The 50,791-nt window shown below is 68.8% G+C and carries 51 protein-coding genes and 1 pseudogene; 25 read left to right on the top strand and 27 right to left on the bottom strand.

Annotated elements, in window-relative coordinates:
• Positions 1-528: 528 nt before the first annotated feature.
• The gene (locus ACFWF2_RS18410) at positions 529-1,329 is read left to right on the top strand and encodes an HAD family hydrolase (RefSeq protein WP_379308628.1); all 801 of its coding nucleotides are present in this window, start codon (positions 529-531) and stop codon (positions 1,327-1,329) included.
• A gap of 4 nt (positions 1,330-1,333) precedes the next feature.
• On the opposite strand, the gene ACFWF2_RS18405 is transcribed toward ACFWF2_RS18410, so the two are convergent.
• On the bottom strand, positions 1,334-1,756 hold the full coding sequence (locus tag ACFWF2_RS18405; RefSeq protein WP_379308627.1) for a VOC family protein: 423 nt from the start codon (positions 1,754-1,756) through the stop codon (positions 1,334-1,336).
• A gap of 90 nt (positions 1,757-1,846) precedes the next feature.
• On the opposite strand from ACFWF2_RS18405, the gene ACFWF2_RS18400 reads away from it, so the two are divergent.
• Positions 1,847-2,785: a helix-turn-helix transcriptional regulator gene (locus ACFWF2_RS18400; RefSeq protein ID WP_379308626.1), complete on the top strand. Its 939-nt coding sequence runs from the start codon at positions 1,847-1,849 to the stop codon at positions 2,783-2,785.
• A gap of 111 nt (positions 2,786-2,896) precedes the next feature.
• Here ACFWF2_RS18400 and ACFWF2_RS18395 read toward each other — a convergent pair whose 3' ends face one another.
• A complete protein-coding gene (locus tag ACFWF2_RS18395) occupies positions 2,897-3,589 on the bottom strand; it encodes an SGNH/GDSL hydrolase family protein (protein ID WP_379308625.1) in 693 nt (230 codons plus the stop codon).
• 10 nt (positions 3,590-3,599) lie between these two features.
• Complete coding sequence (locus ACFWF2_RS18390) at positions 3,600-5,024, bottom strand: MFS transporter (RefSeq protein ID WP_379308624.1); 1,425 nt, start codon at positions 5,022-5,024, stop codon at positions 3,600-3,602.
• A 102-nt stretch (positions 5,025-5,126) separates the two neighbouring features.
• Here ACFWF2_RS18390 and ACFWF2_RS18385 point away from each other — a divergent pair, with 102 nt between their 5' ends.
• Positions 5,127-5,753 carry a TetR/AcrR family transcriptional regulator gene (locus tag ACFWF2_RS18385; protein WP_379308623.1) on the top strand — a complete coding sequence of 209 codons (627 nt, stop codon included), beginning with the start codon at positions 5,127-5,129 and terminating at the stop codon, positions 5,751-5,753.
• A gap of 78 nt (positions 5,754-5,831) precedes the next feature.
• On the opposite strand, the gene ACFWF2_RS18380 is transcribed toward ACFWF2_RS18385, so the two are convergent.
• The 7 genes from ACFWF2_RS18380 to ACFWF2_RS18350 form a co-directional block, all read right to left on the bottom strand.
• Positions 5,832-6,791 carry a hypothetical protein gene (locus ACFWF2_RS18380; protein ID WP_379308622.1) on the bottom strand — a complete coding sequence of 320 codons (960 nt, stop codon included), beginning with the start codon at positions 6,789-6,791 and terminating at the stop codon, positions 5,832-5,834.
• A 105-nt stretch (positions 6,792-6,896) separates the two neighbouring features.
• Positions 6,897-7,319 carry a VOC family protein gene (locus ACFWF2_RS18375; RefSeq protein ID WP_379308621.1) on the bottom strand — a complete coding sequence of 141 codons (423 nt, stop codon included), beginning with the start codon at positions 7,317-7,319 and terminating at the stop codon, positions 6,897-6,899.
• Between the two features lie 32 nt (positions 7,320-7,351).
• Complete coding sequence (locus ACFWF2_RS18370; protein WP_379308620.1) at positions 7,352-8,215, bottom strand: sirohydrochlorin chelatase; 864 nt, start codon at positions 8,213-8,215, stop codon at positions 7,352-7,354.
• On the bottom strand, positions 8,212-9,510 hold the full coding sequence (locus ACFWF2_RS18365) for a sulfate adenylyltransferase subunit 1 (RefSeq protein ID WP_379308619.1): 1,299 nt from the start codon (positions 9,508-9,510) through the stop codon (positions 8,212-8,214). Before ACFWF2_RS18365 ends, ACFWF2_RS18370 begins: the two co-directional genes overlap by 4 nt.
• Positions 9,510-10,487, bottom strand: a complete 978-nt coding sequence (cysD, locus tag ACFWF2_RS18360) for a sulfate adenylyltransferase subunit CysD (RefSeq protein WP_379308618.1) — start codon at positions 10,485-10,487, stop codon at positions 9,510-9,512. The genes ACFWF2_RS18365 and cysD overlap by 1 nt, the downstream gene beginning before the upstream one ends.
• Complete coding sequence (locus ACFWF2_RS18355; protein WP_379308617.1) at positions 10,466-11,185, bottom strand: phosphoadenylyl-sulfate reductase; 720 nt, start codon at positions 11,183-11,185, stop codon at positions 10,466-10,468. The genes cysD and ACFWF2_RS18355 overlap by 22 nt, the downstream gene beginning before the upstream one ends.
• A 20-nt stretch (positions 11,186-11,205) precedes the next feature.
• Positions 11,206-12,999, bottom strand: coding sequence for a nitrite/sulfite reductase (locus ACFWF2_RS18350; RefSeq protein ID WP_379308616.1), 1,794 nt, complete (start codon positions 12,997-12,999; stop codon positions 11,206-11,208).
• A 436-nt stretch (positions 13,000-13,435) separates the two neighbouring features.
• On the opposite strand from ACFWF2_RS18350, the gene ACFWF2_RS18345 reads away from it, so the two are divergent.
• The 4 genes from ACFWF2_RS18345 to ACFWF2_RS18330 all read left to right on the top strand — a co-directional run bounded on the left by ACFWF2_RS18345 (position 13,436) and on the right by ACFWF2_RS18330 (position 16,164).
• The gene (locus ACFWF2_RS18345) at positions 13,436-13,864 is read left to right on the top strand and encodes an SgcJ/EcaC family oxidoreductase (RefSeq protein WP_379308615.1); all 429 of its coding nucleotides are present in this window, start codon (positions 13,436-13,438) and stop codon (positions 13,862-13,864) included.
• Positions 13,865-13,966: 102 nt separating this feature from the next.
• Positions 13,967-15,154, top strand: coding sequence for a radical SAM family heme chaperone HemW (gene hemW / locus ACFWF2_RS18340; RefSeq protein WP_379308632.1), 1,188 nt, complete (start codon positions 13,967-13,969; stop codon positions 15,152-15,154).
• A gap of 93 nt (positions 15,155-15,247) precedes the next feature.
• On the top strand, positions 15,248-15,751 hold the full coding sequence (locus ACFWF2_RS18335) for a DinB family protein (protein ID WP_379308631.1): 504 nt from the start codon (positions 15,248-15,250) through the stop codon (positions 15,749-15,751).
• A gap of 188 nt (positions 15,752-15,939) precedes the next feature.
• Entirely contained in the window at positions 15,940-16,164 is a 225-nt protein-coding gene (locus tag ACFWF2_RS18330; RefSeq protein ID WP_189033064.1) for a hypothetical protein, read from the top strand.
• 103 nt (positions 16,165-16,267) lie between these two features.
• On the opposite strand, the gene ACFWF2_RS18325 is transcribed toward ACFWF2_RS18330, so the two are convergent.
• Together ACFWF2_RS18325 and ACFWF2_RS18320 are read right to left on the bottom strand one after the other, a co-directional pair.
• On the bottom strand, positions 16,268-17,797 hold the full coding sequence (locus ACFWF2_RS18325) for a hypothetical protein (protein WP_379308614.1): 1,530 nt from the start codon (positions 17,795-17,797) through the stop codon (positions 16,268-16,270).
• Positions 17,794-18,192 (bottom strand): hypothetical protein, encoded by a 399-nt coding sequence (locus tag ACFWF2_RS18320; protein WP_379308613.1) that lies wholly within the window; start codon positions 18,190-18,192, stop codon positions 17,794-17,796. Before ACFWF2_RS18320 ends, ACFWF2_RS18325 begins: the two co-directional genes overlap by 4 nt.
• Before the next feature lie 292 nt (positions 18,193-18,484).
• On the opposite strand from ACFWF2_RS18320, the gene hrcA reads away from it, so the two are divergent.
• The 9 genes from hrcA to ACFWF2_RS18275 all read left to right on the top strand — a co-directional run bounded on the left by hrcA (position 18,485) and on the right by ACFWF2_RS18275 (position 28,910).
• Positions 18,485-19,519, top strand: coding sequence for a heat-inducible transcriptional repressor HrcA (hrcA, locus tag ACFWF2_RS18315; protein WP_189033067.1), 1,035 nt, complete (start codon positions 18,485-18,487; stop codon positions 19,517-19,519).
• 129 nt (positions 19,520-19,648) lie between these two features.
• A complete protein-coding gene (gene dnaJ / locus ACFWF2_RS18310) occupies positions 19,649-20,803 on the top strand; it encodes a molecular chaperone DnaJ (RefSeq protein WP_189033068.1) in 1,155 nt (384 codons plus the stop codon).
• 4 nt (positions 20,804-20,807) lie between these two features.
• Positions 20,808-21,548 carry a 16S rRNA (uracil(1498)-N(3))-methyltransferase gene (locus ACFWF2_RS18305; RefSeq protein WP_379308612.1) on the top strand — a complete coding sequence of 247 codons (741 nt, stop codon included), beginning with the start codon at positions 20,808-20,810 and terminating at the stop codon, positions 21,546-21,548.
• A 206-nt stretch (positions 21,549-21,754) separates the two neighbouring features.
• Positions 21,755-22,816, top strand: coding sequence for a PhoH family protein (locus ACFWF2_RS18300; RefSeq protein WP_379308630.1), 1,062 nt, complete (start codon positions 21,755-21,757; stop codon positions 22,814-22,816).
• Positions 22,817-22,879: 63 nt separating this feature from the next.
• Positions 22,880-23,434: an rRNA maturation RNase YbeY gene (gene ybeY, locus ACFWF2_RS18295; RefSeq protein WP_379038254.1), complete on the top strand. Its 555-nt coding sequence runs from the start codon at positions 22,880-22,882 to the stop codon at positions 23,432-23,434.
• Positions 23,431-24,762 carry a hemolysin family protein gene (locus ACFWF2_RS18290; protein WP_379308611.1) on the top strand — a complete coding sequence of 444 codons (1,332 nt, stop codon included), beginning with the start codon at positions 23,431-23,433 and terminating at the stop codon, positions 24,760-24,762. Before ybeY ends, ACFWF2_RS18290 begins: the two co-directional genes overlap by 4 nt.
• Entirely contained in the window at positions 24,755-25,090 is a 336-nt protein-coding gene (locus ACFWF2_RS18285) for a cytidine deaminase (protein ID WP_365042915.1), read from the top strand. The genes ACFWF2_RS18290 and ACFWF2_RS18285 overlap by 8 nt, the downstream gene beginning before the upstream one ends.
• On the top strand, positions 25,083-25,988 hold the full coding sequence (era, locus tag ACFWF2_RS18280) for a GTPase Era (RefSeq protein ID WP_379308610.1): 906 nt from the start codon (positions 25,083-25,085) through the stop codon (positions 25,986-25,988). The genes ACFWF2_RS18285 and era overlap by 8 nt, the downstream gene beginning before the upstream one ends.
• 90 nt (positions 25,989-26,078) lie before the next feature.
• On the top strand, positions 26,079-28,910 hold the full coding sequence (locus ACFWF2_RS18275; RefSeq protein ID WP_379308609.1) for an ABC transporter substrate-binding protein: 2,832 nt from the start codon (positions 26,079-26,081) through the stop codon (positions 28,908-28,910).
• Positions 28,911-28,928: 18 nt separating this feature from the next.
• Here the strand turns inward: ACFWF2_RS18275 and ACFWF2_RS18270 are convergent, their stop codons facing one another.
• Positions 28,929-30,356 (bottom strand): amidase, encoded by a 1,428-nt coding sequence (locus ACFWF2_RS18270; protein WP_379308608.1) that lies wholly within the window; start codon positions 30,354-30,356, stop codon positions 28,929-28,931.
• Positions 30,357-30,506: 150 nt separating this feature from the next.
• On the opposite strand from ACFWF2_RS18270, the gene ACFWF2_RS18265 reads away from it, so the two are divergent.
• The 5 genes from ACFWF2_RS18265 to ACFWF2_RS18245 all read left to right on the top strand — a co-directional run bounded on the left by ACFWF2_RS18265 (position 30,507) and on the right by ACFWF2_RS18245 (position 34,093).
• Complete coding sequence (locus ACFWF2_RS18265) at positions 30,507-31,373, top strand: alpha/beta fold hydrolase (RefSeq protein WP_379308607.1); 867 nt, start codon at positions 30,507-30,509, stop codon at positions 31,371-31,373.
• On the top strand, positions 31,360-31,962 hold the full coding sequence (locus tag ACFWF2_RS18260; protein ID WP_379308606.1) for a TetR/AcrR family transcriptional regulator: 603 nt from the start codon (positions 31,360-31,362) through the stop codon (positions 31,960-31,962). Before ACFWF2_RS18265 ends, ACFWF2_RS18260 begins: the two co-directional genes overlap by 14 nt.
• Before the next feature lie 54 nt (positions 31,963-32,016).
• The gene (gene recO, locus ACFWF2_RS18255) at positions 32,017-32,784 is read left to right on the top strand and encodes a DNA repair protein RecO (protein WP_379308605.1); all 768 of its coding nucleotides are present in this window, start codon (positions 32,017-32,019) and stop codon (positions 32,782-32,784) included.
• Between the two features lie 65 nt (positions 32,785-32,849).
• On the top strand, positions 32,850-33,665 hold the full coding sequence (locus tag ACFWF2_RS18250; protein WP_379308604.1) for an isoprenyl transferase: 816 nt from the start codon (positions 32,850-32,852) through the stop codon (positions 33,663-33,665).
• A gap of 74 nt (positions 33,666-33,739) precedes the next feature.
• Positions 33,740-34,093, top strand: a complete 354-nt coding sequence (locus ACFWF2_RS18245; protein ID WP_379308629.1) for a YbjN domain-containing protein — start codon at positions 33,740-33,742, stop codon at positions 34,091-34,093.
• A 3-nt stretch (positions 34,094-34,096) separates the two neighbouring features.
• On the opposite strand, the gene ACFWF2_RS18240 is transcribed toward ACFWF2_RS18245, so the two are convergent.
• Positions 34,097-34,849 carry an LGFP repeat-containing protein gene (locus ACFWF2_RS18240; RefSeq protein ID WP_379308603.1) on the bottom strand — a complete coding sequence of 251 codons (753 nt, stop codon included), beginning with the start codon at positions 34,847-34,849 and terminating at the stop codon, positions 34,097-34,099.
• Positions 34,850-34,957: 108 nt separating this feature from the next.
• Positions 34,958-35,566, bottom strand: a complete 609-nt coding sequence (locus ACFWF2_RS18235; RefSeq protein WP_379308602.1) for a TetR/AcrR family transcriptional regulator — start codon at positions 35,564-35,566, stop codon at positions 34,958-34,960.
• Between the two features lie 102 nt (positions 35,567-35,668).
• Between ACFWF2_RS18235 and ACFWF2_RS18230 the strand changes: the two genes are divergently transcribed.
• A complete protein-coding gene (locus ACFWF2_RS18230) occupies positions 35,669-36,643 on the top strand; it encodes a hypothetical protein (protein WP_379308601.1) in 975 nt (324 codons plus the stop codon).
• A 67-nt stretch (positions 36,644-36,710) separates the two neighbouring features.
• Here the strand turns inward: ACFWF2_RS18230 and ACFWF2_RS18225 are convergent, their stop codons facing one another.
• Positions 36,711-38,432, bottom strand: coding sequence for a GMC family oxidoreductase (locus ACFWF2_RS18225; protein WP_379308600.1), 1,722 nt, complete (start codon positions 38,430-38,432; stop codon positions 36,711-36,713).
• Between the two features lie 54 nt (positions 38,433-38,486).
• On the opposite strand from ACFWF2_RS18225, the gene ACFWF2_RS18220 reads away from it, so the two are divergent.
• Positions 38,487-39,323, top strand: a complete 837-nt coding sequence (locus tag ACFWF2_RS18220; protein WP_379308599.1) for a hypothetical protein — start codon at positions 38,487-38,489, stop codon at positions 39,321-39,323.
• A 4-nt stretch (positions 39,324-39,327) separates the two neighbouring features.
• On the opposite strand, the gene ACFWF2_RS18215 is transcribed toward ACFWF2_RS18220, so the two are convergent.
• The 9 genes from ACFWF2_RS18215 to ACFWF2_RS18175 all read right to left on the bottom strand — a co-directional run bounded on the left by ACFWF2_RS18215 (position 39,328) and on the right by ACFWF2_RS18175 (position 46,014).
• Positions 39,328-40,098: an ESX secretion-associated protein EspG gene (locus ACFWF2_RS18215; protein ID WP_379308598.1), complete on the bottom strand. Its 771-nt coding sequence runs from the start codon at positions 40,096-40,098 to the stop codon at positions 39,328-39,330.
• Positions 40,085-41,389, bottom strand: coding sequence for a hypothetical protein (locus tag ACFWF2_RS18210; protein WP_379308597.1), 1,305 nt, complete (start codon positions 41,387-41,389; stop codon positions 40,085-40,087). The genes ACFWF2_RS18215 and ACFWF2_RS18210 overlap by 14 nt, the downstream gene beginning before the upstream one ends.
• A complete protein-coding gene (locus ACFWF2_RS18205; RefSeq protein ID WP_379308596.1) occupies positions 41,386-41,766 on the bottom strand; it encodes a hypothetical protein in 381 nt (126 codons plus the stop codon). The genes ACFWF2_RS18210 and ACFWF2_RS18205 overlap by 4 nt, the downstream gene beginning before the upstream one ends.
• A gap of 8 nt (positions 41,767-41,774) precedes the next feature.
• Positions 41,775-42,356 carry a DUF3558 domain-containing protein gene (locus ACFWF2_RS18200; protein ID WP_379308595.1) on the bottom strand — a complete coding sequence of 194 codons (582 nt, stop codon included), beginning with the start codon at positions 42,354-42,356 and terminating at the stop codon, positions 41,775-41,777.
• 78 nt (positions 42,357-42,434) lie between these two features.
• A complete protein-coding gene (locus ACFWF2_RS18195) occupies positions 42,435-42,938 on the bottom strand; it encodes a hypothetical protein (protein ID WP_379308594.1) in 504 nt (167 codons plus the stop codon).
• A complete protein-coding gene (locus ACFWF2_RS18190; RefSeq protein ID WP_379308593.1) occupies positions 42,935-44,791 on the bottom strand; it encodes an alpha/beta hydrolase in 1,857 nt (618 codons plus the stop codon). The genes ACFWF2_RS18195 and ACFWF2_RS18190 overlap by 4 nt, the downstream gene beginning before the upstream one ends.
• Positions 44,791-45,081: a type VII secretion target gene (locus ACFWF2_RS18185; RefSeq protein WP_379308592.1), complete on the bottom strand. Its 291-nt coding sequence runs from the start codon at positions 45,079-45,081 to the stop codon at positions 44,791-44,793. Before ACFWF2_RS18185 ends, ACFWF2_RS18190 begins: the two co-directional genes overlap by 1 nt.
• A 128-nt stretch (positions 45,082-45,209) precedes the next feature.
• A complete protein-coding gene (locus ACFWF2_RS18180) occupies positions 45,210-45,692 on the bottom strand; it encodes a Fur family transcriptional regulator (RefSeq protein WP_379308591.1) in 483 nt (160 codons plus the stop codon).
• Positions 45,664-46,014 carry an ArsR/SmtB family transcription factor gene (locus ACFWF2_RS18175; RefSeq protein ID WP_379308590.1) on the bottom strand — a complete coding sequence of 117 codons (351 nt, stop codon included), beginning with the start codon at positions 46,012-46,014 and terminating at the stop codon, positions 45,664-45,666. The genes ACFWF2_RS18180 and ACFWF2_RS18175 overlap by 29 nt, the downstream gene beginning before the upstream one ends.
• Positions 46,015-46,198: 184 nt before the next feature.
• Here ACFWF2_RS18175 and ACFWF2_RS18170 point away from each other — a divergent pair, with 184 nt between their 5' ends.
• Both ACFWF2_RS18170 and ACFWF2_RS18165 read left to right on the top strand, forming a co-directional pair.
• Positions 46,199-47,599 carry a glycine--tRNA ligase gene (locus tag ACFWF2_RS18170; protein ID WP_379308589.1) on the top strand — a complete coding sequence of 467 codons (1,401 nt, stop codon included), beginning with the start codon at positions 46,199-46,201 and terminating at the stop codon, positions 47,597-47,599.
• Positions 47,600-47,724: 125 nt separating this feature from the next.
• Complete coding sequence (locus tag ACFWF2_RS18165) at positions 47,725-48,993, top strand: acyltransferase (RefSeq protein WP_379308588.1); 1,269 nt, start codon at positions 47,725-47,727, stop codon at positions 48,991-48,993.
• Between the two features lie 14 nt (positions 48,994-49,007).
• Here the strand turns inward: ACFWF2_RS18165 and ACFWF2_RS18160 are convergent, their stop codons facing one another.
• Positions 49,008-49,826 carry a MerR family transcriptional regulator gene (locus tag ACFWF2_RS18160; protein ID WP_379308587.1) on the bottom strand — a complete coding sequence of 273 codons (819 nt, stop codon included), beginning with the start codon at positions 49,824-49,826 and terminating at the stop codon, positions 49,008-49,010.
• Between the two features lie 48 nt (positions 49,827-49,874).
• Positions 49,875-50,791 (bottom strand): annotated as a pseudogene (locus tag ACFWF2_RS18155) (TPM domain-containing protein); the annotation flags it as partial.

Raw genomic sequence — 50,791 nt, 5'->3', positions numbered from 1 at the left:
GCCATCGTCCCTGTGCGGAACGATGGCGAGCGGCATGGTGGCGGCGGAATAGCCCGCGTCGCCGGGTGACTGGGCGATACGCAGTGCATAGCCACCCACACCCCTGCCGGCGGACCCGGTGGATCGGTCGCTGTACCCGCTGGATGACCCGGTCAACTCCACCGAGCGCTCAGCCAAGGTGCCGGAATCGTCTGCGGTACGACCTGCGGTCATTCACATCAACAGGGGCACACCAGGGTCGATGATTCGGTTGCGACTGCCTCGGTGGAGGCGCGACCCGCAGCGTTTCCGGAAGTGCCTGTAGGACAACCGATGTAGAGGTGCGTGCTCAATCGCAGATGGCAGGTCTGCGCCGACTCTCACGGGACGGCTCTCGTGCTCTCCAGCGGCTGTGGATCGGCGTCGGGCGGTCGTGCAGCTGAGGCAGTGGGGACCGGGATACCGAAGGGGAGTGATCGATCGGCAATTGTTGCTGGTAGCGGTGGGAAATATCGCGTGGGTGTCGGTGGGGGCGGGCACAATAGGCTGATGGCAGGACTCGGGGGAGCGCCGAAATTGATTGCGCTCGATGTGGACGGAACTCTGTTGGCGACGGGGTTCGCGATCAGTGCGCGGGTCGCGGCGGCGGTGGGGGCCGCGGTGGCGGCGGGAGCGCATGTCGTGGTGACGACCGGCCGCACCGTGCTCACGACGCGGCCGGTACTGAAGGAATTGGGGCTCACCGAAGGGCACGCATTGTGTTCCAACGGGGCCGTGCACGTGGACGTCGCGCGCGGTGAACCGGTCGCGGTGCAGTCGTTCGATCCGGGGCCGGCCGTACTGGCCTTGCGCGCACTGTTTCCCGACATGATCTTCGCGGCCGAACGGGTGGGCGAGGGCGTCTGGGCGACCGGCCACGGACCGGGGGAGTTCTCCATCGGCGAGTTCCAGTTGGTCGACCATCACATGCTGAGCAGTGTGCCGACGCCACGGCTCAACGGCTGGTGGCCCGGTGGAAGCGCCGAGGAGATGGTGCGGTTGCTCGCCTCGCTGGTGGTACCCGACACCTCGTGGGTGCACGGCGAATTCGGCCCCTGGCTCACCGTGTCCCGGCGCGGGGTGTCCAAAGGCTGGGCGCTCGAACGACTCCGGCGCTCCCTTGGCGTCGAACCGGAGGCCACGCTGGCCATCGGCGACGGCTTCAACGATCGCGAGATGCTGCGCTGGGCGGCGCATTCGGTCGCGATGGCGGGCTCGCCCGACGCGGTGCTCGCCCTGGCCGACGAGGTGACCGGCGACGTCGCCGAGGACGGTGTCGCCACCGTCCTCGAGCGCTGGTTCGCCGCCTGACCTGTCAGGCCGAGGCCGCCGCAGCCCGGTCGGCGGTCATCGCGACGAAATGCGGGTTGCTCATGATCCCGAGGACATTGCCGAACGGATCGAGCACCGCCGCGGTCGCGAACCCCGCACCCTCACCGCGCTCGGTGATCGGCTCGTACTCGGTGGCGCCCAGCTCGAGCAGTCGGGCGAAGGTGGCGGCGAGGTCCTCGACATGCCAGAACACGACACCGCCGCCACCGGGGGCGTTGCGCGCCCCCGCGGGAGCGTAGGCGCGATTGATGATGCCGAGTTCGGCCTGCATCGGCCCGACCCGGAACTCGTAGTAGCCGCCCGGCACCTCGTAATACGGTGCGATGCCGAGGAATTCGGCGTACCAGTCCTTGGCGGCGGTGAGGTCGTCGGCGTAGTACGTGGTGGTGGCCATTCCGCGCAGCATGTCTGCTCCTGTGTCGTCGTTGTGGTGAGGACAACTCTGCCAGCCAAAGTGCTCACCGAATGAGCACTTTGTTCGGCAGAATCATCGAGTATGCGAGCGGACAGATTGGTAGCCACCCTGCTGTTGATGCAGGCGCGTGGCCGGGTGACGGCCGCCGAGGTCGCCACCGAACTCGAGGTGTCGGTCGCGACCGCGCGCCGCGACCTGGAGGCATTGTCGGCGGCGGGCATCCCGGTGTATCCCCAGGCCGGGCGCGGTGGCGGCTGGTCGCTGATCGGCGGCGCCCGCACCGACCTGTCCGGGCTGACAGCGGGTGAGACGCGGGCCCTGTTCCTGCTGGCAGGCCCGGCGGCGCAGGCCGCACCCGAGCTGAAGTCCGCACTGCGCAAACTGGTGCGGGCGCTGCCGCACACCTTCCGGGAGGACGCGGCCGCCGCGGCCGATGCGGTCGTCGTCGATCCCGCCCGCTGGGGCCGTCCGGATCCGGAACCGCCTGCCGCGCTGTCACTACTGCAGCAGGCGGTGGTGGACCGCCGCCGGGCGCGCATCGAATACGTGCGATCAGGGGAGCGCACCGTCCGCACGGTAAGCCCCTGGGGACTCGTGGAGAAGGAAACGGTCTGGTACCTGATCGCGGGCACCGACCGCGGCCGCCGGACCTTCCGCCTCGACCGGATCGGCGAGGTCACCGTTCTCGACGAAACAGCCGACCGCCCTGTGGATTTCGATCTTCAGGCCGAGTGGTCGCAGATCGTCACCCGGATGGAGGAGCGTCGCGCCGCCGTGGCCGCCACGGTCCTCGTCTCCGCCGCACTGGCACCGATCCTGGCCGATCAGCAGGGCCGCAACTGCACCCTGCTCGGGCCCGCGGACGATGGCCGGATCCGCGCCGAGATCTCGGCCGACACCGCGAAGATGGTCGCCCGGCAACTGGCGGGTTGGGGCGCCGACGTGGAAGTCGTCGGGCCGCCGGAAGTCCGGGCGGAACTCGTCGCCCTTGGCACCGAGCTGGTGCGTGGCAACAGCTGACCGGACCGCGGAACCGGCTGCGCGATGCAGCCGGTTCCAGGCTGGGTGGAAGCGCCTGCGGGTCAGGACCGCGCGGGGCGGCGACCAGGCGCACTTCGCCGTCGATGCCCGCTAGGCGCGATCGAGTCGTCCGGCCAGGGCGTGGACGACCGCACTCGCCGCCACCGCGTGCCCGCTCATCGTGAAATGGATGAGGTCGGCACTCATCAGATCGGCGCGCGTGCGCACCGGGTGATCCCAGAACTCCGTGAGCACCGCATCGTATTCTGCTGCTACCGACCGGATCACGTCGTTCATGGCGGCCATCCGCGGCCGCATCGCGCGCATCGGCGCCATCCGCTCGATCTCCCAGACGTCGGCCACTGTGAACGCGGACACCTGGGCCCCCGCCTCCGTCAGCGCCGCGAACATCGCGGACAGGTTCTCCCGCAGCAGGCCCAGATCGCCGCCTGCCTCGAACAGATCGTTTCCGCCGCAGCTGACGTGCACGAGATCCGGTGCGAATTCCAGGATCTCGGGCAGCTGGCGTTCGCGAACCTGGGTACTGGTGGCGCCGATCCGCCCGGTATTGCGATAGGCCAGTGCGGGATTGACCGCGGACAAAATGGCCGCGACCCGGTCCGCCCAGCCGGTGGACGCGTAGCCGGGGCTCGGGTCGCCGGTGCCCGCGGCGAACGAGTCGCCCAGCACCGCGAAACGCTGCCACGGTGCACCGCGCAGCAGCGCGACGGCCTCGTCGGGGGAGATCAGCAGCGGGTCGTCGGCCTCGGTGAACTGCGCGGACAACGGTGTGGTGGAAGACATCTCGAAACTCCTAGCTCTGGTCGGCCGTACGGGCGTGCGACGGCACGGCGAGCAGCAGGGCTACCGCGACGCCGATCACCGCGCACACGGTGAACAGGGTGTGGAAGGCGCGCACGGCGTCGTCGGGGACGGCGGTGAAGACGGCGGCGAGCATCGCGACACCGAGCGCGCCACCTCCCTGCCGGGCGGTCACCGTCATGCCGATGCCCGCCGCGAACTGTTGCGGAGGAACCGAACTCGCGGCCGCGGTGCCGAGCACCGTAATGACGATGCCGATGCCGCCACCGCCGAGCAGCCCGGCGGGAACCCACGCCGACCACAGCGCCGGGTCGGGTCCGAACGCGTCGGTGCTCATCCACACCAGCGCGGCCGTGTACATCAGCGCGCCGACCACCCCGGCCCAGCGCTGACCCTGCGGTGTGGTGATCCGGCCGGCGAGTACCGAGGTCACCATGGCGGCCACCGCGCCGACGGTGAGCGCCGCCGCCGACTCGAGCACCGAATAGCCCCAGAGTGTGTCCAGGAACATCGGCCCCGCGAGCAGCCAGGCGAACATCGTCGCACCGAAGAGGAACGAACCCGCGTTGGCGAACGCGAATTGCCGGTTCCGCCACAGTGATACGGCCACCGCCGGTTCAGGGTGCCGCGTCGAGCGGACCAGCGCGAACACCACGAGCGCGGTGCCGCCGATCAGTGCGAGCAGCGTGCCCGGTGCGGTCCATCCCCAGCTCTGGCCTTCGGTGACCGCGGCGATGACGGCACCGAGGCCGAGCGCGACGGCGAGGATGCCGACCGGATCGGGCAGCGCGGAGTCGCGGCGCGTGTCGTCGACGACGGGCAGGCGCAGCCCCGGCACGATCAGCGCGATCGCGATCGGCACGTTGACGAGGAAGACCGCGCGCCAGCCGAGACTCTCGACGAGCGCGCCGCCGACCGCCGGACCGACCACCGCGGCGAATCCGCCCGCGGCCGACCAGGCGCCGATGGCCGAGCCGATCTTCTCCCGCGGCGTGGCCGCCAGGACCAGACCGAGCGCGGCGGGCACCATGAACGCCGCTGTCATGCCCTGCAGGACGCGACCGGCGATGAGCCAGCCCGCGCCGGGTGCGAGCCCGCACAGCAGCGAGGTGAGCGCGAAGCCCGCCAGCGCCAGCGCGAACAGCCTGCGCCGTCCGAGCGCGTCGGCGAGGCGGCCCGCCGGGGTGAGCAGCGCGGCGAAGGCGACCGCGTAGCCGCTGACGATCCAGGTCAGGGTGTTGGTCGGGGTGCCGGGGTAGGTGGTCGCGATGGTCGGGAACGCGATGTTGACGACGGACAGATCGAGAAAGGCGATGAACGCGGCGCCCGAGGCTACGGCCAGGGTGCGGCCCGCTGCGCCGGTGTCGGCCGTCGTGCTGGTCGGTGGATCTTCGGGCCGCGCGGAAACGTCGGTCATGGGGAGTCCTTTGCAGGAGAGAAATAAGAACGTACGATCGTTCGTAGGTAAAAGTACGACCGATCGTTCACTCATGCAAGAGGCGGTGGAACAATGGTTTCCATGACCCAGCTGACCGAGCCCGGCGATCAACGACTGGCCAAGGGTGCCCGCGCCAGGGCGACCATCGCGCGCCGCGCCGCCGAACTCGCCTCCATCGAGGGGCTGGACGGTCTCAGTATCGGCATGCTCGCCACCGACTTGGGCATCAGCAAGAGCGGCATCGCCACGCTGTTCGGCACCAAGGAAGCGCTCCAGCTGGCCGCCGTGCAGGCCGCCCGTGACGTGTTCATCGAACAGGTCATCGCGCCGAGCCTGCGCGAACCGCGCGGCATCGGCCGGATCCGGACGTTGATCGATCGATGGTTCGCCCATATCGACGAACCGCCCTTCCCCGGCGGCTGCTTCCGCGTCGCCACGCTGACCGAATTCAGCAGCAAGTCCGGCCCGATCCACGACGCCGTGGTCGCCGATCGTGACGAGTGGTTGGCTCTGTTGGCCGACGAGGTTCGCAAGGCGCAGGAACTGGGCGACTTCGCCGGCGCCGACCCCGAGCTCCTGGTGTTCGAGCTCGACGCGGTCGTGAGTGCCGCCAATATCGCCCGCCAGATCGGTGATTCCGCGCGAGTCGACGCCGCCCGGTCCATCGCGACCCGACTCCTGTCCCCGGGGCCGACCGGTACCGCCTGATTCCAGATCCGGGGGGATGAACGCGGACGGCGCCGGTACCCATGTCGGGTAGCAGCGCCGTCGTGCGGGGAACGTTGTTCAGTGGTGGTGTGCGTGCTGCGGCGCGGCAACGCCCGCGGTCAGGGTGAACGCGGCGGTGCGGACGACATCGCCGTGCTGGAAGTCGAGGAACAACCGGTAGGTGCCCGGACCGGGAACCGCTGTGTGGAAGGTGATCTCCGGTCCCGCCGGGGTGATCCCGTCGCCCGGTTCGCCAGTGGGGTGCACGTGCACGTAGGCGAGATCGCCTGCCCGCAGGATCACGAGGTGGCCGAAGGCGGCCAGGTAGGGCTGCAGATCTGTCACCGGCACACCGTCTTTGCGCACGGTCAGCGTCAGCAGGTCGCCCTCGGTGCGCAACTCGCCGTCCACGGTCACCTCGTAGCCGTCTACCTCCGTGGTCCGGTCGACCACCGGAACCGGCTGCGGCGCATAGTGACCCGCGATGGCGAGATCTGCGCCGAGGGTGATCGTCCGGCCGAGGGCGCGCGGCGCGATGTCGGTGAACACGCGGTAGGCGCCCGCCTCCGGCAGGTCGAGGCGGATCACCCAGGTGCCATCGGCCTCGCGCACCGGATGGACGTGCCAGAACCCCGTCAGCTCCCGCCGCGCGACGATCAGATGCAGTTCGCGATCGTGAATCGGATCGAACTCGGTGACCGCGGTCCCGTCCGGCCCGAGGATCCGGAACCGGAAGTCGATACCACCCGGCTCGGCGATCGTGGTCTCGAGATCGAGCGTGTACCCGTCCTGGGTGACCAGCAGGCCGCCGGGGGCTCCCGCGGCGTGGCCCGCGTGGGCGTCACCGTGGCCTGCGTGCTCGTCGACGGGGGTGTGCTCGGGTGCGGCGTGCCTGCCGTGATGCTGGTGTGCCGCATGGCCGTCGGTATCGGTTCCGTGCCCGGCGTGGTTGTCCTGGTGTCCCGCGTGCGCGGGCTGGGTCGCGGTGTCAGCGTGACCGGCGTGGGTGTGGTGTCCGGCGTGGGCGTTGGTGCTCATCGTTTTCGCCTCTCAGTTCGCTGTGCTTCTGACAGGAAATGTATACCCCTAGGGGGTATGCAGTAAAGGCGATGGCCTGTGAACTGGGTCACGCGTGGAGTGAGGTTAAGCGGCGGGGGATCCCGACGACGTGGGACGCGGGCGATGCGCACGAACGTCCACGGGACGCCCATCGGGATCGTGCGCCGTCATCGTCCATTGCGTGGGCAGCGTCTCGATCGGTCCCACCGGCCATCCGGCCTCCAGGATCCGATCGCGCACCGCGCGCAGTTGGGCATGATTCCCTACTCGCAGACCCCAACCTCCCCGGCCCAGCGGGTCGGTGTCGGTGCGCGGAAGGGTCGCGGTTTCGACGATCATCAGGTGGTCGTTGCCGCCGACGTCGACCACCGCTATCCGGGGATCGAACGGAGTCGCCGCGCGCTCGAAAGCGAGTACCGCCCCGAGCAAGTCGGTGTAGAACGCCACGAGCCGGTCGAGGTCGGCAGTGGCGAGCGTCAGATGATTGATTCCGAGAAGATCGGGCATGGTCGGCCCCACTGTAGTGCGGCCGCGGAAACTCAGGCGGTGAGTTCGAGCTCCGCCGCGATCGAGCTGTCGTAGCGCGCCCAGACCACGTCGGTCAGCGCGGAGTGCGCCCCGATGACGCCCGCGTGCACGACATCGGGTGCCGCGGCGACGAGCCGATCGGTGAGCAGCCCGGGCGCGAGGAACCACGGTGCCACCACGATCCGCTCGGCACCACGGGCCCGCAGCCGGTCGATCGCGCCGCTGATACCGGGTTCTACTGTCGCGAAGCACATTTCGGCGCGGAGCCCGGTTCGGGTCGCCAATCGTCTCGCTACCGCGGCGGTCCGCCGATTGGCGGCCGCGTCTCGCGATCCGACCGCGGCGACTGCCACGCCCAGCGATCCCGCGTGCCCCTCCGCCGGACCGAACCCCCCTGGGAGACAGCCGGTTATGCCGAAGGAGTGCGCCGGTATCCGGTCCGCGCGCGGTGGGACGGAGGTGGCCGCGTCGATCCGATCGGCCAGCGCGTCGATCAGTCGCGGGTCGGCGCCGAGAACGTCGGCCTGCGTGAGCTGCAGTCGGGGATGACGGCGACCCGCATCGGCGAGCAGCGCGGGCAGGTCGACGCGGGCGTGGAAAGCGTTGCCGAGCAGAAGAGGAACGACGATCGCCTCGGTGTGTCCCTGGGCGGCGAGGTCGTCGACGACCTGGTCCACCGAGGGCGCGCTCAGATCGAGGAACGCGAGCCGGACGGTGAGATCCGGTCGGGCAGCGGCGATTTCGGCGACTGCGGCCGCCATCGTCGCCGCCGAACGCGGATCGCGGCTGCCGTGGGCGACCGCGATCAGCGCGGGCTCGCCACCGCCGCGCGGCGCCACAGCGGGGCCGCGCAGCGGGGCGAGCGTGCGATTCATCGGACCGCGGTACCGACCTCGACGGAGGTCAGCACATCGCCGACCAGGCCCGCGGCGAGGGTGTTGCCACCGGCGGGGTCGATCAGCAGGAACGACCCGGTGTGCCGGTTGGTGCGGTAGTCGTCGGCCGGGATCGGCTCGGCCAGCCGCAGCGAGACCCGGCCGATGTCGTTGAGCTCCAACGACTCCGGGCTCTCCTGCGCGGTCAGGGTCTGCTCGTCGAAGCGCTCGACGAGCGCGCCGACGATGGCCTGGGTGGTCTTGGCGCCGTGCTTGAGCAGCAGCCGCGCGCCGGGGCGCAGTGCCTTGTCGCCGAGCCAGCAGACGGTCGCGTCGAAGGTATCGATCGGCTCCGGCGCGTCGGCCGGGGAGGCGATGATATCGCCGCGCGAGATGTCGACCTCGTCGGCGAGCAGCAGCGTGACACTGCGACCCACCTGCGCGACCGCCAGCTCACCGTCGGGGGTGTCGACGCGCTCGACGGTGGTTCGCTTGCCAGAGGGCAGCACCACGATCTCGTCGCCGGGGGAGACCGAACCGGCCGCGATCTGACCCGCGTAGCCGCGGTAGTCGGGGTACTCGGCGGTGCGCGGACGGATCACGTACTGCACGGGGAAACGCAGGCCGAGCGCGTGCGTGCCGGTCGAATCCGCGTCCACCGGAACCGATTCCAGGTGCTCGATGAGCGAGGGACCGTCGTAGTACGGGGTGTTGGCCGACCGGCTGGCGATGTTGTCACCGTGCAGCGCGGACACCGGGATCTCGAGGACGTCCTCGTCGGCCCAGCCCAGCTTCGAGGTGAGGGTGTTGAACTCGGACGAGATCTCGGCGAACACCTCGGCCGGGTTGTCGACCAGGTCGATCTTGTTCACGGCCAGCACCAGCTTCGGCACGCCGAGCAGCGCCAGCACGGCGGCGTGGCGGCGGGTCTGCTCGATGACGCCCTTGCGCGCGTCGACCAGCAGGATCACCAGCTGCGCGGTGGACGCGCCGGAGACCGTGTTGCGGGTGTACTGCACGTGCCCCGGGGTGTCGGCGAGCACGAAAGAGCGCTTGGGCGTGGCGAAGTAGCGGTACGCCACGTCGATGGTGATGCCCTGCTCACGCTCGGCGCGCAGACCGTCGACGAGCAGCGACAGGTCGGGGGTCGACAGACCCTTGTCGACCGAGGCGCGGGTGACGGCGTCGATCTGATCGGCCAGCACGGACTTCGTGTCGTAGAGCAGCCGTCCGACCAGGGTTGACTTGCCGTCGTCGACAGAACCGGCGGTGGCCAGCCTCAATAGGTCGGACATCAGAAATAACCCTCTCGCTTGCGGTCTTCCATCGCGGCCTCGGACACACGGTCGTCGCCGCGAGTAGCACCACGTTCGGTCAGTCGGGACGCGGCGACCTCGGCCAGGATGGCCTCGTTGTCGGCGGCGTCGGAGATGATGGCGCCGGTCGTCGAGCCGTCGCCGACGGTGCGGTAGCGCACCGACCGGGTCTCGAGCACCTCGTTGTCGTTCGGGCCGCCCCACACACCGGGGGTCATCCACATGCCGTCACGCTGGTACACCGGACGCTCGTGGGCGTAGTAGATGCTGGCCAGATCGATGTCCTCGCGGGCGATGTAGCGCCAGATGTCGAGCTCGGTCCAGTTGCTCAGCGGGAACACGCGCACGTGCTCACCGGGTGCGTGCTTGCCGTTGTAGAGGTTCCACAGCTCGGGACGCTGACGCTTCGGATCCCACTGGCCGAAGGCGTTGCGCAGCGAGAAGATCCGCTCCTTGGCGCGCGAACGCTCCTCGTCGCGCCGGCCGCCGCCGAAGACCGCGTCGAAGCGGTGCTCGGTGATGGCGTCGAGCAGCGGGACGGTCTGCAGCGGGTTGCGGATGCCGTCGGGACGCTCGGTGAGGCGACCGTCGGCCAGGTACTCCTCGACCGAGGCCACGTGCAGGCGCAAGCCGTACTTGTCCACCACCTTGTCGCGGAACTCGAGCACCTCGTCCAGGTTGTGCCCGGTGTCGACGTGCAGCAGCGCGAACGGCAGCGGCGCGGGCCAGAAGGCCTTGAGCGCCAGATGCAGCAGCACCGTGGAGTCCTTGCCGCCGGAGAACAGGATCACCGGCCGCTCGAACTCGCCCGCGACCTCACGGAAGATGTGGATCGCCTCGGACTCCAGCGCCGCGAGGGTGTCGAACTCGGTCAGGCCGAGGTCGCGTTCGGTGGTGTCGGTACTCACAGGCTCACTCCCGGTGGTGGTGATGGTCATGATTGGTGCAATCCGCATTCGGTCTTGGCGAGGCCGGCCCAGCGGCCACTGCGCGGATCGGACCCCGGCTCGGGCTTGCGCGTGCACGGTGCGCAGCCGATGGACGGGTAGCCCTCCTCCACCAGGGGATTGACGAGGATGCCGTTGGCCTCGATGTAGGCCTGCATCTCGTCGTCGGACCACGGTGCGATCGGGTTGATCTTCACCAGGCCGAAGGCTTCGTCGAAGGAGATCAGCGGCGCGTTGGCGCGGGTGGGCGCCTCGACCCGGCGGATGCCGGTGATCCACGCGTTGTAGCCGGCCAGCGACTTCTTCAGCGGAACGACCTTGCGCAGCCTGCAGCATTCGGCGGCGTCACGGGCGAACAGATCCTTGCCGAGCAGCTCGTCCTGCTCGGCGACGCTGTGCTCGGGACGCACGTTCACCACGTTCACCCCGTACACGGCCTCGACCGCGTCGCGGGTGCCGATGGTCTCGGCGAAGTGGTAGCCGGTGTCGAGGAACAGCACGTCGACGCCGGGACGGGTCTGCGCGGCCAGGTGCACCAGCACGCCGTCCTGCATGTTCGAGGCGACGATGTAGTTGTTGCCGAACGTGCGGTCGGTCCAGGCGATCAGGTCGGCGGCCGAGGCCTCGGTGCCCAGTTCGGCCGCGCCCTGCTCGGCGATGGCGCGCAACTCGTCTTCGGACAGCTTCGCGGCGAGATTCGTTGTCACTGTGGGGATCTCCTCATCGACTATCGGAGGTCGGCCTCGTCGGCGCGCACTGCCCACACCGCGAAACGTTCACCGGATTCCCGGTTCTTGACGAAGTTGCGGACGACGCGATCGATGTAGTCGCCGAGCTCGACGCTGGTCACCTTGTGCTGACGCAGCTTCCGGCCGAACCCGCTGTCCAGGCCGAGGCTGCCACCCAGGTGAACCTGGAAACCCTCGACCTGATTCCCGTTGCCGTCGTCGACGAGCTGGCCCTTGAAGCCGATGTCGGCGATCTGGGACCGGCCGCACGAGTTCGGGCAGCCGTTGATGTTGATGGTGATCGGCACGTCCAGCTCGGCGTTGATGTCGGCCAGGCGCTGCTCGAGCTCCGGCGCCAGCACCTGCGAGCGCTTGCGGGTCTCGACGAAGGACAGCTTGCAGAACTCGATGCCGCTGCAGGCGAGCAGGTTTCGCCGCCAGATCGACGGACGGGCCTGCAGGCCGAGCGGTTCCAGCTCGTCGATCAGCGCGTCGACCTGGTCGTCGGCGATGTCGAGGATGATCAGCTTCTGGTACGGGGTGAACCGGATCCGGTCCGAGCCGTACTTCTCGGCGGCGTCGGCGACCTTGCTCAGGATGGTGCCCGAGACGCGACCGGCGATGGGGGAGAAGCCGACGGCGTTGAGACCGTTGCGCAGCTTTTGCACGCCGACGTGGTCGATCGGCTTGGCCGGCTGCTCCGGCGCGGGACCGTCGATCAGCTTGCGCTTCAGGTACTCGTCCTCGAGCACCTGACGGAACTTCTCGATGCCCCAGTCCTTGATCAGGAACTTCAGGCGGGCCTTGGTGCGCAGGCGGCGGTAGCCGTAGTCGCGGAACAGCGAGACGACGGCTTCCCACACGTCGGGAACCTCGTCGAGCGGCACCCACGCGCCGACCCGCTTGGCCAGCATCGGGTTGGTCGACAGGCCACCGCCGACCCACAGGTCGAGGCCGGGGCCGTGCTCGGGGTGGTTCACGCCGACGAAGGCGACGTCGTTGATCTCGTGCACCACGTCCTGCTGACCCGAGATCGCGGTCTTGAACTTGCGGGGAAGGTTGGAGTACTCCTTCTTCCCGATGTAGCGCTTGACGATCTCGTCGATCGCCCAGGTCGGGTCGATGATCTCGTCGAGGGACTCACCGGCCAGCGGCGAACCGAGGACAACACGCGGGCAGTCGCCGCACGCCTCGGTGGTGTGCAGGCCGACCGATTCCAGCCGCCGCCAGATCTCCGGGACGTTCTCGACCTCGATCCAGTGGTACTGGACGTTCTCGCGGTCCGAGAGGTCGGCGGTGTCGCGACCGAACTCGGTGGAGATCTGGCCGATGGTGCGCAGCTGGGCGGCATTGAGCGCGCCCGCGTCGCAGCGCACCCGCATCATGAAGTACTTGGCTTCGAGGATGTCGATGTTGTCGTCGTCGGTCCAGGTGCCGTCGTAGCCCTCTTCGCGCTGGGTGTAGAGACCCCACCAGCGGAAACGGCCGCGCAGATCGGCCTTGTCGATCGAGTCGAAGCCGCCCTTGGCGTAGATGTTCTCGATGCGCGCGCGCACGTTGAGCGGGTTGTCGTCCTTCTTGGACTGCTCGTTCGGGTTCAGCGGCTCGCGGTAGCCGAGGGCCCACTGGCCTTCGGAGCGGCGGCGGACCGGCTTGCCGGTGCGCTCGCGCGGCGCGACGGGGGCTTCGCTGCGCGGCCGATCGGGCCGCACGCGGCGTTCGGCTGCCGGGCGCTCGGGGCGGGCCTGCGCCGTCGACTGTTCGGTCGAAGCGGCGTCGGTGCTCGACGTCATGTGGGGTCGCTCCTGCGGGGTGGGTGGTACATCCGTGCTGAAGGCGCGAGGGGCTGGCTCGCGTCAGGTGGTCAGCGGGCCGATGAAAGTCGATGGCACCGGGGGGAAACCCGGGCGTGGACGCCGCTGCGCTACCGGGGGAAACCGGGCCGACAGCAGGCGCTGCAGACACGCTGGAAGTCGACGTGGCGCCGGGCCACGAGTCGTACTCCAGTTGCGTGCATGGGCCTATTGTGCCATGTCAGCCGGGTCGTTCCGACCGCAAGGAGATATTTCCCGCACTTTTGGGGGAAATTCCCTGGACGGCCGTCCCGTTCTGTGACGGGGGTCATAGTTCACCGACCGGAAGCGACCGGTGATTCGTCATGGACCCTCCATGTGCGGTGCGGCACAGCGCATTGACCTGGAGTGTCGTTGAGGTTGCACAGTGGGTCACATGAGCAACGACGTCACCGTGACAGGCCAGACCCCCGGCGAGCTCGACACCGAGCTCGCGGCCATCACCGCCGTAGTCGACACCATCGCCCACGCCCAGGACAACGAACTGATCGACGAGTTCACCGCCGTCTTCCGCGCCGACGCGATCTGGACCACCGGCCACGGCAAGCGGCTGTTCGGGCGGCCCGCGATCGCCGAATTCACCGCCGAGGTGCTGCCCGGAGCGACCACGCACGGTAAGGCGACCTACGAGATCGAACATGTGCTGTTCCTGCGGCCCGATGTCGCCGCCGTCAAGATCCGGCAAAGCTACTTCACCCTCGACGGCGAGCTGTCCGGGCAGGGCACGCCCCTGTACGTGATGACCAAGGAAGACGGCGCCTGGGTCCTCACCGCCAACCAGAACACCCCCGTGGTGACGGACTGACGCGCTGAGTCGCTTGCCGGGCCAAGGGGCCGTGCGGGGCCGTTCACCAGGGCCCGGCAGACTGGAGGGGTGACTACCAGCGCTGCTCCCGGGGCTCCCGGCGTGACACCGGCCGATGCCGATCGGCCGGTGCTGCGCGATTTCGGGGGCGGTGCGTTCGGGGTGTACGTGCATGTCCCGTTCTGTGCGACGCGCTGCGGGTATTGCGACTTCAACACCTATACGGCGGGGGAGCTGGGGACCTCGGCGTCGCCGCAGTCGTGGCTCGAGGCATTGCGCGGCGAGCTGGCGACCGCGGCGGGCGAGTTCGCCGCGTTGCCGAGCGAGACGCCCGCGGTGTCGACCATCTTCGTCGGCGGCGGGACGCCGTCGCTGCTCGGCGGCGACGGGCTGGCCTCGGTCCTCGACGCGGTGCGCGCCAACTTCATCCTGGCGCCCGGGGCCGAGGTGACCACCGAATCCAACCCGGAATCCACCTCGCCCGAGTTCTTCGAGCGCATCCGGGCTGCCGGATACACGCGGGTGTCGCTGGGCATGCAGTCCGCGGCGCAGCATGTGCTGAAGGTGCTCGATCGCACCCATACGCCGGGGCGCGCGGTCGCCGCAGCGAAGGAAGCAAGGGCTGCCGGGTTCGAGCACGTCAACCTGGACCTCATCTACGGCACCCCCGGCGAGACCGATGCCGATCTCGACGCGAGTCTCGATGCCGTGCTGGCCGCCGGTGTCGACCATGTCTCGGCCTACTCCCTGATCGTCGAGGACGGAACCGCCTTGGCGCGCAAGGTCCGTCGCGGTGAACTGCCCGCCCCCGACGACGACGTCCTCGCCGGCCGCTACGAACGCATCGACACCCGCCTGGCGGAGGCGGGCCTGTCCTGGTACGAGGTCTCGAACTGGGCCGCGAACGATGCCGCCCGCTGCCGCCACAACCTCGGCTACTGGGACGGCGGCGACTGGCTCGGCGCCGGACCCGGCGCCCACAGCCACGTCGGCGGTGTTCGCTGGTGGAACGTCAAACACCCCGCTCGCTACGCCGACCGCGTCGCACTCGGTGGCCTTCCCTCCGCAGGCTGGGAAGCCCTCACCGACGACGAGCGCTACACCGAGCACCTCATGCTCACCGTCCGGCTCCGCACCGGGCTCCCGCTCCAGACCCTCGCGCCGTCGGCTCAGCCCGCCCTCGACCGCATCCTCGCCGACGGCCTCGCCGTCATCGCCGACGACCACCTCCTCCTCACCGACCGGGGCCGCCTCCTCGCCGACGGAGTGGTCCGCGACCTGCTCGACTGACCCTCGAAAAACTGGTTTCCATGCCGCGCGGACCGTGGCACGATGCGCCGCGTGGCAACGTCGCGAAGTGAGCTGGTGCGGTGGTAGTTCGACCTGGTCTGGTCGCTGTTCGAGTTCCATCTGGAGCGGTTGTCGGCAGAGGATTTCCTCTGGGAACCGGCCGCGTTGTGCTGGACCATGCGCCCGGACGGCAGTGGCGGCTGGGTCGCGGACTGGGCGGACACCGAACCCGATCCGATTCCGGTTCCGACGATCGGCTGGCTGAGCTGGCATATCGGCTGGTGGTGGAGCGTTGCCCTCGATCATGTGCGGCACCTGCCGCCGCGCGAGCGGACCGATATCGCCTGGCCTGGGCCGGGGTCGCCCACCGTCGAGTGGCTGCGGCGGTTGCGGGCGGACTGGGTCGAGATCGTCGACACGCTCGACGATGCCGCGCTGGACTCCGGCTCGGCCTATCCGTGGCCTGCCGAGGCCGGACTGACGATCGCTCATCTGGTCTCCTGGGTCGATGCCGAGCTGATGAAGAACGTGGCCGAGATCGGTCAGTTGCGGTTACAACGAGCAGTGGGCGCCGGGTCGCCTGACACCGATTCGTGACCCGCATTTCCGGGTCTGCGGGTGCTCGGGGCCACATCGAGGATCGCCCGGTCAACGTCATGAGATGACGTGATGCACACCTCACCGAGGGCAGTTCGCACCGGGGTCGCGAAGTGGAAGGTTCGGTGGGTTCGGGGTCGAAGATAACGATTGGGGGCGTAGGCTTCGACTCGATCCTAGGGAGCTATATGTCCACCGAACGGCACATCACCCTCGTCCACGAGCAGAGCGAATTCGCTGAAGCGCGCTCTGCGGAGAAGGCGGAGAACGCGCGGCAGTGCGCGGTCGCCGCTCGCACGGTCGCGTCGCATTCCAACGACGCGGAAGATTGCGTATCGCTGCTGGCGATGCTCGGCCTGGATGCCCTCGCGGGCAAGCAGGTGGGCGCCGCTTCCTCCGCAGCCCGGAGCTGACCCGGTCTGGGCCGCCCTCTCGGGCGGCCCTCGCCGGTCGCTCGGATCGACCGTGTGGCTCGGTGCCCTCGGCTCGCTGGTAATGGCGGGCCTGAGCCGCAGCTCAGTGCTGCGTGCCCGGCCAGCCACCATCCCCACCTCCGATCACGCCCCCGCTGACCGTCGGTCGCGGATTGCCAAGCAGTGCATCGGTATTCGCCTGTGTGATCAGGTAGTCCGGGAGCACGCGCTCGGCTTCGCTGTCCGGCGTTTGCCCAGCGCAAGGCGGTACGGCGTAATGAAACAGTCGATCGAGCACGCGGGTCGGCGACGGCGTGGTCGGTGAGTTCGCCCCGACCACCGATCCTGCCGCGCCCGGCATGCTTCGCCCGGCACCTGGCCGCAGCGGTTCCGCGTCGTGCGCAGGCAAAGAGGGTGTGCCCCGGGCTGATTGATCGCCCGAAGCTGCCGGTGCCCCAGCCAAGGCGGGCTGCGCGCCGCCCGAATGCGCCGACCCGTTGTGGCCCATCGACGTCATGGTTGGGTCCACCACCGACGTGGCTGCCCCCGCAGCAGTACCCGGCAATCCAAGCCCGTCGAACAACGCCGAATGAAAAGCCGGACCCATGGTCACCGTCGCATCGCTTGCCCCCACCGAGCTGCCACCCGGCCCCACCGAGCTGCCACCTGGCCCCGCCGGGCGGTCGCCCCGCCCCGTTGAGCCGCCATGCGGCCCCGCCGAGTCGTTTCCCGGCCCCGCCAGGTCGCTGCCTAGCACTGAGCTGTCACCTGGCACCGTCGAGTCGCCATTCGGCTCCGCCGAGCCAGCCGCCCCTGCCGAGTGGTCACCCGGCCCAGCCGAGCCAGCCGCCCCCGACGGGTCACCACCTTGTGCTGAGCCGTCATCGGACCGGGCTGACGCGCCGCCCGGTGCACTCGTAGCGAGGTCAGGAACAACGTTTTCCGAGCCGGTCGCGGCAGGTCTGAGCCTCGCTGCGTGGGTCGAGTGCGGTGAGTCAAGGGACTCCGACTGCGCGAACCCACCTTCGGCGCCACTGCCCGAATGCGCGCCGAAGATCTCGGCCGACCTGCCTCCGCGCACCAGCCGATCATCGGAATCCCCACCGGGAACGTCCCGCCGACTCGGCATGGGCAACACCGGAATCCGGGCATCTACTTCGCCGAAGGGCACCACATACCGCTCACGCATCGCGAGACGCGCGTCCTCGAGCGCCGCGGTTGCCGAGCGATGCGACTCCGCCTGACCCGTCGCGAGCAAGGGCGGACCCACCTCGGCGACGATCTGTTCCGGGATCGCGTACCTGGTCGCCACGATCGCATCGGCCGCAGTCCGAACCAGGCCGGAGAACTGGTCCAGAACAGCGGTCAGCTCGCGAGCTTGCGCGACATACCTGCCGACAGCCGCACTCGAGGCATCAGCGGCGGCACCGGACCACCCCGCCGAGTCGCGCGTGGCCCGTTCGAAGGCCGCCACCCCGTCCTCCCACAAGCGGGCGATCCGCGCGAACCTGTCCGCCTGCGCGACGGCATCAGTCACCTCGAGCGGCGCGAAGGCCGCGGCGATCTCCCGATGACGCCAACTTCGCGCGTTCTCACCACCACCCGGAATGCCACGCGGCTCATACGCGGTCACAGCGCCGTCTCCAGCAGATCAAGGTGTCCCGCAACCGATTCCGCCGACCGGACCCGCCCAGCCCACTCCTCGTCCGCGAGCATCACCCGATCCCGCACCACCAGACGCGTCGCACGGATACCGGCGACAACGCGCGCATGCTCCGCCATCACCGCATCGATGCTGTTCCCCTCGCCGCCGGCCTTCGCCCGCAACCGCGCCACCACCGTGGCGCCGGATATCAGCCGCGCATCACCTTCGCCCAGCCCCCAATGCGCCTGATCGCCGATCTCTCCGGCCAGCACCCTGATCTGGTCGATCACCCGGAGAAAATCCCCGCACCCCCGATCGAACCCGGCGAACTCCGCCGGATCCAGTGCCACCACCGTGGCAGCGGTGCTCCCGTTCTGCTGCATCACAAGCCCTCCCGACCCGCCGCCGACAGCTGAAAACCGCTGGTAAACAGTTGAATCAGTGCCGAACGTACGCCGGTGCGCAGAGCTCGGCCAGCCCCTGTCTGCCACTTGTGGATAAACCGCCGCCTGTGGATAACCCCGCCCACAGCAGCGATGTGAGCGGGCGAGCCGGGACCGGACAATTAGACTGGACAACGAGACGCTCCGAGCGTCCGCGTGCGAGTCTGTGCGGCGTACACAGCAGCACACGCGGGCCGATGACGTACCCGGCACGAGCGAGGAGGTGGGGTCGATGGCGTCGAGCACCGAGGATCGGCGGTTCGAGGTCCTGCGAGCGATCGTTGCGGACTACGTCGCCACCAAGGAACCGATCGGCTCCAAGTCGCTCGTGGAACGGCACAGCCTCGGCGTATCCAGTGCCACCATCCGCAACGACATGGCCGTGCTGGAAGCGGAGGGGTACATCACCCAGCCGCACACCAGCTCCGGCCGCATCCCCACCGACAAGGGGTATCGCGAGTTCGTCGACCGGATCGCCGAGGTGAAGCCGCTCTCGGGCGCCGAGCGCCGAGCGATCATGGAGTTCCTCGAATCCGGGGTCGATCTCGACGACGTCCTGCGCCGCGGTGTGCGGTTGCTCGCGCAGCTGACCCGCCAGGTCGCCGTCGTCCAGTACCCCACGGTCTCGGCCTCGATCGTGCGCCATATCGAGGTCGTCGCGCTCAATCCGGCCCGCCTGCTGCTGGTGGTGATCACCGACACCGGCCGGGTCGACCAGCGCATCGTCGACCTCGGCGCGGTGATCTCCGACGACGATCTCGCCGCGGTGCGCGGCCTGCTCGGCGGCGCGATGGACGGCAAGCTGCTGTCGGTGGCCAGCGCGTCGGTCGCCGGCCTGCCCGAACGCGCGCCGGCCAAGATCAAGGACGTGCTGGTCCGCGTCTCGACGGTGCTGGTGGAGACACTGGTGGAGCATCCCGAGGAACGGCTCGTCCTCGGCGGCACCGCCAACCTCACCCGCAATGTCGCCGATTTCGGTTTCCCCGGCTCCCTGCGCACGGTGCTGGAGGCGCTGGAAGAGCAGGTGATCGTGCTGAAACTGCTCGCCGCGGCGCAGCAGCCCGGCCAGGTGATGGTGCAGATCGGCGAGGAGACCCAGGTCGAGCAAATGCGCGGCACCTCGGTCGTTTCCACCGGCTACGGCGCGGCTGGCGCCGTCCTGGGTGGCATGGGTGTGCTCGGTCCCACCCGGATGGACTACCCGGGAACCATGGCGTCGGTGGCCACCGTCGCCCGCTACATCGGGGAAGTACTGGCGGAAAGGTGACGGCGGGCCGGGAACGGCCAACCCGCACTGTTAAGGTCGATACTTCGGCCGGTAAAGTTGAGTGGATTCGACTAAGGATGCGCCCGGCGCTCGGCTGGACCACAGCGACCAAGGACTAGAGAACTCACAGTGGCACGGGATTACTACGGACTGCTCGGCGTCGGCAAGAACGCCACCGACCAGGAGCTCAAGCGCGCCTACCGCAAGCTGGCCCGCGAACTCCACCCCGACGTGAACCCGGACGAGGCCGCCCAGGCCAAGTTCAAGGAAGTCTCCACCGCCTACGAGGTGCTGACCGACCCGGAGAAGCGCCGGATCGTCGACCTCGGCGGTGACCCGCTCGAAAACGGCGGCGGCGGAGCAGGATTCAGCGGCGCGGGCTTCGGCGGTCTCGGCGACGTCTTCGAGGCGTTCTTCGGCGGCATGAGCGGCCAGGGCGGTGGCGCGCGCAAGCCGCGCGGCCGCGTGCAGCCCGGCGCCGACTCGCTGATCCGCACCCGGCTGAGCCTGGCCGAATGCGCGGTCGGCGTCACCAAGCACCTGACCGTCGACACCGCCATCCTCTGCGACATCTGCCAGGGCGCCGGCACCAACGGCAATTCCAAGCCGGTGCGCTGTGAGACCTGCGACGGCGCCGGTGAAGTGCAGTCGGTGCAGCGCTCGTTCCTCGGCCAGGTGCTCACCTCGCGGCCCTGCCCGACCTGTCGCGGCGCCGGCGAGACCATCCCCGACCCCTGCCACAAGTGCGGCGGCGACGGCCGCGTGCGCGCGCGTCGCGAGATCGCCGCGCCGATCCCGGCCGGTGTCGCCAACGGCATGCGCGTTCGCCTGGCCGCTCAGGGCGAGGTCGGCCCCGGTGGCGGCCACGCCGGTGACCTCTATGTCGAGGTCGTCGAGCAGCCGCACGACACCTTCGTCCGCGACGGCGACGACCTGCACTGCACCGTCCGGGTGCCGATGGTCGACGCCATCCTCGGCACCACGGTCGTCGTCGACACCATCCTCGACGGCCCGACCGAGCTGACGATCGCGGCGGGCACCCAGCCCGGCGAGGTCATCCAGCTGCGCGCTCACGGCATGCCCCGGCTGCGTTCGGGCGCCCGCGGCGACCTGCTGGCCCACCTCGACATCGTCGTGCCGACCAAGCTGGACGGCAAGCAGACCGATCTGCTGCGCAAGTTCAAGGGCATGCGCGACAAGGACCGCGCCGAAGTGATGTCGGCCCAGTCCGAGCACAACAGCGGCCTGTTCGCCCGGCTGCGCGCCTCCTTCAGCGGACGCTGACCCGGTGGCCGCGACGGTCTTCTACCTCGACGAGGTACCCGAACCGGGCGCCGTCGCGGTCCTGGACGGTCCGGAGGGCCGCCACGCGGCGACCGTGCGCCGGATCAAGGTCGGCGAGCCGATCACCCTGTCCGACGGACACGGTGTGCTCGCCGAATCGGAAGTCGTTGCGGCCCAGAAGGACCGGCTCGAACTCGCGGTACGCACGCGGCGGGTGGCCACCCCGGTGACCCCGCAGGTGACCGTGGTGCAGGCACTGCCCAAGTCGGATCGCTCCGAACTGGCCGTCGAGCTGATGACCGAGGCGGGCGCCGACGTCATCGTGCCGTGGCAGGCCGCGCGCTGCGTCGCGAACTGGGAAGCCAAGGCCGCCAAGGGGATCGAGAAGTGGCGGGCCGCCGCCCGCGCGGCAGCCAGGCAGTCCCGGCGCGCCTACATCCCCGAGGTCGCCGACCTGCACCGCACCCGTGATCTGCTCGATCTGGTGCGCAAGGCCAAGGCGGACGGCGCGATCGTCGCCGCATTGCACGAATCCGGCACCGGCAAGTTCACCGAGCTGCCGCTGGGACAGACCACCGACGTGGTCCTGATCGTCGGCCCCGAAGGCGGCCTGGACGACACCGAACTGTCCGCACTGGCCGAGGCGGGCGCCGACATCGTGCTGCTCGGCCCGACGGTCCTGCGCACCTCGACCGCCGCCGCGGTGGCCCTCGGTGCCCTCGGTGCCCTGACCCCGCGCTGGTAATTCCGGTCCCGAGCGGCCGACCTGGCTGTGACCTGCGATCACCGGTCGATCGCGGTTCGGCCGATCCCCCCGTTATATCGCTGGGCGGTGTCGGTGCCGCGCGTTAAACTGAGCTCATCGAACACACAGTCGAGACCGGAAGCAGGCCATAGGCACTTTTGAAGAACTCAGGCGAGATCGGCGACCCCACCAACCCCGTAACAGGCATCGTCGCAGGCGGAAACAACGCGGGTCCCGCGGCGCGCACAGTGCGTTCCAGCATCGAACTCGCCCCGGAGTCTGTTTTCCCGTTCCTCGGCTCGGCCGACCAGAACCTTCGTCAGCTGGAGAAGCTGCTCCCGGCCGACATCCATGTCCGCGGCAACACCGTCACCATCACCGGTAAGGCCGGCGATGTGGCGCTGGCAGAGCGCGTCATCGAGCAGCTCGTCGCGCTGACCGGCCGTAATCGGGTGATCACCCCCGAAGCTGTCAGGCACACCGTCTCGATGCTCACCGAAGGTTCATCGGAATCCCCGGCCGAAGTGCTGAGCCTGGACATCCTGTCTCGTCGCGGCAAGACCATCCGCCCCAAGACGCTGAACCAGAAGCACTACGTCGACGCGATCGACGCCAACACCATCGTGTTCGGCATCGGTCCCGCCGGTACCGGCAAGACCTACCTGGCGATGGCCAAGGCGGTGCAGGCCCTGCAGTCCAAGCAGGTCACCCGCATCATCCTGACCAGGCCCGCGGTCGAGGCCGGTGAGCGGCTCGGCTTCCTGCCCGGCACGCTCAACGACAAGATCGACCCGTACCTGCGGCCGCTCTACGACGCGCTGCACGACATGATGGATCCGGAAGCGATCCCCAAGCTGCTCGCCTCCGGTGTCATCGAGGTCGCGCCGCTGGCGTACATGCGTGGCCGCAGCCTCAACGACTCGTTCATCATTCTCGACGAGGCGCAGAACACGACGGCCGAGCAGATGAAGATGTTCCTGACCCGCCTCGGCTTCGGCTCGCGGATGGTCGTCACCGGTGACATCTCGCAGGTCGACCTGCCCAACGGGCAGCGGTCGGGTCTGCGCGCGGCCGCCGAGATCCTCACCGATATCGAGGACATCCACTTCTCGGAGCTCACCAGCGCCGATGTGGTCCGGCACCGGCTGGTCTCCGACATCGTCGACGCCTACGACCGGTACGAGTCCGACACCCGCGCGGTGCCGGGTCCGCACTATCCGGGCAACCGGGCGCAGCGCCGTGCTGCCGGTCGTACGAACCGCGGGTAACTCACGCCACGCTGGCCCGATGCCGCTCCCGGCGGCGTCGGGTCGGCACCGTAGGCTGAACAGGTGAGCATCGAGATCGCCAACGAATCGGGCATGGACGTCCCCGAAGAAGACCTGGTCAGCGTCGCACGTTTCGTGATCGGCCGGATGGACGTGCATCCCGCCGCCGAGCTGTCGATGGTGCTCGTCGATCTCGACACCATGGCCGACCTGCACGTGCGCTGGATGGATCTGCCCGGCCCGACCGATGTGATGTCGTTCCCGATGGACGAGCTGGAGCCGGGCGGTCGCCCCGACAGCCCCGAGCCCGGCCCGTCGATGCTCGGTGACATCGTGCTGTGCCCGGAGTTCGCGATGGGTCAGGCCCAGAAGGTGGGCCATTCGCTCGACCACGAGCTGGCCCTGCTCACCGTGCACGGCGTGCTCCACCTGCTCGGCTACGACCATGCCGAGCCGGAGGAGGAGAAGGAGATGTTCGCGCTGCAGGCCCAGCTCCTCGAGGAGTGGTATGTGAGCCTGCGCGAGGAACAGCGCCGCGCCGAACTGGCCGAGCGCGACGCCCAACTACTCGGCAAGGCAGGTTTCACCGCACCGGGTGACGCACTGGGCCCCGCGTGACCTCACTGACCCAGATCCTGCTCGCGATCCTGCTGATCGGGCTCGGCGGGGTGTTCGCCGGGGTCGACTCGGCACTGAACACGGTGTCGAGGGCTCGCCTCGACGACATGGTCCGGGAGGAACGCCCCGGTGCCGCGCGCTTGCGCAAGATCGTCGACGACCGCCCGCGGTACGTGAATCTCATGGTGCTGCTGCGCATTCTGTGCGAGATCACCGCCACCGTCCTGCTCGCCGCGGCGACCCTGGAGCTGTGGACCGCGGGCACCGCGCTGCTGGTCGCCGCCGCGGTGATGGTGGTCGTCTCCTACGTCGTGATCGGCGTCGGCCCGCGCACCCTCGGCCGCCAGCACGCCTATTCGATCGCACTCGGCGCCGCGGTGCCGCTGCAGATCATCGGCGCGGTGCTGAGCCCGGTGAGCAGGCTGCTGATCCTGCTCGGCAACGCGATCACCCCGGGTAAGGGTTTCCGCAACGGCCCGTTCGCGTCCGAGATCGAGCTGCGCGAAGTGGTCGACATGGCCCGCGAGCGCGGCGTGGTCGCCGACGACGAACGCCGGATGATCCAGTCGGTCTTCGAACTCGGCGACACCGTCGCCCGCGCGGTGATGGTGCCGCGCACCGAGATGGTGTGGATCGAGGCCGACAAGACCGCGTCCCAGGCGATGTCGCTGGCGGTGCGTTCCGGTCATTCCCGGATCCCCGTTGTCGGTGAGAACGTCGACGACGTGCTCGGCGTCGTGTACCTGAAAGACCTTGTCCCGTATGCCGATCGCAGCCGCAAGGTGACCGTGCGCGAGGTCATGCGACCCGCGGTGTTCATCCCCGACTCCAAGCCGCTCGACGATCTGCTCGACGAGATGCAGCGCCGCCGCAACCACATGGCGCTGCTGGTCGACGAGTACGGCGGCATCGCGGGTCTGGTGACGATCGAGGACGTGCTCGAGGAGATCGTCGGCGAGATCGCCGACGAGTACGACACCGACGAGACCCCGCCCGTGGAAGACCTGGGCGACGGCCGCTACCGGGTGTCGGCGCGGCTGTCGGTGGAAGACCTCGGCGAGCTGTACGGATTCGATATCGAGGACTCCGACGTCGACACGGTGGGCGGTCTGCTGGCCCACGAGCTGGGTCGTGTCCCGCTGCCTGGCTCGAAAGTGACCGTGTATGGGCTGGTCCTGCGCGGCGAGGGCGGCGCCGATGCCCGCGGCCGGATGCGGGTGAACACCGTGCTGGTGCGCCGCGCGGCCGAGAAGAACAAGAAGACCGCGGCGGGCGCCGAGTCCGCCGAGGTCACCGTGCCCGACGACAACGGAGAAACCGATGAGTGAACTGGACGCCGAGGACAACAAACTGCTGGTGCTGGCGCGTGGCGCGCTGGGCCGCACCGGGGGCGCGAGCGGCGCCGCGATCCGCGACACCGACGGCCGCACCTACGCCGCGGGCGAGGTAGCGCTGACCGCGCTGCGCCTGACCGCGTTGCAGGCCGCCGTGGCCGCCGCGATCTCCAGCGGCGCCGAGGGTTTCGAGGCGGCGGTGGTCGTCGGCGGTGAGTCCGACGACGCCGGTATCGCCGCGGTGCGCGAGGTCTCGCCGTCGGCCGCGGTGATCCGCACCGACCGCAGCGGCGCCGTCCTGAGCGAGGTGCACGGTGGCTGAGAAGGAATTCCGTTCCGGCTTCGTCTGTTTCGTCGGCCGGCCGAACACCGGCAAGTCGACGCTGACCAACGCATTGGTCGGCACCAAGATCGCGATCACCTCCTCGCGCCCGCAGACCACCCGCCACACCATCCGCGGCATCGTGCACCGCGACCACGCCCAGCTGATCCTGGTCGACACCCCCGGCCTGCATCGTCCGCGCACCCTGCTCGGCCAGCGCCTCAACGATCTCGTGCGCGACACCTACTCCGAGGTCGACGTGATCGCCCTGTGCATCCCGGCCGACGAGAAGATCGGTCCCGGTGACCGCTGGATCGTCGAGCAGATCAAGATGATGGCGCCCAAGACCACCGTCCTCGGCGTGGTCACCAAGATCGACAAGGTGAGCCGCGACCAGGTCGCCCACCAGCTCATGGCGGTCTCGAAGCTGCTCGGCCCCGAAGCCGAGGTCGTCCCGGTGTCGGCGGTCAAGGGCGAACAGGTCGAGGTGCTCGTCGACGTGATCGCCTCGAAGATGCCGGAGGGCCCGGCGTTCTACCCCGACGGCGAGATCACCGACGAGCCCGAGGAAACCCTCATGGCCGAGCTGATCCGCGAGGCCGCGCTCGAGGGCGTGCGCGACGAACTGCCGCACTCGCTGGCCGTGGTCATCGAGGAGATCCAGCCGTACGAGGCGAACGAGGACATGCTCGAGGTGCATGCCCTGCTGTATGTCGAACGGCCGAGCCAGAAGGCGATCATCATCGGGAAGAACGGCGCCCGCCTCAAGGAGGTCGGCACCAACGCCCGCAAGCAGATCGAGCACATTCTCGGTACCCGGATCTACCTGAATCTGCACGTGAAGGTAGCCAAGGATTGGCAGCGCGACCCGAAACAGCTGGGGAAGCTGGGCTTTTGACCGGTTGAGCGTCGGCGGTACGGGGTATCGTTCGGCGAATACGCCGACAGTGCCCGGCGTGCTCGCTGATCGCCCGGGGAGGCCGTCGAAGTGCCCGATGCCAATGATGTCGGCAAGCTGCTGGAGCTGCTGCGGGCGCTGGAGATTCCCGACACCAAACCGCGGGTGCTGCGTACGCTGCTGCGCGGGCGCCGCACACTGCCCCGGCCGATCGTCGAACTGGTCGGGGTGCAAGGGCATTCCGCGCTGGTCGCCGACCTCTACAGCTGGCTGAGCGAATCAGACGGCAGGCGTGCGACGCCGCGGGCCAAGATCGACCTGCACGCCCCCGACCTGCCGCGCACCGCGCTCACGCCCGACCTCACCGCGGTCAGCTCGCACGACGATCAGGAGATCGCCGGGCACTGTCTGCCGATCATCCAGCAGCTGGTCGCCGGCTTCGCGGCCGACGACACGGCGATGGGCGCGATCAAGTTCCCGCGCTACCGCACCGCCGATTGGCTGACGCGCCAACGCGTCACCAGCGACGAGTCCGAGGCGCCCGACGAGTTGCGCCGCAGGCTGCCCAAGCTGCTGCGCAGCGGTTCGCCGACCAGCCGCTCCGACACCGCGGAAGGCGTTGCGGGCGACACGATCTCGCGGGTGGTCTTCGGTGTGCTCGCGCTGTGGCCGGTGCTGCGGTTGTGGCTGTGGGTGTCGGGTCGCATCCCCGGCATGTCGAAGGTGACCAGGTGGTTCTTGCACCAGCGCTACCTCGCGCCCGAATTGTCGGGCAGTTTCCTGGGTTTCGCGTCCCGGCTGACCGCCTCGCACCGGGTCGACGAGAACGAGGAGCAGGTCGCCAAACTCCTGATCCACGCGTTCCTCGAGGACCTGCGCGACGCCTACCGGCGCCGGATCTGGCGGCCGTCGAGCTGGCGGCGCACCGCCTACCCGGTGGCGCTGCTCGGCGGCCTGGCCGAGGGCAGTGACGGCGCGCGAATCCTCACCTGGGTCAACGAGATCAGGAACGAGACGGGCCATTTCGATCCGCTGGTGATCGTGGCCTTCCGCGACGAAGGCCCGAACCGCGAGGTCGGCGAGCTCGGCAACATCGGTGAACTGCGCACGCTGCGCACCCTGGAGAGCCTCGCCGAGCAGCCTTCCCCGCAGCCACCGGACCCGCTGCAAACCTGGGTGCGCGAGATCGACAACCGGCGTACCCATCGCCAGGCCGACGCCTGGTTTCTGCCGTTGCGCGCACTGCTGCCCGCCGACACGCCGCCGCGGATCAGCGATTCCCGCTTCCGTGGGCTTGCCCTGCCGCCCGCGCCGCCGATGGCCGCGCGCAGCTGGTTCGTCGGGCTGTGCGTGCTGATCCCGATCGTGCTCGCCATCGGCGCCGCGCTGGTGTACTTCCCGCCGCTGCGCAACGCGCCGTGCTCGCAGTGGCCGTGGACCGATGGCGTGTCGGTGAGTCTGCGTGACGGCGAATGCGTCGGCTACAGCGACAACACCGCGCAGCTGTTCGCCGACGATCCCGAGCTGACGGCGATGCAGCGCGAAGTGTTCCGGCTCAATACCGCGGCGGCCGAGGCACGCGAGAGCAATCCGAACCGTCCGCTGGTCTCGCTGGTGTACTTCGCCGGCCTCAGCTACGCCGACACCAATGTGCGCTACCCGCACGCCCAGGTCGAGGAGCTGGCCGGGCTGGCGGTGCAGCAGCGCCGCGCACTGCTGGCCTCCGACGAATCGGAACCGCTGCTGCGCATCATCATCGCCAACGGCGGCTCGGATATGCGACAGGCAGGCTGGGTCGTCGACCATCCATTGCGCGCGCTGGTCGCCGACGATCCCAGCGTGCTCGGCGTGGTCGGCATCGACCGCAGCACCGACGAGACCCGCGGGGCCATCACCCGGCTCGGCGAACTCGGCGTGCCCGCGGTGGCGACGACACTGTCCGCCGACGGGCTCGAGCAGGCCTCGCCGCTGTATTTCCAAGCGGCGCCGAGCAATGCCGTACAGGCGCGATTGATCGCGGACTACGTGCAGGGCGCGCGTGCGGCCAACGGCACGCCCCGCTACGACAAGGTGACGATCTATCACCCGGAGTCCGCCGACGATCTGTACGTGACGAGCCTGGTCGCCGACCTGCAGGCCGAGCTCACCACCCGCGGTGTCGCGCAGGAGAGTCTGAGCTGGCGCGAACAACAGCAGCTCTACCGGTTCCCCGCACCGTGCGAGACCGACGGTTTCGACCGGCGCACCCTGCTGTTCTTCGCAGGCCGTAACGACGACTTCCCGACCTTCGCCAAGTCGGTCAGCCGCGGCTGCCTGAGCGGAGCGGGCCCGGCGATCCTCGGCAACGACGCGGTGACGCGGCTGATCACCGACCCGAAGGCCACGGCCGCCCTGCCCGCGAATCTGACCGTGCGCTACGTGTCGAAGGCGGCGCCGGTGATGCTCGGCGGGGCCGATTGTGTCGGCGGCGTCGGCAAACTCGGCAATCAGCCGGTGCCGTTCGAGCACGAGCAGCTGTGCGTCGAACTGGCCGGACTGATCGAAGACCTGCGCGGCTACCCGGAACTCACCGACTACCGGCCGAGTTGGGCGGGCGACCGCACCGGCCTCGCGTTCGACGTCAGTGGATTGTTCCTGCAGGCCGTACGCAGCAGTCGCGGGGTGCTGGCCGACCTGCCGCCGAACCGGACCGCCATCGCGGTGCAATTGCGCGAGAGCGACTATCGCGGCGTCACCGGCACGCTCGGTTTCTCGACGCGACGCGTCGCCGACGGGTCATCGATCGCGGTGCTGGTCACGACGGCAGTCGGCGCCCCCGGACCCCAGCGCTGCCTGGTGATGTTCCCGCGCCAGACCGGTCAGGACGGGTGTCCGTCGGGCACGAAGAGCGATCTCGAGGGGTGGGTCGAACCGGGACGATAGTGCTCGACCTGCCGTGACTCACCACCACGGTGTAGGACGGTTGCGCTCCCAGCGCAGCTCCGATTCCAACTGCGCGGCCAGCGAGATCAGCATGGGCTCGCTGTTCGCGGTGCCCATCAGCTGAGCACCGATCGGCAGTCCGGTCTCGGTGAAACCGGCGGGGACGTTCACGCTCGGCCAGCCCAGCACATTCCACGGCCAGGTGTAGGGGCAGGCGCCGGTGATCAGGTTGTTGGTCGCGCCGACGCCGATACCGTCGATCTCCTCGGCGCGTGGTGCGGGCGTGGCGGTGGTCGGGGCGAGCACCAGATCGTAGTCGTCGAAGAACGAGCCGATCTGCTTGTGCAGCAACGGTTCGAGGCGCCGCGCCGCGGCGAGCACCGGTCCACCGAGCACCCGGCCGACACGGGAGTTGGCGGTGGTGCGCGGGTCGACGATCGCCTCGGGCATCGCCCGGTGCACCCGGTGGATCCCGGCCATCGAACGCGGCAGGAACGACGCGCCGATCAGCAGCCCGTAGTGCAGGTCGGCCACGGTGACGGTGTGCCCCAGCGCGCGCAACGTCGTCGCCAGCGCGTGCACCGCCGCCGCGATCTCCGGGTCCAGCGCGGTCTTGGTCGCGGTGAACGGAATACGCAGGGACAGTGCGATTCTGAGCTTGCCGGGATCGCGCCCGACGGCAGCGCTCGCGTCGACCGGCGCCGGTGTGTGCAGGTCACCGCCGTGCGGCCCGGCGGCGACGTCGAGCAGCAGCGCCGCGTCGCGGACGGTGCGCGCGAGCGGCCCGTTGACGGTCAGCCCGTAGAACGCCTCGGCGTGTGGCCAGGTGGAGATGCGACCGCGCTGTGGCTTGATCCCGACCAGATTGGTCCACGACGCCGGGATACGCACCGAGCCGGCGCCGTCGGAACCCAGTGCGGCAGGGACCAATCCGGCCGCGACCGCCGCCGCCGAACCACCCGACGAACCGCCGGGGGTACGGGTGCGATCCCACGGATTGCGGGAGTGGCCGAAGGCGTCACCGCTGGTGAACGGCAATTGGCCCAGCTCACAGGTATTGGCCTTGCCCACGATCACCGCACCGGCGGCGCGCAGCCTGCGCACCGATTCGGCGTCCTCGGTCTTCGGCGCGAACTCCCCACCGCAGCCGAAAGCGGTGACCTCACCGGCGATATCGGTGTCGTCTTTGACCGCGATCGGCACGCCGAGCAGCGGCAGCCGCGCACCGGCGGCCAGCCGCGCGTCGGCGTCGGCGGCCTCCCGGAGCGCGGCCTCGCGGCGGACGACGCGGAAGGCGTTGAGCGTCGGCTGGGACGCCTCGATCCGGTCGAGCGCGTCGGTGACGGCCGCGACCGAGGAGACGCGGCCGTCGGCGAGCGCGGCGGACAGGTCGGCGAGGCCGAGATCGGCCGTGGGGTTCGGCACGACGCGGTCGGACACGGACATGTGAGCTCCATCTCTGCAGGTAATCGGGTCGACCGTAGCGTGAAGCTGGTCACCCGTCCACATACCCTGGGTGGATTTTTCGGCTATAGACATACATACGGAATGTATGTAACAGTGGATATGCCCAGCATTCGACCAGGGGAGGACCCCATGGGAATCAGCTCAGCACTCGGCCCGGCACGCGAGATCGCCCTGTCGTCCGGCCGCATCCGCTATCACGACACCGGCACCGGATCGCCGGTCGTGTTCGTGCACGGCCTGCTCGTCAACGCCGACATCTGGCGCGGGGTGGTACCCGGCCTCGCCGCCGCCGGACACCGTTGCCTCACACCCGACTGGCCGCTCGGCTCGCATTCGATCCCGGTGCCCGACGCCGACCTCACGCCCACCGGCATCGCGGATCTGATCGCCGAGTTCCTCGACGCGCTCGACCTCACCGACGTCACGATCGTCGCCAACGACACCGGCGGCGCGCTCACCCAGATCCTGATGACCCGCCGCCCGGAGCGGATCGGCCGCGTCGTGCTGGCCGCCGTCGACTGCTATGAGGTGTTCCCGCCGAGGCCCTTTACGGCCCTGGTGCGCGTCGCGAAGATCCCGGGCACGATCGCACCGCTGCTGGCCCCGCTACGGTCGCGGCTCCTGCAGCGGCTGCCTCTCGCGTTCGGCTGGGTGACCAAACATGAACTGCCACCGGCGATCGCGGAGTCCTATCTGCTACCCGCCCGGCGCAGCGCCGCGATCCGGGCCGATCTGCGCCGCTTCGCCGCGGGCGTGGACAACCGGTCCACCCTCGCCGCCGCCGAGCGCTTCGCCGAGGTCGACCTGCCCGTGCTGGTCGTCTGGTCCACCGAGGACAAGCTGTTCCCGACGGAATTGGCGCACCGGCTGGTCGCCGACCTGCCGAAGGCGAGCCTGCGCACCGTCGACGATTCCTACACCTTCGTTCCCGAGGACCAGCCGGAGTTGCTCGCGGAACTGATCGTGGAGTTCACTCGGCTGCATGCAGCGCCGTAGTCAGGAGGATCGCTCCCGCACCACCAGGGCCGCGCTCGAGCAGGCAGGTCGCGACCTGTTCGCCGAGCGCGGCTTCGCGGGTACGTCCGCCGAGCAGCTGGTCGCGGCCGCCGGGGTCACCCGGGGTGCCCTGCACCACCACTACGGCGACAAGCGCGGCCTGTTCCTGGCCGTTCTCGAGCAGCTCGAGGGGGAGATCACCGCCGAGGTGCAACGCGTAGTCGACGTCACCGACCCCGATGACGTCTTGGCGGGCATGACCGCCGGTTTGGCCTGTTTCCTCGAAATATGTTCCCGCCCCGAAGTTCTGCGCATCGCCCTGACTGATGCCCCCACTGTGCTGGGATGGCAGGCGTGGCGCGAACTCGAGGCCCGCCACGGCCTCGGCCTCATCACCGACCAGCTCGACCGGGCGACGAGCGCGGGGCTGATCGCGACCGTCCCGGTCCCGGTGCTCGCGCAATTGTTGCTCAGTGCGATCGCCGAAGCCTCCCTCATCGTCGCCCACGCCGAAGACCCGGCCCGCGCCCGCCTCGATACGCAGCAGTCGCTGCTGCTCCTCATCGCCGGCTTGCTGCGGCAGAGCTGATGCCTCGACCGTGTCCGTGACCGCGGTGTCGGGTCGACGTGGAAGACTGGGCCCGTGCGGTTGTATCGGGATGAGGCGGTGGTGGTCCGTCAGCACAAGCTGGGCGAGGCCGATCGCATCGTCACGCTGCTGACCAGGCAACACGGTCTGGTGCGCGCGGTGGCCAAGGGGGTGCGCCGCACCAAATCGAAGTTCGGGGCGCGGCTGGAGCCGTTCGCCTACATCGACGTGCAACTGCATCCCGGCCGCACGCTCGACATCGTCACCCAGGTGACCACGGTCGAGGCGTTCGCCGCCGACATCATCGACGACTACGGCCGCTACACCACCGCCTGCGCGATCCTCGAGACCGCCGAACGCCTCGCGGGCGAGGAACGCGCACCGGCGCCGAAACTGCACGCCCTCACCGCGAGCGCCCTGCGCGCCATCGCGGCCAAGCAACGCCCGCACGAACTGATCCTCGACGCATACCTGTTGCGCGCCATGGGTTTCGCCGGCTGGGCGCCCGCGCTGGACGAATGCGCCCGCTGCGCCACCCCGGGCCCGCACCGCGCGTTCCATGTCGCGGCGGGCGGCGCGGTCTGCGTGCACTGCCGTCCGCCGGGCGCGAGCACCCCGGCCGCCGGTGTGCTCGATCTGCTCGTCGCCCTGCTGAAGGGGGAGTGGGACTACATCGCGGGCGTCCCCGACAATGTCCGCCGCCAGGCCAGCGGTCTGGTCGCGGCCCATCTGCAGTGGCACCTGGAACGCCAGCTGCGCACATTGCCGCTGGTAGAGCGGTCGGCCGCACCGGCGACGAACCATTCGGCCGTCGCGGGCTGACCGCGCTCAGCTCAGCGCACCGCCCGCAAATCAGGCCAGGGCGACCATCAGGCAGGATAGAAGACGTGATTCTGCGTCGTGACTCTTCCGCCGGGGCCAAGCAGGGAACCGGTGCCGCCCGCACCGTGCGCCCACCGTCCGCGCACCCCTCCGGCGCGCGTCCGCCCGCGATCCCGCCGGAGCTGGTCCCCAACCACGTCGCGCTGGTGATGGACGGCAACGGCCGCTGGGCGCAGGAGCGCGGGCTGCCGCGCACCGCCGGTCATGAGCGCGGCGAGGCCGTGCTCATGGACGCCGTCGAAGGCTGCATCGAGATCGGCGTCAAGTGGCTCTCGGCCTACGCCTTCTCCACCGAGAACTGGCGGCGCAGCCCCGACGAGGTCCGCTTCCTGATGGGCTTCAACCGCGACGTGATCCGCCGCCGCCGCGATGAGATGCACGAGATGGGGGTGCGGGTGCGCTGGGCCGGTCGCCGACCGCGCCTGTGGCGCAGCGTGATCAAGGAACTCGAGATCGCCGAAGAGCTCACCAAGGACAACGACGTGATGACGCTGACGATGTGCGTCAACTACGGCGGCCGCGCCGAGATCGCCGACGCCGCACGGGAAATCGCGCGCCGGGTGGCGGCGGGGGAGATCGATCCGGAGAAGATCGACGAGGCCACCGTCGCCAGGTACCTCGACGAACCCGACATGCCCGATGTCGACCTGTTCCTGCGCCCCTCGGGCGAGTTCCGCAGCTCGAACTTCCTCATCTGGCAGGCCGCGTACGCCGAATTCGTCTACCAGGACACGCTTTTCCCCGATTTCGATCGGCGTAACCTGTGGGACGCGTGCCTGGAATACGCCAAGCGCGATCGTCGCTTCGGCGGCACCAAATGAGCGACGGAGCCGAGATGGACGCGGTGGTCACACCCGAACTGGACCTGCAGGCGCGCACCGGCGCCTGCCTGCAGATGCAGGACATCGACGTTCGCGTCGACGCCGACGGCTCGCTCGGCTTCGAGTACGACGGCGCGCTGTGCTCGATCCGCGCTGTCACCCTGGCGCCCGGCCTCACCGTGCTGTCGCTGACCTCGGTGCTCGCCTGGGACCGCCCGCTCAAGCCGCAGCTGCACAAGCGCGTCGCCGAGCGCAACAACGAGATCCAGTTCGGCTCGGTCACCCTGATCGGGCGCGGCAAACTGGGTGACGTCATCCTGCGCTACACGTTCCCCGCCGAGGGCCTCGATGATCAGGCCCTCACCACCATGCTGCTGCTGGCCCTGTCCGGCGCGAGCAGGGCCAGGCAGGGCCTGCTCGCGCCGTAGGCGTCAGCTCGAGGGCTTCCAGGTGATCTTGCCGCCCTGGAAATCCTGGGCCTTGCCGCCCTGGTAGTCGTATTCGTCGCTGGTGGGGTAGCCGTAGCGACCGCCCTCGGCGCCCGCGCGGATCCAGTCCGCCTGGATGTTGCCCCACACCGCGTGCGCGCCGGTCGACGAGGACCAGTAGATGGCGCCGGTCGGGAACATGGAGAACTGGCCGTCGCCCTTGCCCGCCTTGGACACGTCGCTGAGCGGGAAGCCCAGCGGGCTCGACTCCCAGCCGAGCGCGGCCCACCTGTCCCGGATCGGGCCGCTGATCTGGTGCGCGCCGGTACCGACGGACCAGTAGATCGAGCCCTTCTGGAAGTGGTTGAACCGGCCGGCGCCGCCCGGCGTCGACTGCTCGCGGGTGACCGGGTAGCCGAGCTTGCCCGACTCGTTGCCGTGCTCGGCGAACTTGTCGCGGATCTGCCCGGCGACGGTGTTGGCATTGGTGTCGGGGTGCCAGTAGATCGCCGCGTTGTTGGCGAAGGTCTGGTACTTGCCGCCCGCGGCCGCGTCGGATTCGGGGGAGGTGGGGTCGCCGAGCGCGGCGGCGCCCGCCTGGTCGTATTCGATCTCGATCGCGCCGCCCACCTCGAATTCGCCGATCATGCGCGCCTGCGCGGTGCCTGCGAGGGCGGCGGGCAGTACGGCCACCACGGTCGCGGTCGCGAGCGCGGCCAGGCCGCGTGATCGAAGGGTTCGTCGGTGCAATGCCACAGGAAACTCCCTGGTCGGATCGATGTTCAGCAATGTCCGGCGCGCGGGACCCCCTCCGGTGCCGCACCCGAACCTACCCGTTCGCCGACGCAGGTAACAGTGAGGTCTCTAACGATCTCCGGGCGGGACGACGGGCAGCATCACCTCGACACCCTTGGCGACCTCGTCCGGATCGACGTCGCCGAGCAGCAGATGCTGCAGGATGAAACCCGGCAGAATCCCGATGACCGTCTTGGCCAGCGCGTCGACATCGGTGTCGGCCGGAATCCAGCCCAGCTCGCGCATCCGCACCACATACTCGAGCCAGAGCTCACGCATGGCGGCGATGCCCTCGCGCACGGGTACGCCGGCCTCGGGTTGCACCAGCGCCAGCGCCCAGGCCTGCGGCGCCAGCCGCAACGGCCCGTCCGGACCACTGCGCTTGATCACCTCGGTGGTCAGCATCCGCATCACCTCCGCGGGAACCGGCGCCGTCTCGGCGCGGATGATCTCGGCCAGCCGCAGCCGCAGCGGCACCATCGTCTGCATGACGAGTGCCGCGATGATCTCGTTCTTGCTGGTGAAGTACCGGTAGACGGCCCCGGCGGACAACCCGGCCTCGGCGAACACATCCTGCATCGAGGTCTCGTGGAAGCCCTTCCTGGCGAAGCAGAGCTGCGCGGCATCGAGGATCTGCTGCCTGCGGCGTTCGAGGTGTTCTTCGCTGACTCGGGGCATGCCCCAAAGTAAAACGAATATCCGTTCTTGACAAGCGAGGCGGGTGAGTGTCACCGTTGAACCACCAAAAAGAACGAACATTCGCTTTAAGGGAGAACCGCCATGACGATCACCCGACGAGCAGTAGCGCTCGGCCTGGCAGCCACCGCGCTGCAGGCTCTGCTCCTGATCGCCTTCGCCTGGCCCGCCGTCAACCTGGCCCCGCGTGACCTGCCCATCGCGGTTACCGGCCCGCAGTCCGCGCAGATCACCCAGCAACTGCAGCAACGCAGCCCCGACTCCTTCGAGATCACCACCCTCGCCGATGCCGAGGCCGCCCGCACCGCGCTCGCCGACAACGAGATCTACGGCGCCATCGTCACCGGCGGCGGAGCACCGCAGGTCATGGTGGCCTCGGCCGCCTCACCCGCCGTCGCCCAGCAACTCACCGCCCTGGCCCAGCAGCTCAGCGGCGCCCCCGCCGCCCCGGTCCAGGACGTCGTCGCCACCGACCCCGACGACCCGCGCGGCGCGGGCTTCGGCTCGATGGTCCTGCCCCTGGTGATGTCCGGCATCGCCGCAGGCGTCCTGCTCACCCTGCTGATCCCCGGCTTCGCCGCCCGCCTCACCGGCCTGCTCACCTTCGGCATCGCCGGCGGCCTGCTCAGCACCCTGGTCTTCCACACCTGGCTCTCGATCGTCCCCGGCTCCTACCTGGAACTCGCCGCCATCGCCGGCCTGGCCGCCTTCGCCGTCTCCGCCACCATCGTCGGCCTGGCCGCCGCCATCGGCCGCCCCGGCATCGGCCTGGGCGCGATGACCATGCTCCTGATCGGCAACCCGTTCTCCGCGGCCACCTCCGCCCCCGAACTCCTCCCGCAGCCCTGGGGCACCATCGGCCAGCTGTGCCCGCCCGGTGCGGCCGCGTCCCTGCTCCGCTCGGTCGCCTACTTCGACGGCGCGGGCGCCCTGGCCCCGCTCGCGGTGCTGCTCACCTGGTCGGCGGCCGGTCTCGTCCTGCTCGGCGTCGGTGCCCTGCGCGCTCGCCCCTCGGGCGCTCCGGACCTCACCCCGGCACCGGTCGCCGTTCCCGCCTGAAGTCCCCGCGCGAAGATGCTCCGCACGAACAACGTGCGGAGCATCTTCGCGCGCCGGGCGCTGAACCTCAACCGTACAGGATCAGGTCTGCGCATTTCTCGCCGATCATGATGGTGGGCGCGTTGGTGTTGCCGCCCGTCACGCTCGGCATGATCGATGCGTCGGCTACTCGGAGTCCGTCGATTCCGCGTACGCGGAGCTGCGGATCCACGACCGCGCGTTCGTCGACGCCCATGCGGACCGAGCCGACCGGGTGGTAGACGGTGTGGATGCGGTTCGGCAGTTCTTCGCGCATCGCCGCTTCGTCGGTGAAATCCGCGCCGGGGACTATTTCGCCCTTGTTGTCGCCGGTTCCCGCCATGATCTCGCGGACCATGTCGATGCCTTCCAGAAGGACCTCGGTGTCCTTGGGAGCCGTCAGGTACGCCGGATCTATGAGTGGTGCGGCTGTCGGATCTGCCGATGCCAACCGGACGGTTCCCCGGCTCTCCGGGTAGATGAGCGCGGGGAAAATGCTTTGACCTGGTTTTTTGGTAGCCGGAACGATTCGCTTGTCGGAGTCTTGATTCGGCGACGGATAGACCCAGTAGAGGCTGAGTAGTTGCAGGTCGGGGATCTCGCGGGCATGGGAGGTGCGCACGAAGGCGACGGATTCGAAGGAGGAACCGGCCGCCCACGACGAACCGGGACGACATCGTTCCGCCGCCAGTCCGCGCAGGAAATACGACGTCGTCGGCTTGCGCAATGCCGATTTCATCGCGAAGGAGAGGGGGACGAAAAGGTGGTCGTGCAGGTTGTCGCCGACCGGCAAGTCCGCCTTGGCGGCGATACCCCGCTCTTTCAGATGCGCGGCGGGGCCGATCCCGGACAGCTGCAAGATCTGCGGCGACCCGAACACGCCGGCCGATACGACGACCTCGCGCGAGGCCCCGATCACCTGCTTGCCGCCGTCGACCAGGATCTCCACGCCCGTCGCGCGGGATCCTTCGATGACGACCTTCGTCACCTTCGTCCCCGTGAGCACGGTGAGATTGGGCAGCGGATCTTCGTGCAGGTAGCCCTTGGACGCGGAGTACCGCACACCGTTCGCGGCGCTCTGCTGAAAAACCGCGACACCCTCCTGGCTCTCGCCGTTGTAGTCATCGAGCTTCGGCACACCGAGGCGCGTCGCGGTGGCGTCCATGAACGCGCGCGCCGCGTCGGTGATGGTGTGCTGGCGGGTGACCTTGATCGGACCGCCGGACCCACGTAATTCGCTCGCCCCGCCTTCCCAGTCCTCCATCCGCCGGAAATAGGGCAGGACGTCCGCGTAGGCCCACCCGTGGCAGCCTTCGGCGGCCCAGTCGTCGAAGTTCTTCCGGTTGCCCCGGACGAAAAGCATCCCGTTGACCGAGCTCGACCCGCCGAGTATCCGGCCGTGCACCATGGGGATCGTGCGGTCGAGCGCATGGCGCTGCGGTGTCGACTTGTCGCCCCAATCGAACAGCTTCTTCAGCTGCGGCGTCGAGTGGATGACATTGATCGCGCCCGGAATCCGGAACAGCATCTTGGCCCAGCCCTTGTCGTCCGCCCCACCCGCTTCGAGCAGCACCACGGACGCGCCGCTTTCGGCGAGCCGGCGCGCGACGGCACAGCCCGCGCTGCCAGCCCCTACAACGACATAGTCGGCGCCTGTCACCTTGTTCTCCGGTCGGGAGTCGACCCAAAACGACCTTCGGATTCTATCGCGATCTACTTCGCGCCAGAAGTCGGCTGACCTCGGTGGGGTTCTGGCGAGCCTCGTTAGCATCGGTGTGAGCGACTGCCGGTGTCGTGGTGGCCGTTTCTGATCGGAGGAATCGTCGTGGACGGTCTGGCGGTGACATCCCGGGTACTGCGTTCTTCCGGGCGTGGGGTTGCGTTGCTCGTGGCGGCGGCGGTGTTGCTCGTGGTCGCGTTCGTGCTCGTTCCCGGGATGGCGGCGGGATGGGGATCCGAGGGCGGGATCGGCGACGAGGGGGAGCTTCGGGGTGCGCTGCGGGTGGCGTTCGTCGGGTACTGGAGTTCGGGCGCGGGCGAGTTCTCGCCCGCGCTGGATGATGTTGTGGAGTACTGGTTTCGGTATCACGTGGTCAAAGCGCTGATCGCTGTTGTGCTGCTCGGTGTTCTGGTCGCGCTGGCCTCGGTGCTGTGGAAAGCCGTTGGGCGGACAAGTGATTTGAAGCGGGGGCGCAGGATTGTGCTCGGGGTGGCCGGTGCGGGCGTCACGGTGTTCGCACTCGTCGCGTTGGTGGCGGTGATGGCGAATGTGCAAGGTGCGGTGGCGCCTTACGCGTCGTTGTTGCCGATGCTGTTCGACGAAGCGGTGGGGCCGGAACTGGCGGGGACATTGGAGGACGTCGGTCGGCAGTTGGCCGCGTGGGAAGGGTCGGGTGCTTCGCCCGCGCTCGACGTGATGATTGATGGCTTCACGCGCTATCACGTGGTGATGGCGGTGATCGCGGCCGTTGTCGCGGTGGGTTTTGCCGTAGCGAGTGTGGTGCTGTGGAAGCGGCGTGCGGGGAGGTCGTCCGGGAAGCGGCGCGTGCTCGCGGGGTCCGGGGTGCTCGCGGTGGTGTTTCTCGTTGTCGCGGTGGCGAATACGACGACCGTGGCGGATCCGGTGCCTGCGTTGCGGGCGTTGTTCGACGGCGGGTGGTGAGGGCTCAGGCGAGGCGTTCGTCGGGGTCGCCGAATTCCTGGTGGTAGCGCTGGGCTCGGGCGAGCATGCGGCGGATGCCGGCGATCATGCGATCAGTGGGGAGGGGTTCGGCGATGATGGGGTCGCCGGTTTTGACGTAGTAGCGGCCGTCGTCGTAGTCCATCCACCAGAAGGTGCGGCCGGGGCTGGGGCGAGCGTCGACGGCGGGGCCGGAGAAGGTGGAGATTTCGCCGAAGGCGCGGCGTTTGCGGTGGAAGACGCGGTTGAGCTGGTCGGCGGAGCTGAGCTGGCCTGCGCGGTATTCGAAGTGTTCCTCTTCGGCGGCGAGTCTTTCGCGGCGGACTTCCACCGGCGGCTTGGTGCCCGGCTTCGCACGGGGGAGTGCTGCGACCGCGAGGGCGGCCACCTGGTCTGCGCGGCAGTAGGTCATGACGACGTCGCCGCCGATGTCCTCGGCGGTGCCGCGCGCTTGGGCCAGGGTCGCCCCTGCAGGCCCGCGGATCGCGCCGTGGAAACGGATGGCGTTCGAGGTGTCCTGTCCGACAAAGCCTTTGGACTCGACCCTGGCGTCCGGGTCGAGCAGGACGGTCAGGGCGTGCTCGACCGAGGGATCGTATTTGCGGAGCAGGCTATCGACCGCCGCTTCCCGATGCCGCTTCAGTTCGTCGAAGTCCGCGATGTCGGTGCGGTATTGCAAGGGGTAGGGGAGACGGTCACGGCCGTAGCCAGCCCACAGGATCTCGAATTCGATGCCGGTGAATTCAGCTCGGTGCACTGTCGTGGTCTCCGCCTATCACCGGGGGCACGGTCCGGAGTCCGTCCGTGCCGATCAGCAGCTCGCCGTTGCCTTGGTTGATCAGATAGTCGGGGATGCCCTTGGTCCGCTCGTCGTCGGACCCGCCGCGGCCCGCGCCCGGCGCACCCATTCCGGCCATGCCTGGTGCGCCACGGCCGCCGCTCGCCGCGCCGGATCTGGCGGCGGCGGCCGCTGCGGCGGTGGGGGATTGGCCGCCGGGCAGGCTGCGGCCTGGAGCGGGGGAGGAGGGGGTGCCGCTGCCCGGCGTGCCGCCACCTCCGCCGCGACCGCCGCCCGAGGGGCTGCCGGTTCCCGGCGTGGCGGGGGTGATCGGTGTTGTGGTGCCGGGAGCGGTCGAACTCGGTGTGGTCGCGGTCGGTGTCGTGGATTGCGGTGTGGTGCTGGGGCTTTGCTGTGTCGTCGAACCCGTGTCGGTGGATTGCGATGTGGTGGGGGATGGGGTGTCGGGGTCTTCGGTGGGCGTGCCCTCGCCCGGTGGGTCGGTCGACGGGTCGTCGGTGGTCGAATCGTCGTCGGGGTTTTGTCCCTGTGTCCCACCGGTATTCGTGCCGCCGTTGCCGCCCGTCGCACCGGGGTCGCCGGTGCCCGCGGTGATGGACGGCGCCGTCGGCAGATAGGGGACGCCGTTGTCGGTCTGGGCGGCCACCTGGCCGTAGACCGAGTAGAGGATCCGCCTGCCCTCGTCCTCGGCTTCCTTCTGGTTGTGCTCGTCGACCTTCATCACGCCGTCCTGCGGCAGCGTCTTGCCGGTGACGTTCGCGCGCTCGGTCAAGCCGGGCATCAGGGCCTGGGTCTCCTCGATGCCTGTGCGCATCTCGGACAGCTTCAAACTGATCGCCGTGGCCGCCTGCGACAACGGGATCGACTGCTCCGCATAGTTGTTCACCGCGGTCACCGCCGCGGACGCCGCCGCACCCGTCCAGCCGCCGTGCCCGTTCGCGCCGGTGACGGTGCGCGCGAACTCCTGGTTGAACTTGTAGAACGTGCCCATCAGGTTCATGCCGATATTCGCCCACGCCGTCACCGCGTCGTCGACCAGCTGCGGCTTCATCGCCGCCACCGCGGCCTGCATCTGCGCGAGCGTCATACAGTCGTAGCTGTCGGGGACGGTGATGTGCGGCGGTTGGGTGTCGCCGCTGAAGATCGTGGAGTAGTTGCCCTGCTGCTGGCGGTTGTAGATACCGGCGCGCTCGTTGTTCCACTGCTCCTGCGCGGCGATCACCTTGCTCTTGTACTCGTCGTAGGTCATCCGGGTTCCCCCGCCGCGGTGATGTGGGCGCCGGTCGATTGGTCCTGGGCGACGAAGTTGGCAATCGCCTTGGCGACAACCTCTTTCGCGGTCTGGACGGTCTCGATGTGCTTGCGCAGGACATCGTCTAGTGCGCGATCTCCACCGGAGGCAGTGAGCGAAAACTTCCGCTCCAACGCTTTGCTGGAATCGAACGAACCAAAGCCCGAGATGTTGCGGATCTGGTCGACCTGGGCGTAGATCTCTTCCAGCCGATCCAGATGGTCGTCACACGTTCGGTCCAGATCCCTACCGACCTCGGGGTCTAGTGACAGCTCGCCTGCGTTTGCCTGGACGAGCAACTGGTTCCATTGAGCAGGGTCGACGCTGAAGTGCATGTCACCCCTCAGCTTTCGGGAAGGTGCTGGGCCAGGCTGTCGGTCAGTTTGCGAGCCTCAGGACAGGGCGCTGGCGGTGCGGAGGCGCTGACGCGGTTCAGCAATCGGAACAGGACTGACCCATTCGAGACCTCCACTGCGACAGTGCAACCGAGATCGTAGGTCGATCCGGTCGTGCGAAGCTGTAGCGCCTTGTGTGAGCCCACGGTCGTCTCGGTGAAATCGGTGAAATCAGTTCTCGCACGTGATTCGGCGAGTGTGCGCTCCGACGACAAGATTGAGAACGTGTACTGCTTGGCAGAGTCCTGCCAGCTGCAGGTCTTCCAGCCTGTGAAATCCACCCCGGCAACGTCGTTCTTCTTGCTGTCGGCGTTCAACCCCACCCCGCTGACCGCCGAATCCGGCAGCGAACACGGATCCCACACCTTCGCCTCGGGATCCACCGAGGTCGGGCTCGCCGCCACGCTCACACTGCTCGTCGGCGAGGCCGTCGTACCACTCTCGGCATCCCCGCAGCCGACAACGACCATCCCCACGACCACGACCCCGACGACCTTCACCACATTGCCTCGCACTGTCAACTCGACCATCCCCTCCTGGTGTAGACAGCTTCGCTCGAATCCTCGAGCGGTTACGGCTGTGCAGAGTCTAGTCCGAACCGCGCTCCGTCACTCTGCCGCGCAGGGGGAGGCGGCGGCCATGGTGAATCGCACTTCCTCGTCGTTCTGGCCCACCCGGATCCGGGACGACGACACCGAGAATCCCTGTGCGTCGCGGTAGTACCTGCTCACCGGGTCCTGGTCCGGATTCTGGCTCGGCACCAGGGTGAAACCACGGGCCGTCATCGCCTCGAGCTTGGCCATGGCCCGGTCGACGAATTCCCGCGACGGGTTGACCACTTCCCGCTCGTATCGTGGGCGCCACGGCGGGCCTTCGTAGCTGATGGCCGCCATGCTGGTCCGGCAGCCTTTGCTCACATCGACAGCCTCCGGATCGACGGACAGGTGTTCCGGCCAGATGAGCTCGAAATTGTCCGCGACGATCGGCCTGGCCGCGGCCACAGTCAGGCCGGTGCGCTGCATGATGTCCTCGTTTGTCGGACCCTTGTCGTCCAAGGTCGCGCACCCTGTCGCGACGACCGCCACCATGGCGAGCACAGCGGCGATTCTCATCGGATATCGATCTTCACACCGGGGTCCGGATTGTCGGTGACGCGCGGTCCGGCGTAGGGGTCGATCTCGATATCGAACGCGGCGGCCGCCTGTTGGGCCGCGGCGGCCTTGGCGGCGTCGAAGGATTCCTTGGCGCCGTTTCCATTGTCGCCCAAGCCGATATCGACGAACGGCGTTTCGATACCGCGCTCGACGTAGGCGGTCGCGGACGAGCCCTCGATCACACCGACGATGTTCCGGAAGGCAGTCGATCCCGGATCGTCCCAGTACTTGCCGTGGCCGTCGGTTCCGAAAACGACTTCCCCGGGATGGTCGGTCGAGGTGCCGCTGTAGTAGCCGGTGTCGAGCCGGATCACTCCGGGAACCTCGTCAGGATCCCCACCGAGCTCATCGGACGCATGCGGATTGCCAGGCAGCCGGATCCCGCCCGGAATGGACAGTCCCTCTTCGGGATACGACTGCACCACGCCGATCAGATCGCCCGGCGCGGTCATCGAATACCGCTGGACGTTCGGATTCGGATTGTTCCATCCGGTGTCGAACACCCCGGTTCCCGCCGACGACGCATGGAGAATGCGGTCGGCGCGCAAGCCGAGCTGCTCGGCCGAGCCGACGATCGATCCACCGTAGGAATGCCCGACGTAGGAGACCGGTGTTCCCGGCGCGGAGGACGCGACTTCGCGGTCGACTTCCCGGCCGAAGTCGACAAGCTTCGGCGCCATGTCGGCCGCGAACTTCGGGCTCGGCGCGCCGTCGGTCAGGCTGGTCAGGCTCTGCGGGAAGTCGCCTTCCATGTACAGGAAGATCGGGCCGCCGGTCTGGTCGGCGAGATTCCACGCGGCGACGTGATTGGACCCGGAACCATTCAGATTGGTCGACGTTCCTGGCACATACACCCCGGCCCCGGGCGAACCGGCCTTCATATCGCCGATCATCTCGATCATCCGGCCGTTGCCCTCGGTACTGAACATGACGAACTTGCGATCGACCATGTCCAGCCGAGGAGTCGCGGTGTCACCGGTCGAGGCGGGCGCGGTGCCGCGCGCGCCCGACCCCTCCGGATTCGGGATCGGCGCGAGCATCGCCTCCAGCTGTCGGACCCGCGACTCGTCCCGATTCGGCTTCGCCTTCTCCGCCGTCAGCGCAGTGCGCACGTTGATTTCATTGGCTTCGATCCGCATCACGAACGGCACCCCGTTGAGATTGCCCAGCTTCTCCGGCGCGGCGATCACGAGTTGCCGCTGCGCTTCCGGGCTCAGCCCGGCCAGGAAACTGGCCCGCTCGTCGGCGGACATCGACGCCAGCTGGATCGCCACGGCGTCCGGGTCACGGATGGTCCCGTCCGCGAGAGTGATGTCGGGCTGACCGTCGCGAATGGCGGTGAGATCGGCGAGTGATTCCTTCAGGCTGGTGCCGAACTGGTTGTCCAGGCGTTCGATCTCGTCCAGCCCGCCGAACAGGTTGAGCTGGAAAACGCCTGCCGCGCCCTCTTTCTCGGGGTCGGAATGCGACACCCGGCCGTCGGGTGCGACCGAGAAACCCTGTCCGACAGCGAGATTCCGCTGGTCGAGCACATACGTCCTGGCGTGCTTCAGCCCGAGGTAGGCGTCCTCCGCGTCATCGGCGATGCGCAGCAGCACGGTGCGCACTTCGTAGCCGTGGTCGACTTCCTCGTCGATCCGCCGGCTCGCCGCGTCCCTGGTCTGCCCGTGCCAGCTGCCCGTCGCCGAGACCGCGCGGGAGCAGTCGTCGACCGAGGTGGAGACGACATCGGCATTGGCGCGCGCGGCGTCGGCGGCGCGATGCAGACCGTCGAGATTCCAGCCGTCGAGCTGGGTGATCGTCGGGCGCATCAGCGGGCGCTCAGCTTCCCGATCTCGCCGGCGATCTCGGCATCCTTGGCCTGGATGTCCGCCGAGAACTTGTCCACCAGATCGGCCAGGGTGGTGAACCTGGTCGCGATCGAGGACATCGCCTGTTGTGCGGGATCGGCCATCGCGCGGACGGCGGCGAGGGCATCGCTGCCGTCGCCGGTCGCCTCGCCCATCGCCGACCACGGGAGTGTGCCGACCTCGTCGGACTCCTGTCGCCACGTCGTCGCCAGAGATTTCAGTTGATCGGGTTCGACACCCAGCGTGCTCACGATTCCCCCTCCTTCGGCGCCGAGTCGGCCACAGGCCGTCGGTACCACCGTGCGGATCGGTCCCTTCGTGAAGGTTGGACGGGGCTGTCGAACCGGGGGTTCCATCATGTGACGTGAGTCACATTAATTTAGACCGTCGCGGTCTCGTCCTTGTCCGCATCGGTGCGATCGCGCACGCAGTCGCGGCAGGTGCCGAAGATCTCCAGGGTGTGGCTGACCTCGGTGAAGCCGTGCTCGCCCGCGATCGTCTCGGCCCACGCCTCGACCGTCGGGCCCTCGACCTCGACGGTGCGGCCGCAGTGGCGGCACACCAGGTGATGGTGGTGCCCGCTCGAGCACTGGCGGTAGACGGATTCGCCGGAATCGGTGCGCAGGACGTCGACCATGCCCGCGTCCGCGAGCGATTGCAGCGTCCGGTAGACGGTCGTCAGGCCGATGCCCTCGCCCCGTTTGCGGAGCTCGTCGTGGAGTTCCTGCGCGGAGCGGAACTCGTCGATATCGCCGAGCAGGGCCGAGATGGCGCTGCGCTGACGCGTGCTGCGGACCCCGACCTGCTTTCCGGAGGGATTGTCTGCCAACGGATTACCCTTCCTCGGCGTGGGCGACGGCATCGACGACGATGTGCGCCAGATGATCGTCGACGAGTTCGTAGAGCACCTCGCGGCCCGAGCGTTCCCCGTGCACGACGCCCGCGGACTTGAGAATGCGCAGGTGCTGACTGACCAGCGGCTGGGTGACCCCGAGTGCGTCGACCAGCTCGTGCACGCAGCGCGGCGACTCGCGCAACTGCAGCACGATCGCGATCCGCACCGGCGCGGCGAGCGCCCGCAACAGCTCACCCGCGTCCTCGAGCACCTGGCGTGCGGGCACCGCCGCGGGGGCGGGGGAGTGATACGGATTGTGCGCGTGTGCGGCCGTGGCATCGGTGGTCATCAACCAACTCCTTAATGGAAACCGATTCCATTTTGATATGCACGGGTGCGCATGTCAAATGACGCGCCGGACGGCACCGGTCGGCTGCTGCAATCTCACTGGACGCTTCCCGATACCCTTGACCCAATACGTACGGTACGTGGCATCGCAATGCCAGGTAGCGAACAATTCCGACTCGCAGTGGATGGAGATATCTCGCGTGGCACCCAAGTCGAAGGTGGACACCGTTGCCAACCTCGCCAAGCGCCGGGGCCTGGTTTACCCGTGCGGTGAGATCTACGGAGGCACCAAGTCGGCGTGGGACTACGGTCCGCTGGGCGTCGAGCTGAAGGAGAACATCAAGCGGCAGTGGTGGCGCACCATGGTCACCAGCCGCGACGACGTCGTCGGCCTCGACTCCTCGGTGATCCTGCCGCGTCAGGTCTGGGAGGCCTCCGGCCACGTCGCGACCTTCTCCGACCCGCTGGTCGAGTCGCTGCACACGCACAAGCGTTACCGCGCCGATCATCTCCTGGAAGCGTACGAGGAGAAGCACGGCCGCCCGCCCGCCAACGGCCTGGCCGACATCAACGACCCCGAGACCGGTCAGCCCGGCAAGTGGACAGAGCCGAAGAACTTCTCGGGCCTGCTCAAGACCTTCCTCGGCCCGGTCGACGACGAAGAGGGCCTGCACTACCTGCGTCCCGAGACCGCGCAGGGCATCTTCGTCAACTACAAGAACGTCGAGACCACCGCGCGCAAGAAGCCGCCGTTCGGCATCGCCCAGATCGGCAAGAGCTTCCGCAACGAGATCACCCCCGGCAACTTCATCTTCCGGACCCGCGAGTTCGAGCAGATGGAGATGGAGTTCTTCGTCAAGCCCGGTGAAGACGCCGAGTGGCACAAGTACTGGATCGACACCCGCCTGGCCTGGTACACCGACCTCGGCATCGACCCGGAGAACCTGCGCCTGTTCGAGCACCCCAAGGAAAAGCTGTCGCACTACTCGGCAGGCACCACCGACATCGAGTACCGCTTCCGCTTCCAGGGCAGCGAGTGGGGCGAGCTCGAGGGCATCGCCAACCGCACCGACTACGACCTCAAGACGCACTCGGAGCACTCCGGCACCGACCTGAGCTTCTTCGATCAGGCCTCCGGTGAGCGCTTCATCCCGTACTGCATCGAGCCCGCGGCCGGTCTGACCCGTTCGCTGATGGCGTTCCTGGTCGACGCCTACGCCGAGGACGAGGCGCCCAACGCCAAGGGTGGTGTCGACGTGCGCACGGTGCTGCGCCTGGACCGTCGCCTCGCGCCGGTCAAGGCCGCGGTGCTGCCGCTCTCGCGCAATGCCGACCTGACCCCCAAGGCCAAGGACCTCGCCGCCCAGCTGCGCCGCAACTGGAACGTCGACTTCGACGACGCGGGCGCCATCGGCCGCCGCTACCGTCGTCAGGACGAGATCGGCACCCCGTTCTGCATCACCGTCGACTTCGACACCCTCGACGATCAGGCCGTGACGATCCGCGAGCGCGACTCGATGGCGCAGGAACGCATCGCCCTGGACAAGGTGGAGTCCTACCTCGCCACCCATCTGATCGGCGCCTGACACGCATCACGACGAAGCCCGCGCCCCCATCCGGCGCGGGCTTCGCTGTGGGCGGGGCGTGGACGTGATCACAGTGCGTACCTGACGGTTTGCATCGGCCGGGCTCGTGCCTCACTCTGTGCGTTGTGCTGTGGGAACCGGAAGATGTGGTGCGGGGGCTCGACCCGTCGGAACAACGATTCGTCCGGCATGCCACCTTCACCGGGCGCTCGGTGACGGTCCGCGGTGAACTCGATGCCGCGGCCCTCGGCGCGGCGTTCGCGGCACTGCAACGCGCCTTCCCGATCCTGGTGTGCCGGATCGTCGAGGACGTCGAGGAGAACGGAATCCTGCTGCGTCCCGGGCATATCGAGCCCGTCGGCGCCTGGGTGAGTTTCGGTGATCCCGACGAGGTCAGGATCCCGACCGAGTCGATGGACCCCGCCGATCAGCTGGGATATCTGGATGTGGTTCTGTCCGAAGAGGATCGGGCGCGGGTCACGCTGTTCGTGCACCACGGTGTCGCCGACGCCGGGCATTGCGTCGAACTGTTCGCGCGGCTGTGGGATTACTACACCGATCACGTCGAGACCGGGTCGATCGCGGCCGGGTCGCGGGAGTATCCGGTGTCGCTGGAATCGCTACTGGCGCGGCGGGGGACCGAGCGTGGACAACGGTCAGGTCTGGAGACCGTGACCCGTCCGCTCGTCGTCGCCGACGCGGTGGGCGTGGTCGAGCCGTCGCCGCAGGCCACCGCCGCGCTGGCCAGGCCGGCGCGAATCCAGTTGGACCCCGCCGAGACCGCACGGGTGCTCGACCTGGCGCGGACGCATGCGGTGAGTGTGAACGGGCTGGTCACCGCGGCGGCGCTGCGGGCGTTCACGTCGGTCTACGACGTGGCGGAGGTCGGCTGTGTCTACCCGGTCGACATGCGCAGGCGGCTGGACCCGCCGATCGAGGCGGCGGCGGGCACGAACATCTCCGGCCTCGCCGCCTTCACCACCGACACCGCCGGGACCGACGACATCGTCGCCCTTGCCCGGCGGATCGGCACCAGCCTGCACGACGATCTGGCGACCGGCGTGATCGAACAGTCGGTCCTGCACTTCCCGGACTTCTTCGGCCCCACCCGCGTCCACTCGACGGCCGGGCACATCGCCCTCACCAACACCGGCACGGTGCCGGCCTTCCGCGCGCCGACGGGCCTGATCCTCGACGACTACGAGATCGTCTACCTGTCCGCGCATCCGCGTCCGTCGACGGGCGCCTCGGCGGCGGTCACGTTCCTGGTCTACACCTACCTGGGCAGGCTGACCATCGGCAGGCTCGGCGGCGGCGTGCGGGCAGCCGAACTACTGCCGGCCGTCGCCGCCGAGCTGACCTGGCAGGCCGACCACGAGGCCGCGACCGCCTGATACCGAGGTTCGGGTCAGCGCGGTGCGAGGGGCTCTTGCAGTTCGGTGACCCAGCCGTCGGGATCGGGCGTCCACGCCAGCGTCACCTCACGCACCGGCGCCGCGGTGCGGTAGCCGTTGTCCTCCACCCAGCGGCCCAGCGCCTGCCACGCCGCGCCGATCCCGGTGACATTGCCGTGGTAGACGGTCGTCGCCACGCTCGCGTGCGCGGGCAGATCGACGATCGAGAACCCCGGCGCCGCATCGGGTTCCACGTTCACCGGCACGCACGCGTGAATGTCGACGGTCCCGTCGTCGCGCGCGTCGTAGTAGGCGATCGCGGGTCCGGCGATGGCGATGCCTGCCTGCGCCAGCCGATCACTGAGATCGCCGAACAGCGGCTGGATCACCGGGCTGATCGCCTGCGGCTCGAAACCCGCTGCCCGCCCGGTCGATTCGGCCACCCGCACCGCGGGCACCGACTTGATCACCACATCTTGATCGGGCATGACGCCCTCCTTCTCGATGATGCGGAGTCTCGCTTCGACATCGGTCAACCGGGCGTGGTCGGCCGCGATCTGCTGTTCCAGCTCGGCCCTGCGCAGCGTGAGCATGCCGCGCAGTTCCTCCGGGCCGGGACCCGGATCGAGCATCCGCCCCACCTGCTCCAGCGTGAACCCGAGCTCCTTGAGCGCGACCAGGCGGTTGAGCCTGGCCAGCTGCGCGGCCGTATAGAACCGGTAACCGGTGGCCGGGTCGACCCGTGCGGGCCGCAACAATCCCACGGCGTCGTAGTGGCGCAGCATGCGCACCGACACCTGACCGTGTCTGGCGAAATCTCCGATACTGAACATGACGCCCTCCGGTGTACGACCTCACACGGTGTGAGGGTCAAGCCGGATTCAGAACCGGCCACCTCGGCTGACTCTGCGCGATCCCGATGATCCGCCGTAGGAACCCGGCCGGTACCCGCCGCCACCGAATCCGCCCCCGCCGAATCCACCACCACCGCGTCGTGTCGCACCGCCGATCGAGCCGCGCAGGAAACCGTCGAGCAGGATGCCGCCGAGCACCGCACCGGCCTGCGATCCGCCGCCTGCCACCGGTTGGCTGGACTCCCACGCCCGCACGCTGGCCTGCGCCTGCTGCAAGGCCCGTCCGCCGAGGTCGGCGGCGGTCTGCGCGCTGGTCAACGCGCGATCCGGTGCGGTGGCTGCCAGCCTGCGCGCCTCGTCGAGATGACGCTGTGCCTCGGACAGCCTCGTGCGTGCCTCGGCATCGACTCCACCACGCCGGGTGGTGATGAACGAGGACGCGGCATCGATCCGGGCGGCCGCGTCGGTGAGCGTGCGATCGAGCCTGCGCCGCAGATCCTCCACGGCGAGTTTGCGATCCGAGGCCGCCGCGATCGCGCGATCCAGCTCGGCGTCGGCGGTCACCGCCTCGTGAAAGGCGCCGAGCGGATCGGATTCGGCAGTGGCCGCCGCGGTATTCACGGCGGTGTTCGCCCTGGTGACCGCGGCGGCCAGTTCGGGACCGCCGAAGTCGGTCAGTCCCGAGGCGGCGGCGAGATCGGCGCGCAGTTCGTCGAGGGCGGCGGGCAGCCCGTCGCGTGCCTGCTGGATATTCGTCGCCGCCTGGTCGACCGCATCGAGCAGGGTGCGCGCCTGACCGATCGCGCCCTCCGCCCCGCGGATCGCCGCGACCGCCCCGCCCTGCTGACCGACCGGCCGGGTCAGCGCGGTGCGGGCGGTGTCGATGTTCTCCTCGGCGAAGGTCATTCGCTCCGCCGCCATCCGCACGTTGTCGTGAATCGGGG

The sequence above is a fragment of the Nocardia sp. NPDC060259 genome (assembly GCF_042728775.1).
GTDB lineage: Bacteria > Actinomycetota > Actinomycetes > Mycobacteriales > Mycobacteriaceae > Nocardia.
This window is presented reverse-complemented; position numbering and strand designations above follow the sequence as displayed.

Bases quoted from the DNA above. Each gene is read 5' to 3' on its own strand.
- ACFWF2_RS18195 (WP_379308594.1), bottom strand. From the start codon at position 42,938: ATGAGAATCGCCGCTGTGCTCGCCATGGTGGCGGTCGTCGCGACAGGG.
- ACFWF2_RS18345 (WP_379308615.1), top strand. From the start codon at position 13,436: ATGAGCAACGACGTCACCGTGACAGGCCAGACCCCCGGCGAGCTCGAC.
- ACFWF2_RS18260 (WP_379308606.1), top strand. From the start codon at position 31,360: ATGCAGCGCCGTAGTCAGGAGGATCGCTCCCGCACCACCAGGGCCGCG.
- ACFWF2_RS18170 (WP_379308589.1), top strand. From the start codon at position 46,199: ATGGAGATATCTCGCGTGGCACCCAAGTCGAAGGTGGACACCGTTGCC.
- ACFWF2_RS18245 (WP_379308629.1), top strand. From the start codon at position 33,740: ATGCAGGACATCGACGTTCGCGTCGACGCCGACGGCTCGCTCGGCTTC.
- ACFWF2_RS18385 (WP_379308623.1), top strand. From the start codon at position 5,127: ATGACCCAGCTGACCGAGCCCGGCGATCAACGACTGGCCAAGGGTGCC.
- hrcA (WP_189033067.1), top strand. From the start codon at position 18,485: ATGGCGTCGAGCACCGAGGATCGGCGGTTCGAGGTCCTGCGAGCGATC.
- ACFWF2_RS18285 (WP_365042915.1), top strand. From the start codon at position 24,755: ATGAGTGAACTGGACGCCGAGGACAACAAACTGCTGGTGCTGGCGCGT.
- ACFWF2_RS18160 (WP_379308587.1), bottom strand. From the start codon at position 49,826: ATGTTCAGTATCGGAGATTTCGCCAGACACGGTCAGGTGTCGGTGCGC.
- ACFWF2_RS18400 (WP_379308626.1), top strand. From the start codon at position 1,847: ATGCGAGCGGACAGATTGGTAGCCACCCTGCTGTTGATGCAGGCGCGT.
- ACFWF2_RS18190 (WP_379308593.1), bottom strand. From the start codon at position 44,791: ATGCGCCCGACGATCACCCAGCTCGACGGCTGGAATCTCGACGGTCTG.
- ACFWF2_RS18210 (WP_379308597.1), bottom strand. From the start codon at position 41,389: ATGACCTACGACGAGTACAAGAGCAAGGTGATCGCCGCGCAGGAGCAG.
- ACFWF2_RS18230 (WP_379308601.1), top strand. From the start codon at position 35,669: ATGACGATCACCCGACGAGCAGTAGCGCTCGGCCTGGCAGCCACCGCG.
- ACFWF2_RS18365 (WP_379308619.1), bottom strand. From the start codon at position 9,510: ATGTCCGACCTATTGAGGCTGGCCACCGCCGGTTCTGTCGACGACGGC.
- ACFWF2_RS18405 (WP_379308627.1), bottom strand. From the start codon at position 1,756: ATGCTGCGCGGAATGGCCACCACCACGTACTACGCCGACGACCTCACC.
- ACFWF2_RS18265 (WP_379308607.1), top strand. From the start codon at position 30,507: ATGGGAATCAGCTCAGCACTCGGCCCGGCACGCGAGATCGCCCTGTCG.
- ACFWF2_RS18395 (WP_379308625.1), bottom strand. From the start codon at position 3,589: ATGTCTTCCACCACACCGTTGTCCGCGCAGTTCACCGAGGCCGACGAC.
- ACFWF2_RS18200 (WP_379308595.1), bottom strand. From the start codon at position 42,356: ATGGTCGAGTTGACAGTGCGAGGCAATGTGGTGAAGGTCGTCGGGGTC.
- ACFWF2_RS18180 (WP_379308591.1), bottom strand. From the start codon at position 45,692: ATGCCGTCGCCCACGCCGAGGAAGGGTAATCCGTTGGCAGACAATCCC.
- ACFWF2_RS18380 (WP_379308622.1), bottom strand. From the start codon at position 6,791: ATGAGCACCAACGCCCACGCCGGACACCACACCCACGCCGGTCACGCT.
- ACFWF2_RS18375 (WP_379308621.1), bottom strand. From the start codon at position 7,319: ATGCCCGATCTTCTCGGAATCAATCATCTGACGCTCGCCACTGCCGAC.
- ACFWF2_RS18410 (WP_379308628.1), top strand. From the start codon at position 529: ATGGCAGGACTCGGGGGAGCGCCGAAATTGATTGCGCTCGATGTGGAC.
- ACFWF2_RS18390 (WP_379308624.1), bottom strand. From the start codon at position 5,024: ATGACCGACGTTTCCGCGCGGCCCGAAGATCCACCGACCAGCACGACG.
- ACFWF2_RS18225 (WP_379308600.1), bottom strand. From the start codon at position 38,432: ATGCTAACGAGGCTCGCCAGAACCCCACCGAGGTCAGCCGACTTCTGG.
- ACFWF2_RS18175 (WP_379308590.1), bottom strand. From the start codon at position 46,014: ATGACCACCGATGCCACGGCCGCACACGCGCACAATCCGTATCACTCC.
- ACFWF2_RS18235 (WP_379308602.1), bottom strand. From the start codon at position 35,566: ATGCCCCGAGTCAGCGAAGAACACCTCGAACGCCGCAGGCAGCAGATC.
- ACFWF2_RS18370 (WP_379308620.1), bottom strand. From the start codon at position 8,215: ATGAATCGCACGCTCGCCCCGCTGCGCGGCCCCGCTGTGGCGCCGCGC.
- ACFWF2_RS18270 (WP_379308608.1), bottom strand. From the start codon at position 30,356: ATGTCCGTGTCCGACCGCGTCGTGCCGAACCCCACGGCCGATCTCGGC.
- cysD (WP_379308618.1), bottom strand. From the start codon at position 10,487: ATGCGGATTGCACCAATCATGACCATCACCACCACCGGGAGTGAGCCT.
- ACFWF2_RS18330 (WP_189033064.1), top strand. From the start codon at position 15,940: ATGTCCACCGAACGGCACATCACCCTCGTCCACGAGCAGAGCGAATTC.
- ACFWF2_RS18205 (WP_379308596.1), bottom strand. From the start codon at position 41,766: ATGCACTTCAGCGTCGACCCTGCTCAATGGAACCAGTTGCTCGTCCAG.
- ACFWF2_RS18320 (WP_379308613.1), bottom strand. From the start codon at position 18,192: ATGCAGCAGAACGGGAGCACCGCTGCCACGGTGGTGGCACTGGATCCG.
- ACFWF2_RS18350 (WP_379308616.1), bottom strand. From the start codon at position 12,999: ATGACGTCGAGCACCGACGCCGCTTCGACCGAACAGTCGACGGCGCAG.